This window comes from Bradyrhizobium sp. DN3 (assembly GCF_041357655.1).
Classification (GTDB): domain Bacteria; phylum Pseudomonadota; class Alphaproteobacteria; order Rhizobiales; family Xanthobacteraceae; genus Bradyrhizobium.
In genome coordinates, this window is sequence record NZ_JAULLN010000007.1 from 1 (window position 1) to 56,506 (window position 56,506).

At 62.4% G+C, this 56,506-nt stretch carries 50 protein-coding genes, 1 tRNA gene and 1 pseudogene (1 of these 52 cut by a window edge); 25 read left to right on the top strand and 27 right to left on the bottom strand.

The window, feature by feature from the left end; all coding sequences use genetic code 11:
* Nucleotides 1–106 precede the first annotated feature (106 nt).
* From AAE027_RS12170 to AAE027_RS12180, 3 genes are all read right to left on the bottom strand, one after another.
* Nucleotides 107–382 carry a hypothetical protein gene (locus AAE027_RS12170; protein ID WP_244551141.1) on the bottom strand — a complete coding sequence of 92 codons (276 nt, stop codon included), beginning with the start codon at nt 380–382 and terminating at the stop codon, nt 107–109.
* 249 nt (nt 383–631) lie between these two features.
* Nucleotides 632–862 carry a hypothetical protein gene (locus AAE027_RS12175; RefSeq protein ID WP_370988253.1) on the bottom strand — a complete coding sequence of 77 codons (231 nt, stop codon included), beginning with the start codon at nt 860–862 and terminating at the stop codon, nt 632–634.
* 31 nt (nt 863–893) lie between these two features.
* The gene (locus AAE027_RS12180) at nt 894–1,142 is read right to left on the bottom strand and encodes a hypothetical protein (protein WP_091888316.1); all 249 of its coding nucleotides are present in this window, start codon (nt 1,140–1,142) and stop codon (nt 894–896) included.
* Nucleotides 1,143–1,287: 145 nt separating this feature from the next.
* Here AAE027_RS12180 and AAE027_RS12185 point away from each other — a divergent pair, with 145 nt between their 5' ends.
* Together AAE027_RS12185 and AAE027_RS12190 are read left to right on the top strand one after the other, a co-directional pair.
* Nucleotides 1,288–1,713, top strand: a complete 426-nt coding sequence (locus tag AAE027_RS12185; RefSeq protein WP_091888318.1) for a DUF5413 family protein — start codon at nt 1,288–1,290, stop codon at nt 1,711–1,713.
* Nucleotides 1,714–1,774: 61 nt separating this feature from the next.
* Nucleotides 1,775–2,317 carry a DUF4112 domain-containing protein gene (locus AAE027_RS12190; RefSeq protein WP_370988254.1) on the top strand — a complete coding sequence of 181 codons (543 nt, stop codon included), beginning with the start codon at nt 1,775–1,777 and terminating at the stop codon, nt 2,315–2,317.
* A gap of 239 nt (nt 2,318–2,556) precedes the next feature.
* Here AAE027_RS12190 and AAE027_RS12195 read toward each other — a convergent pair whose 3' ends face one another.
* From AAE027_RS12195 to msrA, 4 genes are all read right to left on the bottom strand, one after another.
* Nucleotides 2,557–2,844 carry a hypothetical protein gene (locus AAE027_RS12195; RefSeq protein ID WP_091888322.1) on the bottom strand — a complete coding sequence of 96 codons (288 nt, stop codon included), beginning with the start codon at nt 2,842–2,844 and terminating at the stop codon, nt 2,557–2,559.
* Nucleotides 2,845–3,058: 214 nt separating this feature from the next.
* On the bottom strand, nt 3,059–3,223 hold the full coding sequence (locus AAE027_RS12200; protein WP_091888324.1) for a DUF3309 family protein: 165 nt from the start codon (nt 3,221–3,223) through the stop codon (nt 3,059–3,061).
* A 107-nt stretch (nt 3,224–3,330) separates the two neighbouring features.
* Complete coding sequence (gene msrB, locus AAE027_RS12205) at nt 3,331–3,750, bottom strand: peptide-methionine (R)-S-oxide reductase MsrB (protein WP_128936446.1); 420 nt, start codon at nt 3,748–3,750, stop codon at nt 3,331–3,333.
* 30 nt (nt 3,751–3,780) lie between these two features.
* The gene (gene msrA / locus AAE027_RS12210; RefSeq protein ID WP_370988255.1) at nt 3,781–4,485 is read right to left on the bottom strand and encodes a peptide-methionine (S)-S-oxide reductase MsrA; all 705 of its coding nucleotides are present in this window, start codon (nt 4,483–4,485) and stop codon (nt 3,781–3,783) included.
* A gap of 245 nt (nt 4,486–4,730) precedes the next feature.
* Between msrA and AAE027_RS12215 the strand changes: the two genes are divergently transcribed.
* Nucleotides 4,731–6,419 (top strand): caspase family protein, encoded by a 1,689-nt coding sequence (locus AAE027_RS12215; RefSeq protein ID WP_370988477.1) that lies wholly within the window; start codon nt 4,731–4,733, stop codon nt 6,417–6,419.
* A 178-nt stretch (nt 6,420–6,597) separates the two neighbouring features.
* Here AAE027_RS12215 and AAE027_RS12220 read toward each other — a convergent pair whose 3' ends face one another.
* From AAE027_RS12220 to napE, 6 genes are all read right to left on the bottom strand, one after another.
* Nucleotides 6,598–7,713: an ATP-dependent DNA helicase gene (locus AAE027_RS12220; protein ID WP_176945624.1), complete on the bottom strand. Its 1,116-nt coding sequence runs from the start codon at nt 7,711–7,713 to the stop codon at nt 6,598–6,600.
* 88 nt (nt 7,714–7,801) lie between these two features.
* Nucleotides 7,802–8,449: a NapC/NirT family cytochrome c gene (locus AAE027_RS12225; protein ID WP_370988256.1), complete on the bottom strand. Its 648-nt coding sequence runs from the start codon at nt 8,447–8,449 to the stop codon at nt 7,802–7,804.
* Nucleotides 8,446–8,916, bottom strand: coding sequence for a nitrate reductase cytochrome c-type subunit (locus AAE027_RS12230; protein ID WP_370988257.1), 471 nt, complete (start codon nt 8,914–8,916; stop codon nt 8,446–8,448). Before AAE027_RS12230 ends, AAE027_RS12225 begins: the two co-directional genes overlap by 4 nt.
* Nucleotides 8,913–11,426: a nitrate reductase catalytic subunit NapA gene (gene napA, locus AAE027_RS12235; RefSeq protein ID WP_370988259.1), complete on the bottom strand. Its 2,514-nt coding sequence runs from the start codon at nt 11,424–11,426 to the stop codon at nt 8,913–8,915. The genes AAE027_RS12230 and napA overlap by 4 nt, the downstream gene beginning before the upstream one ends.
* 17 nt (nt 11,427–11,443) lie before the next feature.
* Nucleotides 11,444–11,803, bottom strand: coding sequence for a chaperone NapD (locus tag AAE027_RS12240; RefSeq protein ID WP_370988260.1), 360 nt, complete (start codon nt 11,801–11,803; stop codon nt 11,444–11,446).
* A 26-nt stretch (nt 11,804–11,829) separates the two neighbouring features.
* Complete coding sequence (gene napE / locus AAE027_RS12245) at nt 11,830–12,015, bottom strand: periplasmic nitrate reductase, NapE protein (RefSeq protein ID WP_128936439.1); 186 nt, start codon at nt 12,013–12,015, stop codon at nt 11,830–11,832.
* Between the two features lie 262 nt (nt 12,016–12,277).
* Between napE and AAE027_RS12250 the strand changes: the two genes are divergently transcribed.
* The gene (locus AAE027_RS12250) at nt 12,278–13,483 is read left to right on the top strand and encodes an LLM class flavin-dependent oxidoreductase (protein WP_370988261.1); all 1,206 of its coding nucleotides are present in this window, start codon (nt 12,278–12,280) and stop codon (nt 13,481–13,483) included.
* A gap of 216 nt (nt 13,484–13,699) precedes the next feature.
* Nucleotides 13,700–14,200, top strand: a complete 501-nt coding sequence (locus tag AAE027_RS12255; RefSeq protein WP_370988262.1) for a septal ring lytic transglycosylase RlpA family protein — start codon at nt 13,700–13,702, stop codon at nt 14,198–14,200.
* 63 nt (nt 14,201–14,263) lie between these two features.
* On the opposite strand, the gene AAE027_RS12260 is transcribed toward AAE027_RS12255, so the two are convergent.
* Nucleotides 14,264–14,743, bottom strand: a complete 480-nt coding sequence (locus AAE027_RS12260; protein ID WP_370988264.1) for a DUF2269 family protein — start codon at nt 14,741–14,743, stop codon at nt 14,264–14,266.
* The gene (locus AAE027_RS12265; protein ID WP_370988265.1) at nt 14,743–16,014 is read right to left on the bottom strand and encodes an SDR family oxidoreductase; all 1,272 of its coding nucleotides are present in this window, start codon (nt 16,012–16,014) and stop codon (nt 14,743–14,745) included. The genes AAE027_RS12260 and AAE027_RS12265 overlap by 1 nt, the downstream gene beginning before the upstream one ends.
* A gap of 276 nt (nt 16,015–16,290) precedes the next feature.
* Here AAE027_RS12265 and AAE027_RS12270 point away from each other — a divergent pair, with 276 nt between their 5' ends.
* From AAE027_RS12270 to AAE027_RS12315, 10 genes are all read left to right on the top strand, one after another.
* A complete protein-coding gene (locus tag AAE027_RS12270; protein WP_370988268.1) occupies nt 16,291–17,073 on the top strand; it encodes a helix-turn-helix transcriptional regulator in 783 nt (260 codons plus the stop codon).
* 158 nt (nt 17,074–17,231) lie between these two features.
* The gene (locus tag AAE027_RS12275; protein WP_370988269.1) at nt 17,232–18,104 is read left to right on the top strand and encodes a L,D-transpeptidase; all 873 of its coding nucleotides are present in this window, start codon (nt 17,232–17,234) and stop codon (nt 18,102–18,104) included.
* Between the two features lie 95 nt (nt 18,105–18,199).
* A complete protein-coding gene (locus tag AAE027_RS12280) occupies nt 18,200–19,363 on the top strand; it encodes a cytochrome P450 (protein WP_370988270.1) in 1,164 nt (387 codons plus the stop codon).
* 520 nt (nt 19,364–19,883) lie between these two features.
* Nucleotides 19,884–20,828 (top strand): sulfonate ABC transporter substrate-binding protein, encoded by a 945-nt coding sequence (locus tag AAE027_RS12285; protein WP_370988271.1) that lies wholly within the window; start codon nt 19,884–19,886, stop codon nt 20,826–20,828.
* Between the two features lie 38 nt (nt 20,829–20,866).
* Nucleotides 20,867–21,820 carry a sulfonate ABC transporter substrate-binding protein gene (locus AAE027_RS12290; RefSeq protein WP_370988272.1) on the top strand — a complete coding sequence of 318 codons (954 nt, stop codon included), beginning with the start codon at nt 20,867–20,869 and terminating at the stop codon, nt 21,818–21,820.
* Nucleotides 21,817–22,989, top strand: coding sequence for an FMNH2-dependent alkanesulfonate monooxygenase (ssuD, locus tag AAE027_RS12295; RefSeq protein ID WP_370988273.1), 1,173 nt, complete (start codon nt 21,817–21,819; stop codon nt 22,987–22,989). Before AAE027_RS12290 ends, ssuD begins: the two co-directional genes overlap by 4 nt.
* 2 nt (nt 22,990–22,991) lie before the next feature.
* Nucleotides 22,992–23,798: an aliphatic sulfonate ABC transporter permease SsuC gene (gene ssuC, locus AAE027_RS12300; RefSeq protein WP_370988274.1), complete on the top strand. Its 807-nt coding sequence runs from the start codon at nt 22,992–22,994 to the stop codon at nt 23,796–23,798.
* Nucleotides 23,799–23,818: 20 nt separating this feature from the next.
* Nucleotides 23,819–24,655 (top strand): ATP-binding cassette domain-containing protein, encoded by an 837-nt coding sequence (locus tag AAE027_RS12305; protein ID WP_370988275.1) that lies wholly within the window; start codon nt 23,819–23,821, stop codon nt 24,653–24,655.
* Nucleotides 24,656–24,688: 33 nt separating this feature from the next.
* Nucleotides 24,689–25,270: a flavin reductase family protein gene (locus AAE027_RS12310; RefSeq protein ID WP_091888357.1), complete on the top strand. Its 582-nt coding sequence runs from the start codon at nt 24,689–24,691 to the stop codon at nt 25,268–25,270.
* Between the two features lie 95 nt (nt 25,271–25,365).
* The gene (locus tag AAE027_RS12315) at nt 25,366–25,521 is read left to right on the top strand and encodes a hypothetical protein (protein WP_008131268.1); all 156 of its coding nucleotides are present in this window, start codon (nt 25,366–25,368) and stop codon (nt 25,519–25,521) included.
* A 115-nt stretch (nt 25,522–25,636) separates the two neighbouring features.
* Here AAE027_RS12315 and AAE027_RS12320 read toward each other — a convergent pair whose 3' ends face one another.
* The 9 genes from AAE027_RS12320 to AAE027_RS12360 all read right to left on the bottom strand — a co-directional run bounded on the left by AAE027_RS12320 (nt 25,637) and on the right by AAE027_RS12360 (nt 35,469).
* Entirely contained in the window at nt 25,637–26,785 is a 1,149-nt protein-coding gene (locus AAE027_RS12320) for a M20 family metallopeptidase (RefSeq protein ID WP_370988276.1), read from the bottom strand.
* A gap of 325 nt (nt 26,786–27,110) precedes the next feature.
* On the bottom strand, nt 27,111–28,493 hold the full coding sequence (gene flbD, locus AAE027_RS12325; protein ID WP_370988277.1) for a sigma-54-dependent transcriptional regulator FlbD: 1,383 nt from the start codon (nt 28,491–28,493) through the stop codon (nt 27,111–27,113).
* Nucleotides 28,494–28,546: 53 nt separating this feature from the next.
* Entirely contained in the window at nt 28,547–28,897 is a 351-nt protein-coding gene (gene fliN / locus AAE027_RS12330) for a flagellar motor switch protein FliN (RefSeq protein WP_091888362.1), read from the bottom strand.
* Nucleotides 28,898–28,900: 3 nt separating this feature from the next.
* Nucleotides 28,901–29,524 (bottom strand): FliH/SctL family protein, encoded by a 624-nt coding sequence (locus AAE027_RS12335; RefSeq protein WP_370988278.1) that lies wholly within the window; start codon nt 29,522–29,524, stop codon nt 28,901–28,903.
* Nucleotides 29,524–30,618: a flagellar motor switch protein FliG gene (gene fliG, locus AAE027_RS12340; RefSeq protein ID WP_128936423.1), complete on the bottom strand. Its 1,095-nt coding sequence runs from the start codon at nt 30,616–30,618 to the stop codon at nt 29,524–29,526. Before fliG ends, AAE027_RS12335 begins: the two co-directional genes overlap by 1 nt.
* A gap of 45 nt (nt 30,619–30,663) precedes the next feature.
* Entirely contained in the window at nt 30,664–32,277 is a 1,614-nt protein-coding gene (gene fliF, locus AAE027_RS12345) for a flagellar basal-body MS-ring/collar protein FliF (protein ID WP_128936422.1), read from the bottom strand.
* 181 nt (nt 32,278–32,458) lie between these two features.
* Entirely contained in the window at nt 32,459–32,734 is a 276-nt protein-coding gene (gene sciP / locus AAE027_RS12350; protein WP_002714638.1) for a CtrA inhibitor SciP, read from the bottom strand.
* 380 nt (nt 32,735–33,114) lie between these two features.
* Nucleotides 33,115–33,822, bottom strand: a complete 708-nt coding sequence (locus tag AAE027_RS12355) for a flagellar hook assembly protein FlgD (protein WP_091888371.1) — start codon at nt 33,820–33,822, stop codon at nt 33,115–33,117.
* 12 nt (nt 33,823–33,834) lie between these two features.
* Nucleotides 33,835–35,469 carry a flagellar hook-length control protein FliK gene (locus AAE027_RS12360; RefSeq protein WP_370988283.1) on the bottom strand — a complete coding sequence of 545 codons (1,635 nt, stop codon included), beginning with the start codon at nt 35,467–35,469 and terminating at the stop codon, nt 33,835–33,837.
* A 351-nt stretch (nt 35,470–35,820) separates the two neighbouring features.
* Between AAE027_RS12360 and mnmA the strand changes: the two genes are divergently transcribed.
* The 5 genes from mnmA (at nt 35,821) to AAE027_RS12385 (ending at nt 40,377) form a co-directional block, all read left to right on the top strand.
* Nucleotides 35,821–37,002 carry a tRNA 2-thiouridine(34) synthase MnmA gene (gene mnmA / locus AAE027_RS12365; RefSeq protein ID WP_370988285.1) on the top strand — a complete coding sequence of 394 codons (1,182 nt, stop codon included), beginning with the start codon at nt 35,821–35,823 and terminating at the stop codon, nt 37,000–37,002.
* A gap of 80 nt (nt 37,003–37,082) precedes the next feature.
* Nucleotides 37,083–37,721 carry a class I SAM-dependent methyltransferase gene (locus tag AAE027_RS12370; protein WP_370988286.1) on the top strand — a complete coding sequence of 213 codons (639 nt, stop codon included), beginning with the start codon at nt 37,083–37,085 and terminating at the stop codon, nt 37,719–37,721.
* 222 nt (nt 37,722–37,943) lie between these two features.
* The gene (locus tag AAE027_RS12375; RefSeq protein ID WP_091888379.1) at nt 37,944–38,300 is read left to right on the top strand and encodes a hypothetical protein; all 357 of its coding nucleotides are present in this window, start codon (nt 37,944–37,946) and stop codon (nt 38,298–38,300) included.
* Between the two features lie 233 nt (nt 38,301–38,533).
* Nucleotides 38,534–38,610 (top strand) — tRNA-Met (locus AAE027_RS12380).
* Between the two features lie 882 nt (nt 38,611–39,492).
* On the top strand, nt 39,493–40,377 hold the full coding sequence (locus tag AAE027_RS12385; RefSeq protein ID WP_370988287.1) for an ASCH domain-containing protein: 885 nt from the start codon (nt 39,493–39,495) through the stop codon (nt 40,375–40,377).
* Between the two features lie 61 nt (nt 40,378–40,438).
* Here AAE027_RS12385 and AAE027_RS12390 read toward each other — a convergent pair.
* The 3 genes and pseudogenes from AAE027_RS12390 to AAE027_RS12400 form a co-directional block, all read right to left on the bottom strand.
* Nucleotides 40,439–40,843: pseudogene (locus tag AAE027_RS12390) on the bottom strand (N-formylglutamate amidohydrolase); the annotation flags it as partial.
* Nucleotides 40,752–41,261: an N-formylglutamate amidohydrolase gene (locus AAE027_RS12395; RefSeq protein WP_370988289.1), complete on the bottom strand. Its 510-nt coding sequence runs from the start codon at nt 41,259–41,261 to the stop codon at nt 40,752–40,754. The pseudogene AAE027_RS12390 and the gene AAE027_RS12395, both read right to left, overlap by 92 nt.
* Complete coding sequence (locus AAE027_RS12400) at nt 41,221–41,778, bottom strand: HD domain-containing protein (RefSeq protein ID WP_370988290.1); 558 nt, start codon at nt 41,776–41,778, stop codon at nt 41,221–41,223. Before AAE027_RS12400 ends, AAE027_RS12395 begins: the two co-directional genes overlap by 41 nt.
* Before the next feature lie 545 nt (nt 41,779–42,323).
* Between AAE027_RS12400 and AAE027_RS12405 the strand changes: the two genes are divergently transcribed.
* From AAE027_RS12405 to AAE027_RS12425, 5 genes are all read left to right on the top strand, one after another.
* Nucleotides 42,324–45,836, top strand: a complete 3,513-nt coding sequence (locus tag AAE027_RS12405; RefSeq protein ID WP_370988291.1) for a helicase-related protein — start codon at nt 42,324–42,326, stop codon at nt 45,834–45,836.
* Nucleotides 45,833–48,733, top strand: coding sequence for a DUF1156 domain-containing protein (locus AAE027_RS12410; protein ID WP_370988292.1), 2,901 nt, complete (start codon nt 45,833–45,835; stop codon nt 48,731–48,733). The genes AAE027_RS12405 and AAE027_RS12410 overlap by 4 nt, the downstream gene beginning before the upstream one ends.
* 10 nt (nt 48,734–48,743) lie before the next feature.
* Complete coding sequence (locus tag AAE027_RS12415) at nt 48,744–51,584, top strand: ATP-binding protein (protein ID WP_370988293.1); 2,841 nt, start codon at nt 48,744–48,746, stop codon at nt 51,582–51,584.
* A gap of 55 nt (nt 51,585–51,639) precedes the next feature.
* Nucleotides 51,640–54,210, top strand: coding sequence for a 3'-5' exonuclease (locus AAE027_RS12420; protein ID WP_370988294.1), 2,571 nt, complete (start codon nt 51,640–51,642; stop codon nt 54,208–54,210).
* 551 nt (nt 54,211–54,761) lie between these two features.
* Nucleotides 54,762–56,506 carry the 5' portion of a GmrSD restriction endonuclease domain-containing protein gene (locus AAE027_RS12425; protein ID WP_370988295.1) on the top strand. 22 nt of this gene lie beyond the right edge of the window, so the window shows 1,745 of its 1,767 coding nt (coding positions 1–1,745); it begins with the start codon at nt 54,762–54,764; its stop codon lies off the right edge, out of view.

Genomic DNA, 56,506 nt, shown 5'->3' on the forward strand with positions numbered 1-56,506 from the left:
GCGCCAGCCTTGAGGCCGGCCGATCGCCGGGCTACTTCAACACAGTTGCTCCCCGGCGGGGAGAGGTGAACCGAGCCTCAATGATCCAGCCGAAATCAATCCGGCGCTACTGCGCCGCCGCTTCCCGCTTGCGCGATGCTGCGGCGGCTGCGTGCTCGCGGTCCATGACGGCGCGGCAGGCAGGGCTGACACGCGCCTTGTTCCGCACCATGCAGGCGGTGATCCTGGGGATATCAGGAATTTCACTGGAGCACAGCCGCATCGCATCGCCCGAGCACATCTGCTGCGCTTCGGACGAGAAGGCGAGACCAGGTGATGACTGGAATGCGACGGCGGTGGTGGCGACGGCGAAGAGAGCTGCGATCGTCTGAGAGCGTGTCATGCTGAATGGGTCCCCGAGTTCCGTGGGCTTGAGCCACTTGGTTTTTGGGGCGCCGCACGCGGCTTGATCTGCCGCATGTCACAGCCTTCACGTCGGGAACTCAATCCCGCATGTGGTCGCTCGATTTCCTGATGTTCGAATCGAAAAGTGCTGCGCCGCCCGAAGCGAAGTATGCGCCATTGTCACGCGGCTGCAATGGTCAGCGCAAAGGAATTCGCAATTGTTGCACGCGAGTCACGTCGCGCGCGATCAGATCGGCCGATCGGAGGATGCGCTCGCTTGTTCTGCATCGCTCGCGCCGAGAGCGGCGGCGTGTTCCTCGACGGCGGTGACGCCCTTGGGCGTGAGCTCGAACAGATCGCCGTCCTTCATCACATAGCCATCGGCGATCAGTTCGCCGATCTTGCCGTGGCGATCGTCGGCGAAGGCAACCGACTGGCTGATGTCCCGCAGGATCGAGAGTTGTTCGTCGCGCAGCATGGCTTCACACTCCGTTCGCGGGTTCCGGTCCTCACATGCCGTGGCTCTGAAACACCTTGCTGCAAGACTTCGACAGCTTGGCCCGGTTGGCCTGCAGGCAGCTCTGAACCGCGCTGTCATTGCCGAGGTCCTTGCGGCACAGGCGCGATGCATCCCGCGAGCAGGCCTTCTGCTCCTGCGGCGTGCCCATGTGGCCTTGGCCTTGGGCAAGAGCAGGTGCGTTCGACAGACCGGTCAGGGCTGCCAGCGCGATTGTCGCCAGAACGAGTTGACGGGCCATCGGCGGCTCCAATCTGCCAGGGTTAAATTCAGGTCCTGCATGAACTCATCGCCCTGCCACTTGTTCCCCTCAAGGAGGCCAGCGCCCCGCTATTCAAGGTTCCCGTGGCGCTGCTATAAGGCTGGCGAAGTTGAGGGGATGCTCGATGAAACGCTATCTGGTGTTTGCGCTGGTCGGCCCGTTCGTCGGCGGGTTCCTGCTGCTGCTGACGACGACCTATCAGTCCGGCTATTGGGCCCAGACCAGCCTCGGTGAGGTTGGCAAGCTGTTCGCTGTGTTCTTCAAGTCCCTGCAATACAGCTATCTGTTCGGCATCCTGCCCTCGGTGATGCTTGGCGCGGTCGACGACATCCTGGTCCACATCAGGCGGATCGGCCCGGGCTTGCGGATGCTGCTGGTCGGCCTGCTCGCCTTCGTCCTGGCCTCGCTGATCTACAGCTCGCGCGGGCCGGATTCCGGCGCGGTGCAGTTCATCCTGTACGGCCTCGTCGGGTTCGTGCCCGCGGTGATTTCGTCCTGGCTCGTGCATAGATATGTCGAGGAGCCGCAAGCCGTGGCGGCACCGACCTGAGCGCGCGACCATCGGGCGCGGCGCCGCAACCTCTGCCGCGGCAGCGCGTTCTTTGGAGGCCATGACCATGTCCGACGACGATATCCTTGCTCCGCGCAGATTCCGTTCGGGAAGCGGCTCGCGGGCGACCTTTTCAGGCAAGGAGGCGCGCGGGCCGATCATCGACCAGGAAGGTCACGAGATCCGTCCCGAGACGCTGGAGCAGGGGTTTCGCGAGTTTCGCTTCGAGTTCGGGCAAGGCAATCCGTTCGGCAATCTGACGCGCGAGCAGCGGATCGCGCGGCTCGAGGCGATCGCGAAGTTGCTCGACGTCGCCTTCATCCTGCCCGGCACCAACATCCGCTACGGCATCGACGGGCTGATCGGACTGATCCCGGTCGTCGGTGACATCATCACCACCGCGATCTCGTTGTGGCTGGTGCGCGAGGCGAGGGCGCTGGGCGCGCCCTGGTACATCACGGCGCGCATGCTCGGCAATGTCGCGGTCGACGGCGTGGTCGGCATGGTGCCGTTCGCGGGCGACGCCTTCGACGTCATGTTCCGCGCCAACATGCGCAACGTGCGCCTGCTCCGCCGCTGGCTGGAGAAGCAGCCGCGGATCTGAAGTCCTAGGAATTTTGATGAGCCATTCGAGTGTCAGGCTCGCTGCACCTCTCCCGCTTGCGGGAGAGGTCGGCGCGTAGCGCCGGGTGAGGGTTTTCGCCTCTTGGGGGTTCTCGATCGCGGAGATACCCTCACCCCAGCCCTCTCCCGCAAGCGGGAGAGGAGAACTAACAATGCAAAAAGCGCGACGGCCCTTCGGCCATCGCGCCTTCTGCGCACATCGGAGGCTTGCGAAAAAGCTTACGCCGCGTCGGCGTCGGTGCTGGCATCAGCCTTGCGGCGACGGGGCAGCGGGAAGGCTTCGCTCTCATAGAGCGAGCGGATGCCGTTCTGGTCGAAGCGCGCTTCCTCGACCTGGAGATAGGCGCCGTTCAGCGAATCCGTCGGCAACTGCTCCATCGCGAACTGCACGGCTTCGGCCGCGGTGCCGAACCGGCGATAGGTGAAGCCCGCGCGCTTCTTCTTGCGGATCGCGGCGGGGAAAAGTTCGGCGGAGGTGTTGAAGTTGAACGGACGCAGTGGACGCATGGTCAAAGACCTCGTGATCTTCTCTGGGGCTTTAAGCGCGTGGGGTTGGGGAGGGCAGAGGCCGCAATCGAGCGGGCCCGCCGCACATGTCATTTTCGCCCCCTAATATAGGCCGTTTTGACAGAAATGCGACCCCTGCGATGGGAGAACGTGAATCCGCGCATGGCAGCCCCGCACACGAAATAAATCAAGCAATTTCAATGCGTTACATAGTTTACAACTTGCCAAGAAGCAACAGCACGACCAGCACCACCAGCACGACGCCACCGATCCCCATGCCGGAATGGCCAAGGCCATAGCCATAACCGCCGAAGCGGCCGGACAGGCCGCCCACGAGATAGATGATCACCAGGATGATCAGGATGGTCCCGAGTGACATGGCATCCCTCCCTGGCGGCCGCCAAAATGCGCTGATCGACCGCACCGCCAGAGGAGAAAAGCACATCAAGCCGCCGGGTTCCATGCTGGAACCCGGCGAGCGCGAGCTTATTTCGGCTCGAGCTTCAGCGCGGCGGAGTTGATGCAGTAACGCAGGCCGGTCGGCCCGGGGCCGTCGGGGAAGACATGGCCGAGATGGCCGCTGCACTTGGAGCACAGAACCTCGGTGCGGATCATGCCGTGGCTGGTGTCGCGCTCCTCGTCGATATGGCTCTCGACCGCGGGCTCGGTGAAGCTCGGCCAGCCGCAGCCGGAATCGAACTTGGCGTCGGACTCGAACAGCACGTTGCCGCAGCCGGCGCAGACGTAAGTGCCGGCGCGCTCGTCGTGCTCATATTCGCCGGAGAAGGGACGCTCGGTCGCCTTCTCGCGCAGCACCGCGTACTGCATCGGCGTCAGTTCGCGCCGCCACTGCTCTTCGCTCTTGATGACTTTGTCGTCCGTTATTTTCGTCTTGGCGTCGGGCATGGGTCTCCCGTTTCTCTCGTGATCTCGCGATCAGTTGGTTGCCTTGCTGGCATTCACCAGCGTCGGCTTCTCAATGTAATTATCCGCGAACAGCTTTTTCAGGTTCTCGACCTTGGGGAGGTCGTTATAGGCGATGTAGGGCTGGTTCGGGTGCAGCGTCAGATAGTCCTGATGATAGGCCTCCGCCGGATAGAATGCCTCCAGCGCACCGACCTTGGTCACGATCGGCTTGTTGAAGACGCGGGCCGCGTTGAGCTGGGCGATATAGGCCTCCGCCACCTTCTTCTGCTCGTCGGAGGTGGTGAAGATCGCCGAGCGGTATTGCGAGCCCACGTCAGGGCCCTGGCGGTTGAGCTGGGTCGGGTCGTGCACCACCGAGAAGTAGATCTGGAGGATCTTTCCATAGGAGATCTTCTTCGGGTCGTACTTGATCTCGACGGACTCGGCGTGGCCGGTGCGGCCGCTCGAGACAGTCTGGTAGTCGGCGGTCGCCTTGGTGCCGCCGGCATAGCCGGAGACGGCATTGACGACGCCCGCGGTGTGCTGGAAGACGCCCTGAACGCCCCAGAAGCAGCCGCCGGCGATGACGGTGGTCTGGATTCCGCTCGCGGACGCTGCATCCATGGCGGGGGCGGGGATCACGACCGCATCCTCCGCGGCCCGGGACGGCATGGCAAAGGCCAGCGTCAGGGCGGCGGTTGCGGCGAACAGGGACAGGACGGCAGGTCGGCGCATGGCGATCCTCTTTCCGAAGGTCTGACAGTTTAGGGCGGCCGACGTCGGGCGAACAGCCTGCGCGGCGGTGTTTTCGATCATCCGAGATACGGGCACGGGGGGCGATCGTTACGCCGGGACGGACACGAGTCCGTGAGAAGTGGCTTCGGACCGCGCGACTTGGCGGGATCGGGAACTCCGCGCTAGATGAACCCGCACGATCGATGATCGATCTGGAAAATGGTGGCTGGGAGTGGCCTGACAACATGCTGCGCGTCATTTCCCTGATCCTCGTCGTCCTGGCCGCCTCCGCCTCGCTCGCCTTGGCCGATCCGCAAGTCGGCGACGATCTCGCCATTTGCCGTGACCGCCAGGCGGAGCTTCAGGCCCGCGCGACGGCCTGCGACAATCTGCTCAACGCCGACCGTGTTGCCGGCAAGGACAAGGCGATCGCGCTGTCCGTGCGCGGCAACACGCTGATCAACAAGCGCGACTACGTCCACGCCATCGAAGTCCTGTCCACGGCCCTCGACCTCGATCCCGATTATGTCGTGGCGCTCAACCTGCGCGGTCTCGCGCATGAGCGCAGGGGCGAGGACGACCTCGCGATGGCCGACTACAATCTCGCGCTCCAGAAGCGGCCGGCCTACGGCGTTCCCTACAACAACCGTGGCGTCATCCAGGCGCGCCGGGGCGCGCTGCAGAGTGCACTCGACGATTTCAGCCTGTCGATCAAGTACACGCCAAAATTCCTGCTCGGCTGGACCAATCGCGCGCGGGTTCGCACGCTGATGAAGGATTTCGATGGCGCGATCGCCGACTTTGCGGAAGCCGAGAAGATCGATCCGGCCGCGCCGCAGATCGCGGCCAATCGCTGCATCACCTACGGCATGATGGGCAAGTACGCGCAGGCCCTTGCCGACTGCAACGGCCTGATCGAGAGGCAGCCGAAGAACGTGTTCGCGATCAACAACCGCGCCGACGTCAACATGATGAAGGGCGATCTCGACGCCGCGCTGAAGGACTACAACACGGCCATCCAGATCAATCCCAACAATGTCCGCGCCCATTCCGGCCGCGGCCGGATCTACGAGCGCAGGAAGGATCTCGCCCAGGCCCGCGCCGATTACCGCGCCGCGGCCTATTCGCTGACCAGGTTCGATGAGACCGAGGTTGCGCGCGCCCGCGCTATCGCCCAGGAGCGGCTCGCCGCGCTGACGCCGCAGACGCCGGGCGGCGCGGCCGTCGGGCGCCGCGTCGCGCTGGTGATCGGCAACGGCGCCTACAAGAACGTGCATGCATTGCCCAATCCGCAGCGCGACTCCAGGCTGATCGCGGGCGTGCTGCGCGATCTCGGCTTTCAGATCGTGATGTCCACCAGCGACCTCACCCGCGACAAATTCTTCCAGACGCTGCAGGCCTTCGCCGAGGAAGCGGAAAAGGCCGACTGGGCCGTGGTCTACTATGCCGGCCACGGTTTCGAGATCGGCGGCGTGAACTATCTCGTTCCGGTCGACGCAAAGCTCACCGCGGACAAGGACGCCGAGACCGAAGCGGTCGCGCTGGAGCAGGTGATCGCCGCCGTCGGCGCCGCGCGGAAAGTGCGTCTCGTGGTCCTGGATGCCTGCCGCGACAATCCGTTTGCGCCGACCATGCAGCGCACGCTGTCGCTGAAACTCGTCGACAGGGGCTTCTCCAACATCGAGCCCGGCGCCGGCTTCATGGTGGTCTACGCCGCCAAGCACGGCGAGACCGCGATGGACGGCGACGGCAGCGCCAACAGCCCGTTCGCCACCGCGCTCGCCCGCGAGATCAGGCAGCCGCGTGTCGAGATCAGGAAATTGTTCGACATCATCCGCGACGACGTCTGGGCCGCTACCCGGCACGAACAGCAGCCGTTCACCTACGGCTCGCCGCCAGGGCGCGAGGATTTTTATTTTGTTGCGGGGAAGTGAGGTTGGCGTGGGATGCGACGGCGGCGCCTCATGCGCGGTCCCGTAGGGTGGGCAAAGCGACTTGTCCGCCGTAGCTCGAAGAGCGAAGGCGGAAGCGTGCCCACCATTTTTAACGTGTGCTTGGATAAATGGTGGGCACGGCGCTTCGCGCCTTTGCCCACCCTACGGGAGCGGAGTTTTAGACAACCACGCTCAGCCGTTTCGCCGCCCGCGTGATCCCCGTATACAGCCACCGCGCCCTCGAGTCCTGAAACGCAAAGCTTTCGTCGAACAGCACGACGTCGTCCCATTGCGAGCCTTGCGATTTGTGCACGGTGAGCACGTAGCCATAGTCGAACTCGTCATAGGGCTTGCGCTGCTCCCAGGCGATCTGCTCGATGCCGCCCTCGAAGCAATCGGCGCGTACCGAGACCTTCGTCACCTTGTGGCCGAAATCCTCGTCCGGCGACAGCCGCATGCTGAGGATGCGCGACTTGGAACGTGAGGTGTTGCGCGACTTCACGCGCCACAGGCCGCCGTTGAACAGGCCCTTCTTGCGGTTGTTGCGCAGGCATACCAGCTTGTCGCCGGCGACTGGGAATTGATCCTCGATGTTCTGGCGCTGGCGCACCCGCATGTTGTAGGCACGTCGCGTGTTGTTGCGCCCGACCAGGACCTGGTCGGCGCCCATGACGCGGTCAGGGTCGAGCTCCTTGCGCGAGACCACCTCGCTCTCACCATAGCGTCCGATGTCGAGCTCGCGGCCCTCGCGAACGTCCATCGACATCCGCACGATCGGATCGTCCTGGGCCTGGCGATGCACCTCGGTCAGCATCGCATCCGGCTCCGAATTGGTGAAGAAGCCGCCGCCCTGGATCGGCGGCAGCTGCGCGGGGTCCCCTAACACCAGCAGCGGGCAGTCGAACGACATCAGGTCTCGGCCCAATTCGGCGTCGACCATGGAGCATTCGTCGATCACGATCAGCTTGGCTTTTGAGGCCGGCGCGTCGTCCCACAGCTCGAAGCTCGGCTGCTCCTCACCGGATTCGCGGGCGCGATAGATCAGGGAGTGGATGGTGGAGGCATCGTCGCAACCCTTGTTGCGCATGACCAGCGCGGCCTTGCCGGTGAAGGCGGCGAACTTCACCTCGCCGTCAACGCCCTCGGCGATGTGCCGCGCCAGCGTGGTCTTGCCCGTGCCGGCAAAGCCGAACAGGCGGAACACCGGCGGCGTGCCGCCCCGGCCGGGCTTTGCTTTGAGCCAATCGCCAACGGCCTTGAGCGCGGCGTCCTGATGCGGGGTGAATGTCGCCATCTCTGTCTTGAAGAAGGGCGAAATCGACCGATTCGCCATCCCCCAAAACTAACCATTCGCAGCGCCCGTTCAAGCCGGGCCGACCACCCTACTGCCAGCCGGGAACGCCGCGCATGTCGGGCAATTGATGGGCGATGCCCTTGTGGCAGTCGATGCAGGTCTTTTCCTTGGTGAACAGGAAGCGCTGGTGCGCCACCGAGGCCCGCGGCGATTGCTTGGTGATGTCCATGGAATCGGCGCTGTGGCAGTTGCGGCATTCCAGGGAATCGTTGGCCTTGAAACGCGCCCATTCATGCGCCGCGAGTTCGAGCCGGTGGTCGAGGAATTTCTCTCTTGTGTCGATCGTGCCAAAGATCTTGCCCCAGACCTCCTTGGAGGCCTGCATCTTGCGCGCGATCTTGTCGGTCCAGTTGTGCGGCACGTGGCAGTCCGGGCAGGTGGCACGCACGCCGGAGCGGTTGCTGAAATGGATGGTCGATTTCAGCTCGGCAAAAACGTTGTCCTTCATCTCGTGGCAGCCGGTGCAGAACTTCTCGGTGTTGGTGATTTCCAGCGCGGTGTTGAAGCCGCCCCAGAAGATCACGCCGGCCGCAAAGCCCGCCAGCACCAGCACGCCGAGCCCGAACACCGAACTCGGCCGGATCAGCACCTGCCAGAGTTCGAGCGCAAAATCCCAGCTGCGCGCCAGAAGGCCGCGCGTCGTCTTGCGCTTGGATTCATCAGCGGTCGTCGTCATCGCCGGCCACCGGGGCTGGCGCGCGACAGCAGCGTGTCGATGTCGGTGAAATCGTTGCTGACGGGCGGATTGGCGGTATTCTGCGGCACGTGGCATTCCGTGCAGAAGAAGCGCCGCGGTGAGACCGAGCCCAGCAACTGGCCGTCACGGTCCATGAAGTGCGTGATCGAGACCATCGGCGCCTGCGATTCCGCCGTGCGCGCCCGCGCGTGGCAGGACAGGCACTTATTGCCGTTGAGATCGATCTGGTAGCCGTCGATCGTGTGCGGGATCACCGGCGGCTGCTCGGGATAGTTGCGCACCTCCCTTTCGGACGTATTGCGGTTCGGCAGCATCGGCGGTGCCGGGCCCTCGTCGTTGAGCGGGGTCGGGCCGCGCAGGCCCGATGTCACCGTCTGCGCGGTCAGGGAGCTCGCGCCGGCTGCGATCGCGAGGGCGAGCAGGACGATTGCGGATCGTTTCATCATGACATGCTCACCCGCTCGATGCGCACGGCGCATTTCTTGAAGTCGGTTTGCAGCGAGATCGGATCGGTGGCGTCCAGCGTCACCTTGTTGATCAGCTTGGATTCGTCGAACCACGGCACGAACACGAGGCCGCGCGGCGGCCGGTCGCGGCCGCGCGTCTCGACGCGGGCGCGGATGAAGCCGCGGCGGGAGACCACCTTCACTTCATCCCCGCGGCGGAGCTTCGCCTCCTGCGCGTCGTCCGGATGCATGAAGCAGACGGCTTCGGGGAACGCCTTGTAGAGCTCGGGCACGCGGCGCGTCATGGTGCCGGAATGCCAGTGCTCCAGCACGCGGCCGGTCGAGAGCCAGAACGGATACTCGTTGTCGGGCGATTCCGCCGGGGGCTCGTAGGGCAGCGCGAAGATGCGGGCCTTGCCGTCGGGATAGCCGTAGAACTGCACGTCCGTGCCCTGCTTGACGTAGGGGTCGCTGCCCTCGCGGAAGCGCCACTTCGTCTCCTGACCGTTGACCACCGGCCAGCGCAGCCCGCGCTCGCGGTGATAGGCCTCGAACGGCGCGAGATCGTGGCCATGGCCGCGGCCGAAGGTGGCGTACTCCTCGAACAGGCCCTTGTGGACGTAGAAGCCGAACGCCTTGGACTCGTCGTTGAGATAGCCGGGCTCGATGTCGGAGACCGGAAATTTGTCGACCTGGCCGTTCCGGTAGAGCACGTCGAACAGCGTCTTGCCGCGCACCTCCGGCTTCTTGGCGATCAGGTCCTCGGGCCAGACCTCCTCGATCTTGAAGCGTTTTGAAAATTCCATCAGCTGCCACAGATCGGATTTCGCCTCGCCGGGCGCGGAGACGAGCTGATGCCAGAACTGCGTGCGCCGCTCGGCATTGCCATAGGCGCCTTCTTTCTCCACCCACATCGCGGTCGGCAGGATCAAATCGGCGGCAAGCGCGGTCACCGACGGATAGGCGTCCGAGACCACGATGAAATTGTCGGGATTGCGGAAGCCGGGATAGGTCTCCTCGTTGGCGTTGGGCCCGGCTTGCAGGTTGTTGTTGACCTGCACCCAATAGGCGTTGATCAGGCCGTCCTTCAGCATCCGGCTTTGCAGCACGGCGTGCGCGCCGTTCTTGTCGGGAATCGTGCCCTCGGGCAGCTGCCAGATGTGCTCGGCGTGATCGCGGTGCGCCTTGTTGGTCACGACCATGTCGGCCGGCAGGCGGTGCGAGAAGGTGCCGACCTCGCGCGCGGTGCCGCAGGCTGACGGCTGACCGGTCAGCGAGAACGGGCTGTTGCCGGGCGCGGAGATCTTTCCGGTCAGAAGATGGATGTTGTAGACGAGGTTGTTGCACCAGACGCCGCGGGTGTGCTGGTTGAAGCCCATGGTCCAGAACGAGACCACTTTTGTTTTTGGATCGGCGTAGAGCTCAGCGAGCGCCTCGAGGCGGTTCAGCGGCACGCCGGACATCTGCGCCGCCTTCTCCAGCGTATATTCCGAGACGAACTTGACGAACTCGTCATAGCTCATGTCCGTGGAATCGTTGGGTTTCGCCGCGCCGGTCGCCTTCTTCTGGAGCGGGTGCTCGGGCCGCAATCCATAACCAATGTCGGTCTGGCCGCGCTTGAACACCGTATGTGCGGCAACAAAATCCTTGTTGACGCGGCCGGTCTTGATGATGTGGTTGGCGATGGCGTTGAGGATGTAGAGGTCGGTCTGCGGCTTGAACACCATGCCGATGTCGGCGAGGTCGAACGAGCGATGCTCGAAGGTCGAGAGCACGGCGACGCGGACATGCGGCGCGGAGAGACGGCGGTCGGCCAGACGCGTCCACAGGATCGGGTGCATCTCCGCCATGTTGGAGCCCCACAGCACGAAGGCGTCGGTCGCCTCGATGTCGTCATAGCAGCCGGGCGGCTCGTCGATGCCGAAGGTGCGCATCATGCCGGCCACCGCGGAGGCCATGCAGTGCCGCGCATTGGGATCGATGTTGTTGGTGCGGAAGCCGGCCTTGAACAGCTTCGAGGCGGCATAGCCTTCCCAGATCGTCCACTGGCCGGAGCCGAACATGGCGACGCCGTTCGGCCCGCGCTTCCTAATCGCCTCCTTCCACTTCAGCTCCATGATGTCGAAGGCTTCGGTCCAGGTAACAGGCGTGAACTCGCCGTTCTTGTCGTATTTGCCAGCCGTCTTGCGCAGCATCGGCTGCGTCAGACGGTCATGGCCGTACATGATCTTCGAGAGGAAGTAGCCCTTGACGCAGTTGAGGCCGCGATTGACCTCGGCCTTGATATCGCCATGAGTGGCGACGATGCGATTGTCCTTGGTCGCGACCATCACCGAGCAGCCGGTGCCGCAGAAGCGGCAGGCGGCCTTGTCCCACTTCATTTCGCTGTTGTTGCGCTCGGTGACGAGATTGGCGGCGAGCGCCGGGGCCGGCATCCCGGCGGCAGCAGCGGCGATGGCGGCCGCCTCCAACTTCAGCATCTGGCGGCGGTCGAGCTTGGGCGATGTCATGATGGCTCTCCCGGCCTTCAGGCGGTTTCGATGGCGTGAAAGACCAGCGCCGCGGAATAGACGTCTCGCAGCGACTGGATGGTGTTGAGCAGGGTGCCGAGGCTGCCGGCATCGGGCGCTTCGGTCACGACGACGAGTTTTCCGCGCGCGTCGCGGCCATGGATCTCGCAGCCGGCCAACCCAGTGATTTCGGCTTCGACCTCAGCGAGCCGCTCGGGCCGCGCCTGCACCAGGATGCTGGCGATCTCGCATCCCGGCGGCGGGATGATGCGTTCATCGCTGAGCACCCGGCCGGTGATCAGGGCACGGCGGTTGAGTGTGGCCTTGTTGAGTGAGGCTTTGTTGACTGAGGCTTTGTTCAGTGAGGCTTGGGCCATGATGCCTGCCTTTCGCTTCTTAGGGATCAATGCGGGGAGGGTGGCGGGCCGGGAGGACCGGCGAACATCTGGTAGATCCAGACGCCGAGGCCGTAAGAGCCGACGGTCCCAACCGCGAGGACGGGCATCACGACCGCGGTCAGGAACAGGAAGGCGAAAATCTCCATGCGCTTACGGCGCACGCGATCTGTCGTGTCGTCAGGGGCCGACATATTCGGACTCTCTGATAGGGATATGGGAAGCGAGACGGCATCCGGGCCGTTACCTGCCGGCACCTTAGGAGGATGAGGTCCAGTTACCTTGATTTGGATCAACGGCTCAGGGCGAGGGCGTGTCGCACACAGCAAGCGTTAGCGTTGCGTTGATCCCGCGCCATGCCGAGCGATGTCCGTGTGACGGAATTGCGAGTCGGTGGACAGCGCCACCTCGCGCATTAAGATGCGCTTAACAAGAACAATGCGGGAGAGCGACGCCATGAAGTTCGGCATCTTCTACGAGCTGCAACTGCCACGGCCTTGGGTGGCCGGCGACGAACTCAGGCTCTACCAGAACGCGCTCTCGCAGATGGAGCTTGCCGATAAGCTGGGCTACGACCACGCCTGGGTCGTCGAGCATCACTTCCTCGAAGAATATTCGCACTCGCCTTCCCCGGAATCCTTCCTCGCCGCTGCAAGCCAGCGCACGCAGAAGATCAGGCTCGGCCACGGCATCCTCCAGCTCACGACAAATCACCCAGCACGCGTCGCCGAGCGCGTCGCGGTGCTCGATCTGCTCAGTAACGGCCGCTGTGAATTTGGCATGGGCGAGAGCGCGTCCATCACCGAGCTCACCCCGTTCGGCCGCGACATGGAGACCAAGAAGGAGGTGTTCGAGGAGGCCGTAGCCGCGATCTTCCCGATGTTCAAAGATGGCGGCAGCGAGCATCACGGCAAGTATTTCGACATCCCCTTGCGCAACGTCGTGCCGAAGCCAGTGCAGAAGCCGCATCCGCCGCTGTGGATGGCGTGCTCGCAACTGCCGACCATCGAGCGCGCCGGCCGCCACGGCTTTGGCGCGCTCGGCTTTCAGTTCGTCAGTGCCGACGCCGCGCATGCCTGGGTGCACGCCTATTACAACGCGATGACCAAGCGGCTCACCAAGCTCGCCGATTACGAGATCAATCCCAACTTGGCGCTGGTCTCGTTCTTCATGTGCGCGAAGACCGACGAGGAGGCGCGTGCCCGCGCCGACGGCGCCACCTTCTTCCAGTTCGCGCTGCGCTTCTACGGCGCCTCGCAGAACCGCCAGCGGCCCGCGCCCGGCACCGTCAACATGTGGGACGAGTACAACAAGTGGAAGCGCGACAATCCGCAAGCGCAGGAGGCGGCCTTGCGCGGCGGCCTGATCGGCTCGCCCGAGACCATCCGCAGGAAGCTGAAGCGCTTCCAGTCTTCGCATATCGACCAGGTCATCCTGCTCAACCAGGCCGGCAAGAACAGCCACGAGCACATCTGCGAATCGCTCGAGCTGTTCGGCCGCGAGGTGATGCCCGAGTTCCAGAACGATCCGGCCCAGGCGGCCTGGAAGCAGGGCGTGATGAGCGGCGAGATCAAGCTGGAAGAGATCGACACCCAGGCTTTTACGGATCGCTACGGCAAGCTCGCGATCAACGTCGCCCCGGTGAAGGCGGCCGCGGAATAGGCCGTTCGTTAAGTCATGTTGCTGACGCAATCTCTGTCTTAGTCGGTGACAACTTAAAACACTGCGTGGGAACCGCCCTGGTTCACACAACGGTTCCATAGCCAAGGGGTTGGCGCGAATCCGCAAAACATCGGCGCAAGTTTCGTGAACGCTTCCGCGTTCGCTTGCGCCTGTTTGCGGTGTCGGGAACCGGACGACGAAAAAATCACAGGAGTTATGATGCTGTTCCGCTCGAGCGCCGCAATTTGCGGCGCCCTGCTTGCGCTTGCCGTTTCTGTTACCGTTGCTCGAAGTGAAACGCGTGGGGGTCACTCAAATGCCGTCGTCGATGTCGATCCCGTCTCTGGGAATGCGGTCGTAGGCGCCGCATCCATGTACAATCCATTCAAACCCGGCAAGGAGGAGGGCGGTCCGCGCACAGCGTCTGGCGAGCGTTATGATCCCTCTGCCTGGACGGCTGCCATCAAGACAAGCTTGCGCCGGAAATTTGGTGGGGTCCAATTTGGTGTGAGGCCGAAATATGCTCTCGTCGAGGCCGCAGGCAAGAAGGTCATCGTCAAGATCAATGACGTCGGACCACTCAGGCCCGGCCGCATCATTGACTTCAACGAGCGCACGATGCGCCATTTCGATCCGAGCCTGGAGCGCGGAGTCATTAAGGACGTGAGGGTCAGCCCGCTTTCGGGGGACGATTGGACACTGGGACCGGTGGGCTGAAAATCCGACGTGGAAGAGGCGGTGCACGTCCCGGACAGCGAGGCTCTGAAGAGGTGCGTCAATCTAGTCCCAGTATGGAATAGCTGGGCGGGCGATCATCAGCCAGAAGATAGCCAGCACCGCTGCGAACGCCGGAAATCCGAAGGCGAACCACCACCGGAAGAGACGGTCATACTCGGCGGGCAGCTTGGCGTCGGTCTCGACCGCACGGACGGCAAGATCGCGCATTTGCGTCTGCATCCACACGACAGGCAGCCAGAAGGCGCCGGTCACCACATAGAGTGCGATGGATGCCGCAATCCAGCCATCGCCAAGGGAATACCCGCCCGACCAGGCGAGCCATGTGCCGGTGATCGGCTGCACGATCACCGCACTCGCCGTGAACAGGAAGTCGGCCAGCACGACCGTCCGCGCGACCCCCGCGATCTCGCGCGGGTCACCGCGTAGATGCGCCATCAGCATGAAGAAAGCGATGGCGGCACCGGTGCCGAGCAGGACCGCAGCACCGATGATGTGCACTATCTTCACAAGGAAATAGAGCATCAGCGATCCTCTCGGATCGCCATGGCGACCAGATTGAGCATCAGCACCGGCCAGATCTTCAGCATTGGTCCGAGTGGATCGGCCCACAGCCGCGGCACCAGTGTCGTACCGATCACGACATAGGTGAGCGAGATGATCAGTGCTGCCCACAGCCCATAGCGGCTCAAAGGCCGCCAAAGAATCGCAAGGCCAATAACGATGTCGGCGAGTGCGCCGGCGATGACGGTGAGAGCCGCGAATTGTTCTTGCAGCCTGCCTCCCCGGAGCAACGACATTCCAATTTCCCAGCCCGGGCCGAGCGAGATGATGCCTGTGGCGATCCAGAACAGGCCGAAGACGCCGAATACCAGCGGCTTGAGCACATAGAGCCGTGCAAACCAGCGTTCCTGCACCGAGGCGGGTTCGCGTGCGAGCGCGACTTCGAGATCGCGCGGCCTCATGCCGGTGACCTGACGCCAGGGCTCGGGATCACCGGTCGCGCCGCGCCGCATCTCGCCCTGTGCCGTCGCGTTGACGGGCGTTGCCCAGCCCAGCATCTGCGCAACGTCACCGGCGCGATAAGCTGCCGAAGCCGCCCAGGAAGGCAGGTGCAGGCGGTAAGCCGGCCTCCAGCGCAGCCAAGAGCGAAACAGCGCGACCGCGTCGCTGAAGGCCATCCGCCGTGGACCGGCCAGATCAAGCGCGAGGCGGGAAGGCGCGCCAGGTTGCAGGAAGAACACAACCGTGTCGACGACGTCGTCGAGATGCACCGGTTGGATCGCCGCCGTGTCCGGCATGACCGGTAGAACCGGTAGTGACGCCAGCCCTCGCAACAGCGCGCTGCCACCATAGGCGGCCCGGCCCACTACGACGGAAGGCCGCAGCACGATCCAATCGAGGTCCCGCGCCATCAAGGCGGCTTCGCCGTCCCGTTTGGTGCGAGAAAAATCGGTCCGCGCATCGCGATCGCTGCCGATCGCCGAGAACAGGATGACACGGCGGACGCCCGCGCTTTCGCAGGCCGCATAAAGCGCCGCGCTGCCGGCGACATGAACGCCTTGCATGTTCTGTCCCTGCAGCGCGCCCGCCGCGTTGATGACGGCATCGACGCCTGCAAGAAGGCTCTTCCATGTCGAAGCATCGGTGGTCCGAGCAATATCGAGGGCGATGTGGCGCGCTTCGGGTGCCGCCGCATGACGCGACACCAATACGCATTCATGCCCTTCGGCGGACAGCCTGGCGTGGATTGCCGATCCGATAAGCCCCGTACCCCCAACGAGAAGGATGCGCATTACCGGGTCCTTCGGTTGGCGGCCCGGATACCGCAAACCGCTTCAAACTCTGATGATGCTGACGAATAAAGCCGGGCTGATGCGATCGTTCCTCGCGGCGGAACTGGTGAGCTCGCTGCAACCACCGCCTGGATTACCGACCGTTACCGCTTTCGCTTCTGCGCCCATCGCGGACATTATTTCGGCCTTGGTCCTTCGCAGGTTTTGACCCCGTTGCAGCCTTTCGACCTGTCGCGGTTGCTGGTAGAATCGGCACAAAGCGCTAGGGAGAGAACGATGCGGTCTCAGGCGGTGCCTGCACATCCAGCGGCTGGCGATGTCACGCCGGCGGTGCTCGCCATCGGCCGAGCCGATTTCCCAAACGTCCTGATCGACACGCTGCGGCGGCAGGCCGATGTCGGCCATTGCATGGTGTTCGCGCTGAGCCGCGCCGGCGCTGCGCGCTGCCTGCTCGATGCCGGTAACATCCCGATCGGCGGCGATCTCGGTGCCGCCTATGCCGGACAGTTCCACGAATCCGATCCCAACCGCGATGCGCTGTTCGAACGCGAGAGCGGCGCGCCGATCATGCTGCCCGCGTTCGCGCCGCGCATGTATGGGGCGCGCTACCGGAAAATCTTCTTCCAGGATTCCGGCATCGTCGACAAATGCGCGACCGCGATCTGGGTCGATGACACCTGCTTCTACGTCAATTTCTACCGCATCGCCGCGCAAGGCCGATTCAGCGCCGCGCAGCGCGAGCGGCTTTGGGCGATTGCACCGGCGATCGGCGCCAGCGTCGCGCGCCATTTTCAGCAGACCGCAACGCCCGATCAGACACTGGCCGCGTTATTCGCGAGCTGCGCTCCGCTCGCCGCTCTCACCCCGCGCGAGCAGGAGGTCTGCAGGCACATCCTCGCAGGCTACAGCTCCGAGGCGATCTCGAAAGGGCTCGGCATCAGCCTGCATTCGACCCTGACCTATCGCAAGCGCGCCTATGAGCGGCTTGGCATCTCCTCGCAGAATGAACTGTTCGGAATTGTGCTGCGCCTGCTCGCGGGGCCTCATGGCCTGAACTGAGGGGACTCTAAGTCCGCGATATCCATTTCCAAAGCGGATACGCCGAACAACGATTCGGCGTTAACCATCGCTGACGGTTCCGATCTGAGCGACATCGCTTCGAAGTTTCTTAAATTTTGCTGGGTACCTCTTCCAGGCACAGTGACCTGGGGAAAGATATGGGTAAGCGGGCGAAACGTGGAAAGGCAGAGACGCTCGCGATACCAATGGTCGCGAGAGTCGCGATTGGCGCCGTGGCCGTCGCCGTAGTGGGGTACAGTTTGCTGTCTCGCCCGACGAGCGTGCAACCGATACGAAAACCGACCGCGCAACAAGCCCAGGCGTCGTCAACTCCGGTTTACGTGGCAACTCCAGTTCGCGCAGCAGCGGCAGCGCCGGCTCCTGCTCCTGCTCCGATTCCGGCTCCGGCGCCTCTGGTCGAACCACCAAAAGCCGCTGACGGTCCCGGAGCATTTGTCCGGCAGGTGGTTGACTACGCCAGCCATCAGACGCCGGGCACCGTGATCATCGATACCGGAAACACTTTCCTTTATTTCGTTCTGAACGACAGGCAAGCGATGCGCTACGGCATCGGTGTCGGCCGCGAAGGTTTCACATGGTCCGGTGAGCAGACCGTGGCCCGTAAAGCAGAATGGCCGGATTGGCATCCGCCTGCGGAGATGGTCTCGCGTCAGCCTTATCTGCCACGGTTCATGGCAGGCGGTCCCGGCAATCCGCTCGGCGCTCGGGCGATGTATCTCGGCGAGACCGAATATCGAATTCACGGCACCAACAAGCCCGATACGATCGGGAAGCGGGTTTCGTCCGGCTGTATCCGGCTGACCAATGAGGACGTCGTGGACCTCTATGAGCGGGTGAAGGTCGGGGCGAAAGTGATCGTGCTTCCGGCAACCGCTGCCCGTCGACCATCCCAGGGAGCGCCGTCCGACGCCGCTTTCCGGTTGCCGGACCCGGCATCGCCGTCGAAGCGGCCCTTGGCGGCCAATGCGCAGATGCCGTCATCTGGACCGAGGATCGCCGAAGCCCAGTAACTCGGTCCTCCGTCCGTCCCTATCGCTAGGGACAGACGCCGGCAGCGGAGTTCGCTAGTCTGGCCTGAAGCATACGAGCATCAGGGGAGGCTGTCTTGAGCACCGCGCCGCGCATCGACATCGACCCTGATACATTCTGGGCCGACCCCTATCCGATGCTCGCGAAAATGCGCAAGGAGGCGCCGATCGCCTTCGTGCCGCAGCTCGGCTCGACGCTGCTGACGAGCCGCGACGATATCTCGATCTCCGAAAAGCAGATCGACGTGTTCTCCTCGCACCAGCCGGCGGGCCTGATGAACCGGCTGATGGGCCACAACATGATGCGCAAGGACGGCGAGGCGCACCAGGTCGAGCGCCGTGCGATGTTTCCAACGGTGTCGCCAAAGACGGTGAAGGCGCATTGGACCGCGCAGTTCCAGGCCCATGCCGACCGCATCATCGACGCGATCGAACCCGGGCGCATCGATTTCATGCGCGACTTCGCCTTGCCGTTCTCCGGCGAATGCCTGAAGTCGATCACCGGCCTCACCAACATCGGCTTTCAGGACATGGACGCGTGGTCGCAGGGCATGATCGAGGGCATCGCCAACTATGCCGGCGATCCCGCGGTCGAGGCGCGCTGCCATGCCGCGACGTCAGGCATCGACACCGCGATCGACGACATCCTGCCGGTGATGCGCAAAAATCCCGACCAGAGCATCCTCGGCGTGCTCCTCGCCTCCGGCATGCCCATGGAGAGCGTGCGCGCCAACGTCAAGCTGGCGATCTCGGGCGGCCAGAACGAGCCGCGCAAGGCGATCGCCGGCACGGTATGGGCGTTGCTGACCCATCCCGACCAGTTCGATCTCGTGCGCAGGGGCGAAGTGTCCTGGCTCCAGGCGTTCGAGGAATATGCCCGTTGGATCTCGCCGATCGGCATGTCGCCGCGCCGCATCGCAAGACCCTGGAGCATCCGCGACGTGTCATTCGAGCTCGATGAGCGCGTGTTCCTAATGTTCGGCTCGGCCAATCGCGATGAGAAGCATTTTGAGCGTGCCGACCAGTTTGACGTGAGACGAGACACGTCCAAGAGCGTTGCCTTCGGCGCCGGCCCGCATTTCTGCGCCGGCGCCTGGGCTTCCCGCGCCATGATCGCCGACGTCGCGTTGCCGACCGTGTTCGCGCGCGTCAAGCAGCTCGAGATCGCCGATGACGAGCCGGCGCGGTTCGGCGGCTGGGCGTTCCGCGGGCTGCTCAATCTGCCGATGAGGTGGAATTAGCCTGTATCTGCGCTTCGCGCCAACGGGACGCAAGCGGTTGCCTCAACTAAGTTGTCATCGCCCGGCTTGACCGGGCGATCCAGTACGCCGCGGCGGTTGTGTGAAGCATTGACGCCTCTGGAATACTGGATTCCCCGCCTTCGCGGGGAATGACGGTGGAGGTGGTGGAAGGAGCTTTGGCCGATCACACCCAGTCCGCTATGATGCCATCATGCTCCTGTTTTGCCCGACGTGTCAAATGGACTTCGGATAATTCGCAAGTCGTTGTTTTTGCACGCCCCGGCTACTGTGCATGGGGTTGTTTTCGCACTTTCTTACCGGGTGCGTGCGATTGTCACATTCGCGTGCAGAAAAAATTCGCGCTGCATCCGCTTCCCCGATTGAAAGATTGATCATGCGCGCCGCCTCGCGCGCAGTGCTCGTATCGCTATTTCTCCGCACGTCTCGACACCTCCGATAAGTCGCACCATCATTCGAGAAACGCGAATGAAGGACGGCCGCGTGCGGCCGGGAGTGTTGAATGCAGCGTCGGGACTTTTTGAAGCTTTCCGTTGGAACTGCGGCCGCAGCGGCGTTCGCGTCCAACGCGCAAGGCGCGGTGAAGGAAATTCGTATCGGCTACCAGAAGACCGGCGTGCTGGTGATCGCGCGCCAGCAGGCCGCGCTGGAAAAACATTTCACGCCGCAAGGTATCGACGTGAAATGGATCGAGTTCTCTTCGGGCCCGCCGATGATGGAAGCCATGAATGTCGGCAGCGTCGATTTCGGCGCGGTCGGCGATTCCCCGCCGGTGTTCGCCCAGGCCGCGGGCGCCGCGATCGTCTATGCTGCGGGCCAGCCCATCACCAACGGCCAGGGCATCCTGGTGCCGAAGGATTCGCCGATCCGCTCCATCGCTGATCTCAAGGGCAAGCGTATCGGCTTCACCAAGGGCTCCAGCGCCCACAACATCGTGGTGCAGACCCTGGAGAAGGCGGGTCTCACCTATGCCGACATCACGCCGGTCTATCTGACGCCGCCGGATGCCGGGCCTGCCTTTGCCAATGGCAGCATCGAGGCCTGGGCGATCTGGGATCCTTATTTCGCGATCGGCGAGACCAAGCAGGGCGGCCGCATCCTGATCAATTCGCGCGACGTCACCAGGACCAACTCCTTCTACATCGCCAATCGCGAATTCGCGAAGAACCACGGGGCCGTCCTGCAACAGATCGTCGATGTGACGACCGCGGCGGGTAAATGGGCCGAACAGCACCGCGACGAGGTCGCCAAATCGCTCGCCGCGATCACCGGCGTCCCGCTGGACATTCAGACCGTCGCGGCCAATCGCGCGAACTTCGTGGTCGGGCCCGTCACCGACGACATCGTTGCGACCCAGCAGGGCGTTGCCGACCGCTTCTACAAACTCGGCCTGATCCCGAAGCCGATCGTCATCCGCGACATCGTCTGGCGCAACCCGGCAGCCTGATCGTGCCGACCAGCCTTCCCATCCAAAAGGGTTTGAACATGAGGCGTATCATTCAGCGCCTGATCGCAGCCATCGTGCTGTCGATCGGCATCGTCGCCGCCGCGGTCGGCACCTCCTACGGACAGGATAAAGTGGTCCGCATCGGCTACCAGAAATACGGCAAGCTGGTGCTGCTCAAGAGCAAGGGCACGTTGGAGCCGAAGCTCGCCGCCGACGGCTACAAGGTGGTGTGGATCGAATTCCCGTCGGGTCCGCCGCTGCTCGAAGCGTTCAATGTCGGCGCGATCGATTTCGGCAACACCGGCGAAGCCCCGCCGATCTTTGCGCAGGCCGCCGGCGCGCCGATCCAGTATATCGCCTATGAGCCGCCGGCGCCGAAGGGCGAGGCGATCCTGGTGCCGAAGGACAGCGCGCTGAAATCGGTCACCGACCTCAAGGGCAAGAAGGTCGCGCTCAACAAGGGCTCCAACGTCCACTACCTCCTGGTCAAGGCGCTGGAGAAGGCGGGCGTGAGGTATTCCGAGATCGAGCCGGTGTTCCTGGCGCCGGCCGACGCGCGGGCCGCCTTCGAGCGCAGCGCGGTCGATGCCTGGGTGATCTGGGATCCGTTCCAGGCCGCGGCGGAGGCGGCCACGGGCGCGCGCACGCTCGCCGACGGCACCGGCATCGTCGCCAACTACCAGTTCTATTTCTCCTCCAAGAAATTTCTCGAAGCCAATCCGAAGATCGTCGACGCCGTGCTCGCTGAACTGAGCGCAGTCGACGATTGGGCCAAGGGCGACATCCATGCGGTGGCCGAGCAGCTGGCGCCATCGATCGGTCTGTCGGTCCCCGTGGTCGAGGTCGCGTTGAAGCGGCAGGCCTACGGCATCAAGCCGATCACCGACGCCGTCATCGCCGACCAGCAGCAGGTCGCCGACGCGTTCTTCGCGTTAGGTCTGATCCCCAAGGCAATCAAGATTTCCGACGTGGCGCGCAAACCAGGAACATGAGCAGCACGATGAGTAAGCAAGCGAACGCCAACATCCTCTGGTTCCTGCCGACCCACGGCGACGGCCGTTATCTCGGCACCGGCATCGGCGGCCGCGAGGTCAACTTCAACTATCTGCGCCAGATTGCGCAAGCTGCCGATCAGCTCGGCTATTTCGGCGTGCTGCTGCCGACCGGGCGGTCTTGCGAAGATTCCTGGATCGTCGCCTCCAGCGTCGCGCCATTCACCGAGCGGCTGCGCTATCTCGTCGCCGTCCGCCCCGGCCTGCAATCGCCGAGTGTCGCCGCGCGCATGACGGCGACGCTCGATCGCATCTCGAACGGCCGGCTTCTCGTCAATGTCGTCACCGGTGGTGATCCCGTCGAGAACAAGGGCGACGGCATCTTCCTCGGCCATGACGAGCGCTACGAGGTCACCCGCGAGTTCCTCAACGTCTACAGCGACCTGCTCGCCGGAAAGATGGTCAATGTCGAGGGCAAGCACATCCATATCGAGGGCGGCAAGTTGCTGTTTCCTCCGGTGCAGTTGCCGCGTCCGCCGCTCTATTTCGGCGGCTCCTCGGATGCCGGCATCGACGTCGCCGTCGACACCGTCGACAAATACCTCACCTGGGGTGAGCCGCCGGCGCTGGTGGCCGAGAAGATCGCGAAAGTGAGGGATGTCGCCGCCGCGCGCGGGCGAAAACTTTCCTTCGGCATCCGCCTTCACGTGATCGTCCGCGAGACCAATGAAGCGGCCTGGCGCGCCGCGAGCGAGCTGATCAAGCATGTCAGCGACGACACCATCGCGCTGGCGCAGAAGAACTTTGCCCGCATGGACTCCGTCGGCCAGCAGCGCATGGCGCAGCTCCATGGCGGCAAGCGCGACCAGCTCGAAATCGCGCCGAACCTGTGGGCTGGTGTCGGCCTCGTGCGCGGCGGCGCCGGCACCGCGCTGGTCGGCGACGCCCAGACCGTCGCGGCGCGCATCAGGGAGTATCAGGATCTCGGCATCGATACCTTCATCATGTCGGGCTATCCGCATCTAGAAGAAGCCTATCGCTTCGCCGAGCTGGTGTTCCCGCTGCTCGCGCTGGAGCAACCCTCAAACGTGACGAAGCTGCACTTCAACGGCGGTCCCTTCGGCGAAACGGTCGGCAGCGATTTCCGTCCGCAGCACCGGGTGTCGTAGTCATGAGCCTGATCGACAGCATTCCGTTCCCGCGCAGCATTCGTTTGCCGCGCGTCGACGGCCTGATCCAGTGGATCGTGCCGCTCGCCATCATCGCGATCTGGCAGGTCGCGAGCGTCACCGGCTTCGTGCCGACGCGGGTGCTGCCGGCGCCGAGCGACGTCGTGCTCGCAGGCTGGAAGCTGCTGCTCTCCGGCGAGCTCGTTCGCAACATCTGGGTGTCGTTCTGGCGCGCCTCGATCGGCTTCCTGATCGGCGGCAGCATCGGTTTCGCGTTCGGCCTCGCCAACGGCCTGTCGCAGCTCTCGGCAAAGCTCACCGACACCACGCTCCAGATGGTGCGCAACGTGCCGCATCTGGCGCTGATCCCGCTGGTCATCCTCTGGTTCGGCATCGACGAGAGCGCAAAGCTGTTCCTGGTGGCGCTGGGCGTATTCTTCCCGATCTACCTCAACACGCTGCACGGCATCCGCACGGTCGATCCGCAGTTGATCGAGATGGGCCGCATCTACGGCATGACCGATGGCGAATTGTTTCGCCGGGTGATCTTCCCGGGCGCGTTGCCCTCGATCTTCGTCGGCATCCGCTTCGCGCTCGGCATCATGTGGCTGACCCTGATCGTCGCCGAGACCATCGCGGCGTCCTCGGGCCTCGGCTACATGGCGATGCAGGCGCGCGAGTTCATGCTGATCGACGTCGTCGTGCTCTCGATCCTGATCTACGCCCTGCTCGGCAAGCTCGCCGACAGCGCCTCCCGCGTGCTGGAGCGGGCGACGCTCTCTTGGCACCCCGCCTTCCAGAAACGTTGAGCAGAAATACTGAGAATCCCATGCAGACAGCGCTTCGTACCTCCCTTCCGAAAACCGAGCTCGCCAGGCGCGCCAATTTCGCGCCGCACGCCCGTGTGGTGCGCGAGGAGCGCCCGACGACGACCGCCGGCCTGCCGCTCAGCATCCGTGGCTTGCGCAAATCCTTCGGGGACAACGAGGTGCTGCGCGGCATCGATCTGCACATCCCCGCCGGCCAGTTCGTCGCCATCGTCGGCAAGAGCGGTTGCGGCAAGAGCACGCTGCTGCGGCTCATCGCCGGCCTGGAGAAGATCGACGCCGGCAGCATCAGCTTCGGCCAGGATATCCAACCTGAGGACATCCGCGTCATGTTCCAGGAGCCGCGGCTGCTGCCCTGGGCGCGCGTGCTCGCCAATGTCGAGGTCGGCCTTGGTCGCGATCGCGTCTCCGGCGATGCGCATGCGCGCGCCGAGAAAGCCCTAGGCGAGGTCGGGCTGGCCGACAAGCGCGACCAATGGCCCTCGGTGCTGTCGGGTGGCCAGAAACAGCGCGTCGCGCTTGGCCGCGCGCTGGTCTCCCGCCCGCGCGTGCTCGCCTTCGACGAGCCGCTCGGCGCGCTGGACGCTTTGACCCGAATCTCGATGCAGCGTCTCTTGGAGCGCGTTTGGCGCGACCAGGGCTTTACCGCGATCCTGGTGACCCACGATGTCGCCGAAGCGGTCGCGCTGGCAGACCGCGTGCTGGTGATCGAGGACGGCCGCATCGCCCATGACGTCACGGTTAACGCGGCCCGGCCTCGCCAGCGCGGTTCGGCCGAGCTTGCCGGCCTCGAAGGCTCGATCTTGAGCCACCTGTTATCGGCGGACGATCGTACCTAAATACAGGGAACCCCCATTTCGGGGAGCAACGCCATGAATGTAGTGCCCCGCGATCTCATGACCGAAATCCCCGTCTCGTCCGCCGATTTCCGCGGCGCCATGCGCCACCTCACCGGCGGCGTCAGCGTCATCACCGCCGGGCGGGGCAGGGACATCACCGGCATGACGGTGACCTCGGTGACCTCGCTGTCAGTCGAGCCGCCGACGCTGCTGGTCAGCGTCAACAGGGACGCCTCGTCCTTTCCATTGATCCGCCGCCACAGTGCCTTCGGCGTGAACATCCTCAATGCCGACCAGCTCGATGTCGCCGAACGTTTTGCCGGCAAGGGCGGACTGAAGGGCGCCGACCGCTTTGCAGGCGCCCAATGGGTGACATCCGTCTCGGGTGTTCCGCTGCTGGTGGGCGCGCTCTCGGCGTTCGACTGCGAGGTCGAGGAGATCATCGAGCGTCACTCGCACGGCATCGTCATCGGCCGTGTCAGGGATATCAGGAGCTCGACCCGCACCGCCGCGCTGGCCTATTGGCATGGGCAATATGTGGCAGTCGATCAAGACGAAGATGCGGCCAGGCTCGCCGACGTCAGCGTTCCCGCGCGCGCCCGGCGCGGCATTTGATCGCCGCTGGCCGGCGGCCCACAGGCTGGCCTTTTTCCCGTCATCGCTCTAGAAGCGCCTCAGCCTTCCCGCCGGGACGGCAATGGAGCGGATGGATGAAGCGCGTTGCGACCTGGGCCTTCTACGCTATCGGCGCGCTCGCGATCGCCTATCTCGCGCTCTACGCCTATGCGATGTTCAGCGGCCAGCCGATCGTGCCGGGCGACCCCATCCATATCTTCCGCAAGCCCGACGCGCCGAGTTATTCGTAGGACCTCTTAGGTCTCGTAGGGGGGCAAAGCGAAGCGTGCCCACCACTTCTATCCAGCGAAGACAAATGGTGGGCACGGCGCAAATGCGCCTTTGCCCACCCTACGGCATCTGCGTTCACCCCCTTAAAAGCGCCAACGCCAGCGCCTGTGCGCGCGGCACGATGCTGTCGAGCTCGAGATATTCCTCCGGCGTGTGCGCGAGCCCGCCGACCGGCCCGAGGCCGCAGATGGTCGGCGTGCCCACTGCGGCGGTGAAACCGGAATCAGCGCAGCCGCCCGAGAACTCGCCCTGGAGCGTGGTAAGGCCGACCTTTCTTGCGGCGGCCTGATAGCCTTCAAACAGCGCCTTCGACTCCGCGCTCTGCACCACCGGCACGAACTCGCCCTTGATCGTCAGCGTCGCGCTGGTGCCCGGCACGTAGGACGTCGCGACGATGTGCTCGATCGCGGCCATCACCGTCGCGCGGTCTGCGGGATCGACATAGCGCAGGTCGATCTGGCCTTCCGCGTAGGGCGCCGTGGTGTTGACGGATTGCCCGCCCGAGACCAGGCCGACATTGAGCGTGATGCCCTTGTCGAGATTGGTCAGCGCGTGGATCTGCACGATCTTGTGCGCGAGCTCGCCGATCGCGCTGACGCCGGCGGCGAAATTGGCGCCGGAATGCGCGGCTTTACCGGTGATGGCAAGATGCATGAAGATGCCGCCCTTGCGCCCCGTGACGACGTTCCCGGTGGGGCGGCCCGGCTCCGAATTGAACACGGCGCGCGCGGCGCCTCCTTCGCGCTCGATCACCGGCCGCGAGGAGGGCGAGCCGATCTCCTCGTCTGAGGTGATCAGCAGCTTGATCGGATGCGGATTGCCGCCGAATTTGTGGAAGGCGGTCGCCACGAACACGTTCATGACGAGCCCGGACTTCATGTCGGCAACGCCGGGTCCATAGGCGCGGCCATCTCGAATCGTGAATGGACGCCGTCCGGCCTCGCCCTTGCCGAACACGGTGTCGCGATGTCCCATCAACAGCACCGGCTTCTCGTTGCTGCCGGGCTTTGCGACCTCGGCATGGATGGCGTCGCCGAAGGTGGCGTTGGCCTCGCGACGGAACGGAATGCCGTGCTCGGCAAAATGCCGCTCGAACCGCGCACCGACCGCATCGACGCCTTCCTTGTCGTAGGATCCGGAATCGATGTTCACGACATCGCGCAACAAATCGATCATCGCTTGCCGCTGCGACGCCAGCCAATCCGTGATTTGAGCTTCAGACATGTTTATCCTCGTGTGGTTCTCACGGGGGTTATAGAGCCTCGCGCAGGCGCGACCTAGTCGCCGGATGCGGTGCGGCCATGTTGCGTGCTGTGGCTTGGGACGCGTAGTGCCTCCTCAGTGTCGTCCTGGCGAAAGCCAGGACCCATATCGCGGAATCTCTCGAGTATGGGCGGTGTACCGGACGATTAATCTTCGCCAAACTCTCCCTGGGGTAATGGGTCCTGGCTTTCGCCAGGACGACACTGAGAGTGCGGCGCAGAGTGCCTTGAAAGCAAAATGCCCGGGACTGGCCCGGGCATCTGCATTCTCAATCAGCGTGGCCGCCTCACGCCCCGATCGGCACGCGCGGATATTCACCCGGCGTTCCCGCGGGCGGGATCGGGATGCCGCCGTCGGCGTATTCGTTGAGCTTGTTGCGCAGCGTGCGGATCGAGATCCCCAAGATATTGGCGGCATGGGTACGGTTGCCGAGGCAGTGCTTCAGCGTCTCCAGGATCAGGTCGCGCTCGACATCGGCGACCGTGCGCCCCACGAGCGCCCGCGTCACCTGCTCGGCGGCCATGGTCGCATGCGCCACCGCCGGTGCAGTTCTGGCGAGGTCGAGGCGGTCGCCGTCGGGCGTGATGATCGCGTCGGGGCCGATCTCGTCGCCCTGCGCCATCAGCACGGCGCGATGCATGGTGTTTTCGAGCTCGCGAACGTTGCCCTGCCAGCGGTTGGTGGAGAGCACGCGGCGCGCCTCCGCCGAGATCGGGCGCAGCGGCACGCCGTTGGCCTCGGCATATTTCTTCACGAAATGCTGGGCGAGCTCGAGGATGTCGGCGGGGCGCTCGCGCAGCGGCGGGATCTTCAAGTTCACGACGTTGAGGCGGAACAGCAGATCCTCGCGGAACGTGCCTTCGCGCACGGCTTCAGCGAGGTTGCGGTTCGAGGTCGCGATGATGCGGATGTCGACGGCGACAGGCTTGGTGCCGCCGACGCGGTCGATCACGCGCTCCTGGATCGCGCGCAAGAGCTTGGATTGCAGGCGGACGTCCATCTCGGAGATTTCGTCGAGCAGCAGCGTGCCGCCGGTCGCCTCTTCGAACTTGCCGATGCGGCGGGCGACCGCGCCGGTGAAGGCGCCCTTCTCGTGGCCGAACAGCTCGGACTCCAGCAGATGCTCGGGGATCGCGGCGCAGTTGATCGAGATGAACGGACGCTTGGCGCGTGCCGAGCGGGTGTGGACGTAGCGGGCCAGCACTTCCTTGCCCGTGCCGGACTCGCCGGTGATCATCACCGAGGCGTCGGAGCCCGCGATCTGCTGGGCGAGCTTGATCACCCTGGCCATCGCCTCGTCGCGATAGACCAGCTCGCGGGAATCATTGGCAACGGCAGCCAGCACCGCGGCGATCAGCTCCGGATCCGGCGGCAGCGGGATGTATTCCTTGGCGCCGGCATGGATCGCGGCGACCGCGGCGCGGGCATCGTTGGTAATGCCGCAGGCGACGATCGGAGCGTGGATGTGCTCGGCCTCCAGCCGCATCACGAGGTCGCGGATGTCGAGCGCGACGTCGACCAGCAGGAGGTCGGCACCCTTGCCGCCGCGCAAGACGCGCATCGCCTGCTCGTGATCCTCGGCATGGGTCACGGTGGCGCCGTTTTCCATCGCGATCTTGGTGGCGGTGGTGAGCTGGCCCTTCAATGTGCCAACGATGAGAAGCCGCATGTCAGTCTCCTGTCCGTCTGGTCGCGCTGCCGCGCGTCATTCCCGTGTATTCGCTAGCCGCGTTCGGTCTTGATGATTTCGGTCATGGTCACGCCGAGCTTGTCCTCGACCAGCACCACCTCGCCGCGGGCGACGAGACGGTTGTTGACGTAGATGTCGATGGCCTCGCCGACGCGGCGGTCGAGCTCGAGCACGGTGCCGGGCCCGAGCTTCAACAGCTCGCCGACATCCATCTTGGAGCGGCCGAGCACGGCCGAGACCTGCACCGGCACGTCGAACACGGCTTCGAGGTCGGCGGCGACGCGCGCCGCATATTCGTCCTCGTTGTAGCCGACGTCGGTGCCGGCAGGCGGCATCGGGCCGTTGAGATCGGGCAGCGGGACCTGTCCGTCGGTGTCGCTCATGGCTTAATTCCCCCTGCGGGACGCGATATAGCGTCCGACCATGTCGTCGATCTTGGCCGCGATGGCGCCGCGTTCCAGCACGACGCCGCCATCGGCCCATTCGATCCGGCAGTCGCCGGTGGCAATCTCCGGCTCGGCCAGGATCACCAGCCGGCCCTCGAAGCCGCTCTGCTTGGCGAGCCGCTCGATCTTGTCACGGGCAGCGTCGTAGAGCGCGTCGTTGATGCGGACGACGAGATGCGGCGTCGCGACCAGATGCGAGAAGCAGTCCTTGACCAGCGCGACGATCTCGCCGAGCGGCTCGGCGGCGACCAGATCGGCGCACAGCTTGCGCGCCACCGCGACCGCGACGTCGACAGCCTCGGTCTCCATCTTGGACTCGATGTTGCCGATGCTGGAGGCGATGCCCCGGATCGCGATGTTGATCTCCTCCATGGCGAGCGCGACGCGGCGGTCGCTCTCGGCCTTGGCCTCGCGCTGGCCGGCGGCAAAGCCGTCCTGATAGGCGCGTGCCTCGGCTTCCGCGACCTTCTGGGCGATCTCGGCCGCGGTCGCGGCCTTCTCGCGCGTCGAGCGCTCGGGTGCGGCGAAGTCGGTATCGAACAGGAATTTTGCCGGAGCGCCCATCAGTACACCAGCTCGTCGTCGGCGCGGTTCTTGGTCAGCATGATCTCGCCCTTGGCGGCGAGGTCCTTGGCGAGGTTGACGAGCAGCGCCTGGGCCTCGTCGACGTCGCGCAGGCGCACCGGGCCCATCGCCGCCATGTCGTCCTGCAGCATCTTGGCCGCACGCGAGGACATGTTGCCGAAGAAGAAGCTGCGGACGTCCTCGTTGGCACTCTTGAGCGCGACACCGAGCTTGTCCTTGTCGACGTTGCGCATCAGCGTCTGGGCCGAGCCGGAATCCAGCTTGACGAGGTCGTCGAAGGTGAACATCAGCGCCTTGATGCGCTCGGCCGATTCCCGGTTCTCCTCTTCCAGCGAGGTGATGAAGCGGGTCTCGGTCTGGCGATCGAAATTGTTGAAAATTTCCGCCATCACCTCGTGGGCGTCGCGACGGCGGGTCTGCGACAGGTTGGACATGAACTCGGTGCGCAGCGTCTTCTCCACGCTCTCGATCACCTCCTTCTGCACGGCTTCCATCTTCAGCATGCGGTTGACGACGTCGAGCGCGAGCTCCTCCGGGAAGATGCCGAGCACGCGCGCGGCGTGCTCCGGCTTCAGCTTCGACAGCACCACCGCGATGGTCTGCGGATATTCGTTCTTGAGATAGTTTGCGAGGACCTCTTCCTGCACGTTGGAGAGCTTCTCCCACATGTTGCGGCCGGCGGGGCCGCGGATCTCGTCCATGATGCCGTTGACGCGCTCCGGCGGCAGGTATTGCTGGAGCAGCCGCTCGGTGGCGTCGAAATTGCCCATCAGCGCGCCCGAGGCCGACATGCGCGAGACGAATTCGAGCAGCATGTCCTCGACGGTGTCGACCTCGACGGTACCGAGCGTCGACATCTCCAGCGAGAGCTGGCGCACCTCGTCGTCGTCGAGCAGCGACCAGATCTTGCCGCCATATTGCTCGCCCAGCGCCAGCATCAGGATCGCGGCACGCTTCGGCCCGCCCAGCGCTGCGGTCTTGGCGCCGCCCGCGCGGTTGCCGGCGCGCTGACCGAGCGTGGAGATCACGCTGGTGATGTCGTTGGAGTTGGCGTTCTGCAGATTGGCGGCCATGTCAGATCACTTCTTGATTCACTTGGCAAAGTTACTTGGCTTGGGTTATTTCGCGGGTTCGGTCAGCCACTGGCGGATGATGGCGACGGTTTCGTTGGGGTTGCGCTCGGCGAGCTCGCCGACGCGATGAACGGACTGGGCGTGGACCTGGCCCTGAATGGTGGCGACGTCGATGGCGCTGGCGGCGCCGCCCGGCAGCAGCGGCTGGCCGGTGGCGGGTGCGGCCTCTTCCGAAGCGGAGGGGCCCGTCAGCACACCGGAGATAGCGGCGGCGACTTCATCGGAGGCGAGAATGCGCTTGACCAGCGGGCGGATCACCAGGAACAGCACGACCAGGCCGAGCAGCATCATCACGCCGAGCTCGACGAAGTACATGACGTCGTCCTTGGTGAACTGGAGCATGCCGAGGAAGCCGCTAGGCTCGCCGATCGGAGCGGTGGAGGGCGCGTCGGCGAAGCGAAGATTGACGACCTCGACCTGGTCGCCGCGCTTCTGGTCGAAGCCGATCGCCGAGCGCACCAGCGCGGCGATGCGGTCGAGCTGCTCCTTGGTGCGGTCCTGATAGGCCAGCTCGCCCTTGTCGTTCTTGGAATAGATGCCGTCGACCAGCACCGCGACCGAGATACGGTTGACGCGGCCGGCCTCGGTCACCTCGGTCTTGGTGGTGCGGGAGATCTCGTAATTGTTGGTCTCTTCGGTCTTCTTGCTCTGGTCCTTGGCCGCGACGCCGTTGTTCTGCTGATTGCCGGGCAGCTCGTTGTTGACGGTGACCTGGCCGTTGTTGTCGGCGGTCATGCTCTGCTCTTCGCGGGTCTGGCTCGAGCGCAGCACGCGGCCTTCGGGATCGAACTTGTCCGAGGTCTGGGTGACCTTGTTGAAGTCGAAATCGGCGGAGAGCTGTACGCGGGCGCGGCCGGAGCCGACCACGGAGGAGACGATGTCCTCGACCTGCTTGCGCATCCGCTTCTCGAAGGCGATGCGGCGCTCGTCGCCGACCGCCTGCTCCGGATCGGTCGCGGCGCCGTCGGCGAGCAGCTGGCCGGCTTCGTCGACGATCGAGACCCGCTGCGGCTTCAGCCCATTGACGGCGGAGGCGACGAGGTGGCGGATGGCGCGGATTTGCTGGGCTTCCAGCGAGCCGCGGACGCGGACCACGATCGAGGCCGACGGCTCCGGCGCCTCGCGCGCGAACAGCGGGCGCTCGGGCAGCACCAGGTGGACCCGGGCGGCCTGGATGCGGTCGATGGCGCGGATGGTGCGGGCGAGCTCGCCTTCGAGCGCGCGGAGGTGATTGATGTTCTGGACGAAGGAGGTGGTGCCGAGCGCGTCCGACTTGTCGAACACCTCGTAGCCGACGCCGCCGCCCTTGGGCAGGCCACCCTCGGCAAGCTTCATCCGCAGGCGCGTGACCTTGTCCTTGGGCACCATGATGATGGAGCCCTCGTTGCGGATCTCGAACTGGATGCCCTGGCGCTCCAGGTCCTTGATGATGCCCGAGGAATCCTCGACACTGAGGTCGGTGAACAGCGTCGTCATCTGCGGCGTGGTGACGCGCATGATGACGAACGCGAAGAAGCCGATGAGCGCGGCGGTGACCGCGATCATCGCCCCGAATCGGGCGGCCCCGATACCTTTCAGGAAGTCGACCAGACCTTGCAAGCAACCGCCCCAACAGATTCGGCCGCTTTCACTGGAAAGGCCGAGTGGGCAATTATTGCCTAGGTGATGGTTTCGATATGGTTAACGACGGTTAAGAGGTCCGACAAAAGTTAACACGATGAAAAATCGGCCCCGCAGGGCGAGGCCGATTTTCGTCAAAAGCTGCAGATTTCCGGATCGCTTACTGGCGATATTGCTGGATGCGGGTGGTGCGAAGACCCGCCAGACCGTGCTGGTCGATGGAAAACTGCCAGGAGAGGAATTCGTCGACCGTCAGGGTATAACGGCTGCAGGCCTCCTCAAGGGAGAGAAGTCCTCCGCGCACAGCGGCGACGACTTCGGCCTTGCGGCGGATGACCCAGCGTTTGGTGCCGGGTGCGGGCAGATCCGCGATCGTCAACGGACTGCCGTCCGGCCCGATGACGTATTTTACCCTCGGGCGATGGGGTTCTGTCATGGCGTACTCACAAACTCTCAACCACTGAACTCACGCCGTAACCCTACGCCCCGCGGCTTAAAAATCCGCTAAGCCTAAGGCTTCAATACAATTCTCGTTGAAACTGGCTGGAACGCGCTCGTCTCGGCCGGCGGGACGGGTGCGTCCAGGCCAGTCGAGGGGGACTTCGTAAATACTTTACTAACGAACGAGGCCTGCGCGGGCTCTCTCAGCCGTCGTCCCGGCGAAGGCCGGGACCCATACCGCGTGATCTGTCGATGCGACGTAGGCAGCAGTACCGCGGAAGACCCCCAACTACGGGTCTTCGCCAAACTTCTCCCTGTGGTTATGGATCCCGGCCTTCGCCGGGATGACACGGATGTGTAGCTCGTGCCCGCGCCTCAATTGCTGCCGGTTGCGATGATGCTCTTGACCTGGCTCAGGGTGTAGCTGGCGCCGTCGATGGTGAGGAGCGGCGGCGACTGGGTCAGGTCGACCGACGACACCGTGCCCTGCACCTGCGCGGCGATGCCGACGGTGTTGTTCGCCACATCCTTGCCCGTGGCCGAGATCGTGTACTTGCCGTCGGGCCATTGCGTGCCGTCATTGCCCATGCCGTTCCAGGTGAAGGGGATGTCGGTGCCGGCAGCGGCGGTATATTTGCCGGTAAACACGGTCTGGCCGCTGGCATTTGCGACGGTGATGTCGACGGTCGAGTCGGTCGGCACGTTGAGATGCCAGGTCGCCGACGATTTCGTCATGGTCGCGGTCGAGCCGTCGACCAGAGCGGTCTTGCCGACGAAGCCCAGCGCCTGGGTCGCCTGCGTGGTCTGCTGCAGGGTGACGAGCTGGGACAGCGAATCGTTGGTCTTGAGCTGCTGCTCGACGCCGGCGAACTGCACCAGCTGCTGGGTGAATTGGTTGGTGTCGAGCGGATCCAGCGGGTTCTGGTTCTGCAGCTGCGTCGTCAGCAGCGTCAGGAAGGTCTGGAAATTGCCAGCGAGCGTCGATCCCGTGGTCGAGCTCAGCGAGTTCGACGAGGAGGATTTCGGGATGTCGGTCGTCCCGGAGACGACGGAAGGTGCGGTGGCGGCATTCGTGGTGGCCATGTCGAATACCCCTTACACTCTGATGTCGACGCCGCTGCTCGGCCCATACATGCGGCCGTAGCCGCGCCCGACGGGCGCCGCTGCAACGGTTTCGTCCTCGCTGATGATCAGCCGGCGGGCATTGCCGCCATTGTCGTTGTTCTGGCCGGAGTTCTGGCCTGACGAATTCTGGTCGCGCAGGCTGAAGGACAACCCGTTGCTGCCGGTCTTGAAGCCGGCATCGTCGAGTGCGCGCTGCAATTGCGGCGCGTCCTGACGCAGCATCTGCAGCGTCTCCGGCTTCTCCACGGTGAGATGCGAGGTGACCTGGCCGTTGCGGTCGACATTGATGCGGACGTCGATCCGGCCGAGCTCGACCGGATCGAGGCTGATGTCGAAGCGGGACTTGCCGGCGCGCACGGCGGCCGCGATCTCGATCGGGACGCCGCTGATCGGCACCGCCGTATGAGTTGCCGCGGTCGCGGTGAGCGTCGCGGTCGATGCGGTGGCGGTCGAGGTGGTATTGGTCAGCGGCGCCTGCACGGCGGAGGCGGCTTGTGCGCTGGTATCCGTCGCGGCGACAGCCGCCTGCGGTCCCGCATGAACGTGCGTGGCGGATGCGCCAGGGACCGCATCAGCGGTACGCTCGGTGCCAGCCGCCTTCGCGTCAGTCGTTCCGCTATCGCCTTGCGGCTTGGCGGCCTGCGGATGCGCGGCGCCGTTGAGGGGCGCTGCGCCCGCTGCTTGCGGCGTGGCGGCGTTCGCCTTGCCGCTGTCCTGGCCAATATTGGAGATGTCGGTCTGGGCCTGCGCCGTGGCCGCGGCCTTGAACGAGGTCTTCGGCGTGCCCTGGTCCACGGCGGCGATCAGGCCGCCATTGGCTTTCGCATCAGTCGCGGTGGCCTCGCTCGTGCCGGTCGCGGTCTCGCCGAGCGTGGTCGTGGTGTCCGCATCGACCTCGGCGCTCGCGGTCTTGGCGCTCTTGTCGCCCGCGGTGGCGGTATCGGTCTTGGCGCCCTGGATCTGCGCCGCGGTGGAGGCGCTGGCGGCGAGGCCGGCGGCGGCGATGGTCAGCGGTGAGGCCGAGCCAGTGGCCTGGTTCGCAGCCGCATTCGGATCGACCGGCACGACCGGCGCGGCAACGACGATCGCGTTTGGATCGGGCACGGCGACTTGCGTCGTATCGGTCGCCGCGGCGGCCGCCGCATCGACGGCGGGCGCGAGGGGGTCGGTGCCGTCGGTCTTGTCACCCTTGGTCTCGTCGGATTTGTCGGCCGATTTGGCGTCGGAGGTCTCGACCTTGTCCTTGGTCTTGCCGGCGTCCTTGGCCGGATCGGTGGTCGTGTCGTCGATCTTGCTATCGTCCTTGGCGGACGCGGGCGTGTCGGTATCGTCGCTCGCATTGCTCTGCGGGGCCTGATCCGTGGACGACGTGTCGCGCGCAGCTCTGTCCGTGGGGGACGACGAAGACGATGCATCGCTCCGGCGCGGCGCAGTGTCCTGCGCCTGCGAGGCTGCGTTGTTGCTGATCGCCTGGGTGTTGCTGTCGACCAGCGAGCCGAAGGAATCGGTCGCGGCCGGATCCTTCGTCGCCTGCGACCGGGCAGGCTTTTGCTGCGTGCTTTGGACTTGCACGCTTGCCACGACATCTGACGTCCGACCGACCACAGGCGACCCCTTGGAAACATCTTCGGCATGGAGGGTAGCAAGGAGCGGGCCAGCGCCCCTTCATGTCTATTTCAACAGCAAAATCAAAGTCTTGCGAAATCGGTGCGGCCGCGCGAGGCCTGCCGCGACCCCGTCATTTCTGCCGCCCCGGCAAGAATTGCCCTAAGCTGGCCGCCCGCGTGATTGCTTCACCGGAATGCCGCCTATATTAAAGAGGTCACTCTCAGCCGCTTTCGACCGGGCAGTCGTGCCCCCCGGGGGAACCAGGGTTCCCGGGGATCGCCCGATATCCCGCCGGAAGCACAGGAAACGCGGATCACGCCACGCCGCCGTCACAACGCTTTAAGGCCCATGCTCAACAGTCTGGATCTCGAAGGCCGTCCTGAGGACACCAGGGTCGTCGTTGCCATGTCGGGCGGCGTCGATTCCTCGACGACGGCTGCACTGCTCAAGGCTGAGGGCTACGACGTCGTCGGCATCACGCTCCAGCTCTACGATCATGGTGCGGCGACCCATCGCAAGGGCGCCTGCTGCGCCGGCCAGGATATCCACGACGCGCGCGACGTCGCGGCCAAGCTCGGCATTCCCCATTACGTGCTCGACTACGAGGACCGTTTTCGCGAGTCCGTCATCGACAACTTTGCCGACTCTTACGCGCTCGGCGAGACGCCGGTGCCGTGCATCGAGTGCAACCGTTCGGTCAAGTTCCGCGATCTCCTGAAGACCGCGCGCGAGCTGGGGGCCACCGCGCTCGCCACCGGCCATTACGTCGCCTCGCGCCGCCTCGACAATGGCTCGCGCGCGCTGGTGTGCGCAGCCGACGCCGATCGCGACCAGAGCTATTTCCTGTTCGCGACCACGCGCGAGCAGCTCGACTTCCTGCGCTTTCCCTTGGGCGACATGACCAAGCCGCAGACGCGCGAGCTCGCGCGCCGCTTTGGGCTCGCGGTCGCCGACAAGCACGACAGCCAGGACATCTGCTTCGTGCCGACCGGGCGCTATACCGACATCATCACCCGTCTGCGGCCGAATGCGATGGACCCCGGCGACATCGTCGATCTCGACGGACGCGTGCTCGGCCAGCACAACGGCATCGCCAATTTCACCGTCGGCCAGCGCCGCGGCCTCGGCATCGCCGCGACCGCGCCGCTGTTCGTGGTGCGCCTTGAAGCCGCCAATCGCCGCGTCGTGGTCGGTCCGCGCGATGCCCTGAAGATGCACCGCATCGTGCTGCGCGACGTCAACTGGATCGGCGACGGTGACATCGATCGCGCCATCGGCGGCGGCCTCGAAATGTTCGTGCGTGTGCGCTCGACCCGCAGCCCGCAGCCGGCGTGGCTGCGCGGCGGCAATGGTCATTACGAGATCGAGCTCGTCGCCGGCGAGGAGGGCGTCTCGCCGGGCCAGGCCTGCGTGTTCTACGACGCGCCTGGCGGCCAGGCGCGCGTGCTCGGCGGCGGCTTCATCCAGAGCGCCGCAGCGAAGGTCGCTACGAGCACGGCAAGGCCGCTTGCGGAAGCCGTGCGCGGCTGAGGAAATGACGACATCAAGCACAGATGGTCGGGCTGGGTTCACCTCTCCCGTAGGGGAGAGGTGAAGTAAGGGCAGGGGGCATGGCAGCAGATATCTCGCGGGCCGGGGTCGAGAAGGCCTATGGCCGCTGGGCGCCGGTCTATGATCTCGTGTTCGGCAAGGTGTTCGACGCCGGACGGCAGTCGACCATCGCCGAGGCCGACCGCATCGGCGGCCGCATCCTCGACGTCGGCGTCGGCACCGGCCTGTCGCTGTCGGACTATGCGCGCACCACGAAAATCTGCGGCGTCGACATCTCCGAGCCGATGCTGCGCAAGGCGCAGGCGCGCGTGCGTGCGCTGCGGCTCTCCAATGTCGAAGTGCTCTCGGTGATGGACGCGAAAAACCTCGCCTTCCCCGAAAACTTCTTCGATGCGGTGGTCGCGCAATATGTCATCACCGCCGTGCCCGATCCCGAAGGCACGCTCGACGAGTTCGTGCGCGTGCTCAAGCACGGCGGCGAGCTGATCCTCGTCAACCACATCGGCGCCGAGACGGGCCCGCGAAAAATGCTCGAGCTCGCCTTCGCACCTGTAGCTCGCCGCCTCGGCTGGCGCCCGGAATTTCCGTGGGAGCGCCTCGTCAATTGGGCCGCCAAGCACGGCGGCGTCACGCTTGCCGAGCGCCGACCGATGCCGCCGATGGGGCATTTTTCGCTGATCCGCTACCGCAAATCGTGATCGTGATTGAGCTGGCGCGCAGCCAGCCAAGCCGGCAGCGCGCCCCCTCTCCCGCTTGCGGGAGAGGGTAGGGGAGAGGGCTCTCTCCACCAGCGATATCTCTCGCGCGGATAAAGCTTTCACCAGCCCGTCATTGCAATGACGGGGGAATACCTCAGGGGACCGCGCGATCACATCGCGCTGCGCCCGGGAACGGGCCCACGCCCAGCGCGTTTCCTTCCCATGCGCACCACATCAAACATCATCCTAGCGGGCCTCCTGATCGCCGCCTCCGGCAGCGCGATCGCGCAGGCCCCGCCCGCCCCGGCGACGCCGCCGCAACAGACCGCGCCACCGTCTCCGCAACATCCGACCAATTGCACAGCCCAGGACCGTCTGAACCGCCAGCCTGACGGCACCACCACCGGCCAGGCCCGGGAACCGCTCGGCGACAAGCTGGCCAAATCCGAGGGCGTGCTCTGCCCGCCCGCCGGCATCGACCCCGAGATGCACGCGCCCGCGCCCGACACCGGCGCCAACACCCCGGTGATCCCACCCCCGGGCAGCCCCGGCGGCGATCCGAATGTGCGGCCGAAATAGGCTGATTCTTTGCTTCCTTCGCCTCTCCCCGCGGGGCGGGGAGAGGCCGGAATCCGCGGAAAAGCGCGGATTCCGGGTGAGGGGGACTCTCCACAGGTCTGGTGTCGGAATGGGCCGGTCCGTCGCTGAATTCACTCAGCTAATCGACCGGGCTTTGCTTGACTTCCCGCCGCCCGCTTCCTTATATGCCGCGCGTTCGCGAGATCGGCCGTTTCGGCCACCGCGAGCCCTGTGGCGGGGTAGCTCAGCTGGTTAGAGCACGGGAATCATAATCCTGGGGTCGGGGGTTCGAGTCCCTCCCCCGCTACCAGAAAACCTCACAACATCAATAAATTAGGTGGATCGCGTCGGCGCGAATCCCGGTCCGTAGCGCATCGGTAGCGCCGCGCACTGCGAACGGCAATCTAGTCCTTGAGCGCGGTAGCTGAATCCTTCGTAGGTAATCTCTCAAAGGCCGTCGTCGTTGCTGCTTTTCTCATTCGCTTGAACCGGCAGGCCCCTCGATCCTCCGCGCCGGCACGCATCAAGTGGAACTAGCCACGCATTCTGACAAAAGCCCGAGCCCGCAATCTAATCCTTGATGGATCAAGGCCGGATCGCGTGCTCGGCGAAGCCCGAGGACTGGTTTTGAAGCCGGCGAGAATATCGGCCGCGAACTCGCTTCAGCTGCTCAGCCCTCTCAAGGCTGAAACAGGGGTTCGATTCCCCTAGGGAGCGCCAGCTATTTCAAGTACTTGGCTGCTTTCGCGCGCTTTCGGCGCGGCGCTTCTCCAACTTTTCTCCAACTGAAAACCTGGTCACACGCGCAGACGTCGAGCGGATCTCGGCATATGCGGGCATCGCGCACCGAACCACTCCAGATCAGTCTTCTCGTGGCCGAGCTCGAGGCGCCAGATCTCAAGGCTCTCTCGTCTCACCAATGTTTGCAGCGCGCGTAGCACGGCGACCCTGTGCTTCTTCTGCACCAGCTCTCCTAGATATACACCTCGGCAAAGTTCGGACGTTGAGAACGACTTTGTTGGGTGTTTCTCGAATAGCTGCTTCAGCCCCAGGGCGACCCGCCCCAATCCCCTGCTCAATGTCTGTCACTCAAGTTAAGTGTTTCCCAAGCGGCAAACTGAATGGCTAGGTTGCGCGGGTCAATACAGATCGGATCAGACGGGAGCACATCGGTTTGGGAGAAAATTGGGGCATGAAAGGTTTGATCATAGACGAACCGTGGATCAGCTTGATCTTGGCGGGCAAGAAGACTTGGGAAATGCGCAAGACGGCTTGTCACCATCGCGGCCGCATCGCGCTTATCCGCAAAGGTAGTGGTCAGGTTGTCGGGATCGCGGATATCGTTGACTCGCTCAGCCCGCTTTCGTCATTGTCGGCTTATCGCGAAGCTGAATTGAGCCACCGCATTCCTCCTGAGCGCCAAGGCCAGGCGTTTGCAGATGGGTGGCAGACGCCCTGGGTCTTGGCTAACGCCAAGCCGCTGGTTAGTCCCGTGTCCTACAAACATCCGTCCGGAGCGGTAATTTGGGTCAATTTGGACATTGCCGTGATTCGCGCTGTGGAGGCCCAAATCGGCTTGCCAGACCAAAGGCAGGACATCCCTATAGAGACGCATTCAGTGGGCCTGAACGACGAAAGAACTCGCCGACCATCATTGTTGCGCCGGGCGGTGTCGTGGCTACAGCCATGGGCGCCCACTGAGCCGAGCAAACCGCAACCCACTCCCGGAGCCGAGAAGGGGCTTCCGTTACATGAACCGGCATCAGTGACGAGCCGACTTGTTAGGGTCACGGGCGGCAACGTCCGGAACAAGCACATTTATCTCCCGCTCGATTTCTTTCCCGCCGACGCGATCGGAGGCAGCAACAAAACGGACTTGGCCTCGCGTACGATCTCGGTCACGTTCAATCCCGGCAGCACTGTCGAGACCGACATTGATCGAACGAAGCGCATCCTCCGCGCGCGTGGCCCTGTTGGTGATTTCTTCACCCGTGCAGGCGTGAAGGAAGGTGACTCTATTCATCTGAGCAACACCGCGCCGTATCGTTACGAGATCACGAAAGTAACGGATGCCTGACAACAACCGTGTTCAAACAATATTGTTGGGTCGGGCAGGACGAAGCCAAGTCGGGGCTCCCTCACTGCGAATACTGCCCTACCACCGCCAGCATCTCCGAAACGGCCTGCCTGATTTCTCCGAAGTTCGGCAGTCGCTCGCCGGTTTGTTCGTCCATGTAGAGCCGTCGATTGATCTCAACCATTACGGCTCGCACCGTTGGCTCGCGCCGATAATACTTCGCAGGAACCAGCGCGCCGGCGAAGGGGCGATCGATAAGCACGGAAAATCCGGCAGCGGATGCTGCGGCAACCAATTCATCGCGGAGTCGGGCGGGCGTATGCCATGCGTCCGTTCCGATGCAAATATCCGGTCGGGCCGGGTCCTGGTCGGGTTCATGCGGCAGAGGTCGCGACGAGAAGCTGTGGCAATCGACGATGATGCAACTCCTCCCCTCGACAATCGGCTGCACAACCGCCTCTGTGAGCTTCTGATGATGGGGGGCGGTACCAGGTCTCGATCACCCGAACTCGCTCGGCCGCCGTCAGGTGCTCGCGCAGGGGCTGTCCATTCGTGGTCTTTACGTAGACGGCACCCATGCCGCGCAAGGCCATAGGCTCGTCGGAGTCGTCAGGAAATCGTTCGACGTCGCAGACAAGTCGGCTGACGGGAAAGACCACCCGCGCAGCTTCAAAAGGGGTGGGGGCGAACAGGCCATCCGTGAATGCATCGGTCATGCGAAGCAACTCCGTGACCAACGTTCGGTCGTCCGGAGTAAGCTGGGCCCTTTCCTCAGGCGGAATCAGTCGGGAGCTATGGGGGATATGAAGGACGAGATTTGGCGATGGCATGCCCCCGCAGTCATCAAGTCCGAGATCTGGGAACGGCCAACGAACGTTCAGCATCCTCTACGGCGCGATCGAACTGCGCCTCTAGCCACGGAGAGGTGCCGCGCAACCCCTGAACGACTTTCTTGGCCCAGTCGATATAGTCGAGTCGGCGTTTGACTGACCAGTCGGGAGAGGGCGCAAATGCAATTGCGCGCACGTTGCTGGTCTTATCTGCGAGCTTGATGATCTTTGCTGCGTTACTCTTTTGGGGCGCGTGCTCGACCTGAAGCCGCTTCCGCTCCGCCTTGTCCAGCGACTTGTCGTCGGTCACTTCCACAACGATCTCGGCAACCTTGTTGCCGAACTCCCGCGCAATGAGTTCGGAGGGAACCCCCTGGTCTTCGATGGCATCATGCAAAAGCGCTGCAATGACCAGCTCAGGATCTTGACCATGGGTCGCATCAGCGACGAGGCTTGCGACCTCGAGCAAGTGGTTCATATAGGGCTCTTGAGCTGCACCTTTCCTTCGCTGGTGAACATGCCACCGCGCTGCAGCGTCAGCAGCTTTCAATACCGTAGTCCAGTCCTTCATGGTGAACCTGTAACCTCGAGCTGGATAGGTTGGGCCGTAGTAACTTCGCCCTTCGGCGCGTTGACCTGCAGCTCACTGCGTGTCACTCAAAGAATGCCTAAGCAACAATACGAATCATAAGAAGTATGGCCAACGATAACAAACGGCTTCAGGAGCTTACCACCCCGAAGCCCGGGGTTTTACGGGGGAGCAAGCACCCAACGGCAACTGAAGCGTGCCTTTCGATCCGTGGTCTTGCAGAATCCTCGATGACGAGCAACTCTTGGCATCGAACTGAGCGCGCCAGGCTGTCGATCATGACGCCGGAGTATTGCGCGAACATTTTAGGTGATTTGAGGCCACCTCAGGTGAAGGTGGTCCTGCTGCATAACTCTTTCGCGACGACCAGATATCCAAAAGTACCATTCCGGCCCGGCTTTCCTGATCCTAATGTTTCCTCTACCGTTGATTGTACAAGCCTTCTTAGGCTGGCTTTATTACAGGCGTCAGCATGTAAGTCGATTTGAGTGGGGCGGGCAAATTGGTCTGGAGGCGGTATTGCGGCAATGAAACTTGAAGAATTGGCCCTAGGGCAGAGCCTCTCAGGCATTGAGCCGACGGAAGTTGTTTCGATAGTGGCCCTGGTCCCGCTCGCCGAGGGCTCCGTGCAGCTCATTTACCGTACGCCTAATGGCGCGATGAAGGAACGGCTGCTCGGGCGAGCTGACGAACCGACAATTGCAATTGCGAGCGCCGAGCGCCCGTTCTCCTTTGACGGCGATGGCGGGGCATTTCAACTGGCATGCGAGGCCAAGCGGATCGACCTCGCTTTCCTTTTCGATCCGATGATGGCGGTGCACAGTTCGAACGTCGAGCCGTTGCCGCACCAGATCACCGCCGTTTACGAGTCACTGTTGCCGCGCCAGCCGCTGCGCTACGTGCTCGCAGACGACCCCGGCGCCGGCAAAACCATCATGGCCGGGCTTTATATCCGCGAGCTCATCATGCGAGCGGACTCGCACCGTATTCTCATTGTCGCCCCAGGCAGCTTGGTTGAGCAGTGGCGCGACGAGCTGTTTGAAAAGTTTGGATTGGAGTTTCATGTCTACTCCAACCTTCTGGAACAGACATCGCCGAGCGGCAATCCGTTTGAGGACTATCCTCGTTTGATCGTCCGCCTCGATCAAATTTCTCGTAATGAAGACCTACAGGACAAACTCTGCGCTCCTGGCTGGGACCTGGCTGTATTCGACGAAGCGCACAAGTTATCAGCACACTATTTCGGCTCCAAGCTTGAGAAGACGGGGCGCTTTCGCTTTGCCGAGAAGCTGGGCACTCGCGTTCGGCATCTGCTGCTGATGACAGCCACGCCCCACAATGGCAAGGAAGAAGACTTCCAGCTTTTCATGTCGCTTTTAGATTCGGATCGGTTCTACGGAAAATTCCGGGACGGTGTACATAAGGTAGATCCGTCCGATCTCATGCGTCGCATGGTAAAGGAAGAACTTGTCAAATTCGATGGGACGCCGCTGTTCCCTGAGCGTAAGGCATACACGGTCAATTACAACCTTTCGCAGATTGAAGCCGCGCTTTACGAGGCCGTCACCGACTATGTGCAGACCGAAATGGGCAAGGCCGACCAGCTTGAAGGCGCGCGCAAGGGTTCTGTCGGCTTTGCGTTAACAGCCCTACAACGGCGTCTTGCCTCTAGTCCCGAGGCGATCTTCCAGTCGCTCAGGCGCCGCCGCGAGCGACTTGTGAACCGGCTGCAAGAACTAAAGCTGGGCATCAAGGGCCGCCAGCCTATCGCTGAAACCCTTGCCGATGTTCCCGAAGATGATGACGATCTGAGCGCCGAAGAACAGGAAACGCTTGAAGAAGATTTGATCGACGAGGCGACAGCGGCAAAGACCGTCGCCGAGCTTGAAGCCGAGATCATTATCCTCAATGGCCTTGAGGCGCAGGCGAAAGCCCTGGTCGCTTCGGGGCAGGATCGCAAATGGGACGAGCTGTCCAAAATTTTGCAGAACAATCCCGAAATGCATGATGCTTCAGGGCGGCAGCGCAAGATCATCATCTTTTCGGAACACCGCGATACGCTGAACTACCTACAGATCAAGATTGCTGGCGTGCTTGGCAATCCAGATGCCATAGTCACCATTCATGGAGGGACGCATCGCGACGAGCGCCGCCGATTGCAGGCGCTATTCCGATCAGATCCCGATGTGCGCGTGCTGGTGGCGACCGACGCAGCCGGGGAAGGCGTGAACCTTCAGAACGCGAATCTAATGGTCAATTACGATCTGCCGTGGAACCCGAACCGGCTGGAGCAGCGTTTCGGCCGAATCCACCGCATCGGGCAAACCGAGGTCTGTCACCTGTGGAATCTCGTGGCCAAGGAAACCCGTGAGGGAGCTGTCTATCATCGCCTCCTCGAAAAACTCAGAGTTGAGAGTGATGCTCTCAAGGGCCGCGTGTTCGACATTCTTGGCGAGGTGTTCGAGGGTACCAGCCTTAAGGACCTTCTGATCGACGCCATTCGTTACGGCGACCGGGACGACGTGCGCAAGCGCCTGACGCAGAAGATTGACCAGGTTCTTGACCGCGATCACCTAAAATCGTTGCTCGACCGCAATGCGCTCGCGCAGGAAACGATGAGTCCCGAACGGCTATTTGCCGTGAAGGAGGAGATGGAAAAGGCCGAAGCAAGGCGCCTACAGCCTTTCTTCGTGCGCGCCTTCTTCACCAAAGCGCTCGACGCGCTTGGCGGCACCACGCATCCGCGCGAGGCCGGTCGCTATGAGATCACCCACATCCCGGCGGCGATCCGCGAACGCGACCGACGCCTCACCGGGCGAAGCCGCCGCGAGCATGAGCCGGTACTGCGGCGCTACAGCCGAATCTGTTTCGAGCGCGAGGCCATCCAGCCGCTTGATAAGCCGGGGCTTGAGCGCGCGGTTCTCATGCACCCCGGCCATCCGCTCATGCTCGCCATGTCGGACATAATTCTAGAGCAGCACGCCAACCTGCTGCGGCAGGGTTCCGTTCTGGTCGATCCTGCGGATGAAGGGCTCGACCCCGCGCTGCTGTTCCTTCTCACCCATGAAATCAAATCCGGCGACGGCACTGTGTTGTCGAAGCGGCTGCAATTCGTGCGGGTCGGGCCGGATGGCAAGGCCGAGTTCGCTGGATGGGCACCACATCTCGATCTTGAGCCGCTGGCCGACAGTGAGCGCGCCTTGCTCAAGGATACGCTCAACGCATCGTGGCTCGCCTCGGGCCAGGAACAGCGAGCCTTATCGCTAGCCGCGACGACGCTGGTGCCCGAGCACTACGGAGAGGTGGCGCAGCGCCGCATCGCCCATGTCGAGAAAACCTTGAGCGCCGTCCACGAACGTCTGAGCAAGGAAATCGCCTTCTGGCAAGATCGCTGGCTCAAGCTCAAGGAAGATGGCGAGGCCGGCAAGGATGTCCGACTCAATCTTCAGAATGTCGAACGCACGCTTGCCGACCTGCAAAGCCGACTTGAGAACCGCAAGAAAGAGCTTCAGGCCATGCGCCATGTCGTCAATGGCACCCCGGTCGTGCTGGGCGCGGCTTTGATCGTTCCGGCTGGACTGATGAATAAGCTCCGTGGCGATGAACCGGTCGATCCAGCCGCCGCGACGTTCGCCGCCGATCCGGCGGCGCGCTCGCGCATCGAGCAGCTTGCCATGAATGCCGTGCAGAAGGCTGAGGAAGCGCGAGGCTGCCGCGTCGTCGATGTGTCCGCCGCCAAGTGCGGGTGGGACTTGAGTTCATATCCGCCCGCCATCGACGGCAGGCAACCCGATCCGCGCCATATTGAGGTGAAGGGCCGGGTGAAGGGCGCCAGCACTGTCACCGTCACCCGTAACGAAATGCTCTATGCCTTCAATCAGGGCGACAAGTTCGTCCTCGCCGTCGCCCTTGTCGGCGAGGACGACACGATCGACGGCCCGCATTACATTCGCAACGCCTTTGACCGTGAACCGAGCTGGGGCGTTGCGTCCGTCAACTACAATCTGGGCGACCTGCTCGCCAAGGCAGAAGCCCAATGAGTGCTGTGGTGAAGACTCCCAAGAAACTGATCGAAGTTGCGCTGCCGCTGGACGCGATCAACGAAGCGGCCGCGAGGGAGAAGTCGATCCGGCACGGCCACCCCAGCACATTGCATTTGTGGTGGGCGCGACGACCGCTGGCGGCGGCGCGCGCCGTGATCTTCGCGCAGATGACCAACGATCCATCGTGGAAATGGGAGCTTGAGCATCCCGGCGAAATTCCTCCCAACAATCTGAAAGCTAGTTGGGCAGCAAGCCGCAAACGGCTCTTTGATATCATCAAAGACCTTGTGAAGTGGGAAAGCACCACGAACGAAACGGTCCTGGAGAGAGCCCGTGCGGAAATCCGCAAGTCTTGGCGCGAAACCTGCGACCTTAACAAGGACCATCCGCAGGCGTCTGAGCTTTTCAATACCGACAAGCTACCTGCGTTCTACGATCCGTTTGCCGGCGGTGGCGCGCTACCGCTTGAGGCACAGCGCCTTGGGCTGGAGGCCCATGCGTCTGACCTCAATCCCGTCGCCGTCCTTATTAACAAGGCGATGATCGAGTATCCGCCGAAGTTTGCGGGCCGTCCGCCTGTGAACCCGGAAGCCTGCAGCAGCCGGGACTCATGGAGCAGGCAGTGGAGCGGCGCGCAGGGCCTTGCCGAGGACGTGCGCCACTATGGTCAATGGATGCGCGAGGAAGCACGAAAGCGTATCGGTAGCCTTTATCCGCCGGTCGAGATCACGGCCGAGATGGCCAAACAGCGACCTGATCTAAAGCCACTCGTCAAGAAGAAACTCACCGTCATCGCTTGGATATGGACGCGGACGGTCAAGAGCCCGAACCCTGCCTTCCACCATGTTGACGTGCCTCTGGCATCGACCTTCGTGCTGTCCAGCAAGGAAGGCCAACAAGCTTACATCGAACCGATCGTCAACCGCGACAGCTACCGATTTTCTGTGAAAATTGGAAAACCTTCTGCGCGCGCTAAAGACGGAGCGAAGCTCGGGCGCGGCAGCTTCCAATGTGTCCTCTCGCAAGCGCCGATCAGCGCAGATTACGTCAAGCAGGAAGCCAACGCTGGCCGTATGGGGACCCGCCTTATGGCCGTAGTCGCCGAAGGGGATCGGCGTCGCGTCTATCTCCCGCCTTCACAAGAACAGGAAACTGTCGCGGCCAATGCAAATCCAGATTGGCGACCCGACCTTCCGTTCGCGCACAATTCGCGGCATATGACGCCCTGGGCCTACGGATTGGATAATTTTGGTGCCCTCTTTACTCAGCGCCAGATTGTTGCACTCACTACATTCAGCGATCTTGTCACTGAAGTTAGAGACAAAATTGTTGAGGACGCAATTGCGGCCGGTTTAGATGACAACGACGTTAGGCTTGGGGCAGGTGGTCTAGGCTCACGGGCGTATGCGGAGGCGGTGTCGGTCTATCTAGCCTTCGCGCTCGACAAAGTGGCAGATAGAGGTTCGACTCTCGGTCGCTGGGACCCAACGCCGACCCAAAGCGGGATCATCAATACCTTTAGCCGTCAGGCTTTGCCAATGACGTGGGATTTTGCCGAATCAAATCCTCTCGGCGATGCCTCGGGCAATTTCCTAGGTGGAGTTGATCTGGTTGCCAAGGCTCTGATGGCGAGCAGTACGGCCACTCCGAGTTTTGCTTCTCAGGACGATGCTGCTCGTCAAACGTTAGGTGTGAACAAGATAGTGTCCACCGATCCACCCTATTACGACAACGTACCTTACGCTGACCTTTCAGATTTCTTTTATGTTTGGCTGCGTAGGAGTTTGCGCTCGGTTGAGCCTGAACTCTTTGTGACCATCGCTGTGCCAAAGGGAGAGGAACTCGTAGCGGATGCCCTCCGCCATCATGGCAAGACCGCAGCAGAAAACTTCTTCCTCGACGGCATGACCAATACGATGCATCGTCTTTGTGGACAGGCGCATCCGTCTGCGCCCGTCACCATCTATTATGCCTTCAAGCAGTCCGAAACCGAAACCACCGAAGGCACTTCGAGCACCGGCTGGGAAACTTTCCTCGATGCCGTAGTCCGCTCGGGCTTCGCCCTGACAGGTACATGGCCGATGCGTACCGAGTTGGGGAGCCGGATGCGCGGGCAGGAATCTAACGCGCTTGCATCGAGCATCATCCTTGTCTGCCGTCCGCGTCTGGCGACGGCAGAAACGATCTCGCGCCGCGTGTTTCTGCGCGAGTTGAATCAGGTCCTGCCCGAGGCGCTGGACGAAATGACGCGTGGATCGGGCGATGACCGCTCGCCCGTGGCGCCGGTTGATTTGTCGCAGGCGATCATTGGCCCCGGCATGTCGGTATTTTCTAAGTACGCCGCCGTGCTTGAAGCGGACGGCACGCCGATGAGCGTGCAGACCGCTTTGCGCCTTATCAACCGCTTCCTGGCTGAGGACGATTTCGACCACGACACCCAATTCTGCCTGCACTGGTTCGAGCAGTACGGATGGAAAGAAGGCAAGTTCGGCGAGGCCGACACGCTGGCCCGTGCCAAGGGCACCAGCGTTAACGGCGTGAAGCAGTCGGGCGTGCTGTTCGCTTCTGGCGGCATCGTGCGTCTATTCAAGTGGAGCGAATACGATTCCGATTGGAATCCAGCCGAGGATGACAGGCTGCCGGTATGGGAAGCGCTGCACCGCTTGATCCAGGTGTTCAGGGCAGAGGGCGAGAGCGGCGCGGGCAAGCTGATGGCCGCCGTCGCGGCCAAGGCTGAGACGACGCGGCAGCTTGCCTATCGTCTTTATACGCTGTGCGAGCGCGCGGGCTGGGCTGAGGATGCCCGCGCCTACAATGAAATCGTTACAAGCTGGAGCGCCATCGAGTCCGCCGCCGCGGCCCCGAAGGCGCAACAGGCTGATCTGTTCGGCTGAGGGGGCTGACATGAAACCTTGGAGGGAAGTGGCTGTCCCCCATCAAGATGTTCTTGAGGGGACGTTCCAGCAATCGGAGTTTGCCGCTGACATCACGGCGGTCGCCACCGGCAAGGCCAGCCGAGAATATCAGGACGCCATCGCGTTCTTCGACCGCACCTTTATAACCGAAGGCATGGCGCTGTTACTAACACAGGTCGCGCAGCGCCTTGCCGGCAAAGGCGGCGAGCCGGTAGTGCAACTTCAAACCGCGTTCGGTGGAGGCAAGACACACACGATGCTGGCGGTCTATCATCTGGCCACCCGCAAATGTGCGATCTCTGAACTTGCTGGCATTCCGGCTCTTGTCGATAAGGCTGGGTTGATGGACGTGCCGCAGGCGCGCGTCGCAGTGCTCGACGGCACCGCACACTCGCCCGGCCAGCCATGGAAGCGCGGCAGCCAGCCCGTCAAGACGATCTGGGGCGAACTTGCGTGGCAGCTCGGCGGTGCCGAAGCGTTTGCCCTTGTTACCGACGCCGATGCCACGGGCACGTCGCCTGGCAAGGACGTATTGCGGGCGCTGCTAGAAAAATACGCGCCATGCGTCGTCTTGATCGACGAGCTGGTCGCCTATGTCCGGCAGTTCCCGGAATCGCAGGCAATCAGCGGGGGCAGCTACGACAGCAATCTATCTTTTGTGCAGGCTCTTACCGAAGCGGCCAAGCTAGCGCCGCGCGCCATCGTGCTGGCCTCCCTGCCCGAGTCCGATGTTGAGGCTGGCAGCCAGCGCGGCGTTGCCGCCCTGCGGGCTCTCGAAAAAACCTTTGGCCGCGTGCAGGCACTTTGGAAGCCAGTCGCCACCGAGGAAGGGTTCGAGATCGTGCGGCGGCGGCTGTTCGAGCCGGTGCGCGATGAAAAGGCCCGCGAAGCAATCTGCCGTGCCTTCGCCGACCTCTATGTCGCCGAAGGCGTGAAGCTCCCCACCGAGACGCTGGAGCGGCGCTACTGCGAGCGGCTGTTACAAGCCTATCCCATCCATCCCGAAGTCTTTGACCGGCTATATGAGGACTGGACTACCATCGACGGGTTCCAGCGCACGCGCGGCGTCCTTAAGCTGATGGCTAAGGTGATCTATCGCCTGTGGAAAGACGACAACAAAGACCTTCTCATCATGCCCGGCAGCCTACCGTTGCATGACGGCAGCAGCCGTAACGAACTTACTTACTATCTGCCTGCTGGCTGGGATGCCGTGATCGAGCGCGACATCGACGGCGAGCGCGCCGAAACCACCGCCCTTGAAAGCCGGGAGCCGCGCTTCGGCCAGGTCGGCGCCGCGCGGCGTATCGCGCGCACCATCTTCCTCGGCAGCGCGCCGTCGTCCGTCGTGTCCAAGGCCGCCGTGCGCGGGCTTGACCGCGCACACATCGTTCTTGGTTGCTTGCAGCCAGGACAGACTTCATCTGTTTTCGCCGACGCGCTCAGCCGCCTTGCAGACCGGCTACATTACCTCAACACGTCCGGCGACAAGAGCCAGGACGCAACGCGCTTCTGGTTCGATACCCGCGCCAATCTTCGGCGCGAAATGGAAGACCGCAAACGAAGGTTCGATGACAAGACCGAAGTGCGCGGCCGAATTGCCGAGGCCGTGAAAAAGGCCGTCGGCAGCGTGTCGTTCTTTGATGGCCTGCATATTTTCACGCCCCATGGCGACGTGCCTGACGATAGCGCCTTGCGTCTGGTCGTCCTGCCGCCCGAGGCTTGGTACACCAAGGATGAAACCCGTCCCGCTTTCGATTGCGTTCTCGAGTTCATCGCTAAGAATGGCGCAAAGCCCCGCTATCGCGGCAACCGCCTGATCTTCCTTGTCGCTGATCACGGTGCGCTTGCGAGACTTAACGATGTAACACGAGTCGCACTCGCGTGGGCGTCGATCGTCGATGATGTGAAGGATGGCCGGCTCAACATCGACCTCTTGCAAAAGACTCAGGCCGAAAAAGAACTCAAGAGCGCCGAGGACGTTCTGCCGCGCGCCGTGCGCGAATGTTACAAATGGCTTCTCTGCCCCGTGCAGGATACGCCGACCGATCCCAAGCCCGGAATCGAGCCGTTCGCCCTCAATACGACCGGCGGCGCGGCCGGCGCTGAGATCGAGCGAGTTTGCACCGACAACGAATTGGTGATCATCGCGTGGTCACCTATCCATCTACGCGCGAAGCTCAAAGAACTCTATTGGAAGAATGGGCAGATTACCGCCAATGCTGGCGCTTTCTTTGAAGATACGCTGCGATACCTCTACATGCCACGACTGAGATCGAAGGAGGTTTTGGCGCAAGCGATCCATACCGGCGCGAAGACCACGGATTTCTTCGGCACGGCCTATGGCCACACGGACGACAAGTTTGATGGCTTCGCGCTGGGTGTTGGCAACGTCGTCTTCGATGACACGCTGCTTCTGATCGAGCCGGAGGCCGCGCGCGCTTATGACGAAGCGAACCAAGTGAAATCAAAGCCCGCTGGACCAGGTACTGGCGAGATCCCAGCAATTCCGACCACCGGCCCAGGGTACCCCGTTCCCGGCGCAACACCTGTTGGTGGAGTCTCCGAACCAACTGGAAAGCCGCTTACCCCGGTGGCGGCGAAAGTGAAGTCATTTTTCGGGACTGCCGACGTTCCAGCGGCAACCGCTAAGATGCGGCTGGTGCAGCTTGCCGATGAGATCGTGTCCGTGCTCGCGTCGGATCCCAACGCGCACATTCGCCTCACGGTAGAGGTTTCAGCCGACTTTCCCGACGGAGCGAGTGACAACGTCAAACGAGCTGTTTCCGAAAACGCGCGCAGTCTTGGACTTAAAACAGCGGATTGGGAGTGATCGGGAAGCCTACGGGCATCTGTTTTCTAGAGAAAGCGATAGTCGGTTGTAAGTGATGGCCATCTCCTATTTCACAACAAAAGATTTCGATAGATCTCTAAGCGCAGCGATACAGGCAGGCGGCAGAAGCCAAAAGATCGCAAACAAAGTGAAGGCGATCTTGGGTGGTATTGCCTACGGAGATCCGTTCTCCGGGATTCCTGTCACGAACAATGGCGAGAGTCGAATTCCAAGTTGCGTCAAATACTGGCTTGATGACAGTTGGCGGTTGGTTACCCAGCAGACCAACAATACCTGCTTTTTCTTGTTTGTTGGCGACCATGAGGACGCTGACCGGTGGTTGAATGGCCACAAGGGTCAGTTGTTCGGCATCAAAGATGGTAGAACAATTCTCGTGCCAGGAGTCGGCAGGGACGCTCGTCACATAAGTCAACACAAAGCGGATCATCAATACCAGCCGCTTGCGGAGCGGCTCGGGACCGATGAGATGGATTATGTGCTGGACGGTCTGTCGCGAAGCGTCGCTAGAAAACTTGAAGCTTTAGATGGGCAGAGCACGCCTCAGCAGCTCATTTCGATAGTTGCTCTCATCGAGGATCCAAAGAAAAGAGATTTGGTGCAGGCCGTCTTCGCGTTGTTACTGGAAGGCAATTACGATGGTGCTCAAGCACACATTGACCTCAGCATTGGGCGTATTAAGAGCTTTGAGGATTGGGACCCGTTGGAGAGCATCGAGGTTCTGGACGGCGAAGATGTTCGGCGAATTAGGATTGGATCCGCAGAATACGAGGATTGGCTCCGAACCTTCGAGAAACAGAGCGCTTGGTACGAGTGGTTCCTTTACTTGCATCCTGAGCAAGAGAAGGTCGTCAACAAAGATTATCCCGGTGTTGCTCAGCTCTCCGGCGTCTCCGGTTCTGGTAAGACCTGCGTCTGCGTGCGCCGTGCGCTTCGGCTAGCTCGGTCCTCAGGATCAAATGTTTTGGTACTTACGCTGAATCGAAGTCTGGCCGGTTTGCTTAATTTGCTCATCGATGCCGCTTGCGCCGATGATGAGGTCCGATCGCGAATTCAGGTCAGTTCGTTTTTTGAGTTAGCGCAGAAGCTGTTAGCCAGCTTCGAGCCGCTCAATCAAAAGCTCTATGCGGACGTGACCTGGAAGTTGGGCGAGCATGTGGACGAGGTGTTCCGAGAATATTACAGGTGCTGGACCAACAACAACGATGCAGACGCATTGCTCGCCGTACATAAGACTATTACCGCGCGAGGCGTGTCTGCGGAAACTTATGTTCGGGAAGAATTCGATTGGATTCGAAGTGCGGTGCAGCCGCACAGCCGCCAAGCCTTCCTAACAATGGAACGGAAGGGCCGAAAGTTTCCGATTGCCGAGGAGAGGAGGCAGGATGTGCTGCTAGGGCTCGTCGGCTGGGAGAGGAAAATGCGAGATGTTGGTGTGATTGACTATCTGGGCCTCACTTCAGCCCTGAGCAATCATCTCGCCGAGATCGTTCCCCAATATTCCAGCATCCTTGTCGATGAAGCCCAAGATTTCGGCACCACCGAGCTTGGTATTGTAAGGCGTCTGGTTCCGCCGGGTGAAAATGATATTTTCCTCTGCGGCGACATTGCGCAAACGATCTTGCCGAAACATCGCTTGCTCTCGGAGGCCGGAGTGTCCCTCGTAGCACGAGAGCGCATCCGCCAAAACTATCGAAATTCGAGAGAGATACTGCGCGCAGCGTACGACGTGCTTAAGAATAATCTACATGACGAAATCATCGGTGACGAAGATCTCGAGATCTTAGACCCGAAGTTTGCGAATTTTAGCGGGCCTATTCCGATGGCTCTTGCAGCGAACACTCTAGAGGAGGAGATCGCGTATGCCTACAAGTACGCCGAGACCCGTGTTGGCGACGCCGCGAAATCTGCATGCGTCGCATTTGCTGGCTTCTCGGCACGAGACATTGCCATGTTTGCTGAGAAGTATGGCGTAGATTCTCTGGACGGGACGTACAGTCCAGCCGTAGCTCCAATCGTATTTTGCGATCTTGAGCAAACCAAAGGATACGAGTTCGACACGCTGATCATTGTTCAGTGCTCCGAGGGCGTGCTGCCGCCACGAGACGCTCCGAAAGAAGAGGAGTTCCGAACTTCGTGCAAGCTCTACGTCGCGATGACGAGGGCTAAGAAGGAGCTAATTCTATCATTCCATGGCGCTCTTAGCGCTTGGATTAAAGCCGTGTCGACCACGATCGGCACGGGTTTTTGGGAAGAAGTTGAAATCCTTGAGCCCGGATTAATGCGCGGAATTCCGGATAGGTTGCCTGAGTGTGAGCCTATTAGAGAGGTTGAAGATTTGAGAGCTCTTACGGGGCGAGAGTTCATCTATACTTCGCAGGCCGTCGGTCTGTCCTCCGATGCGCAAGATAAGCTCATTGAGCTAGTGGATGGACGGGGCTTGCGATCGGCGGGTACAGGCGGTCGATTGAAATGGCCGGATATGAAGTCGCTTTTGGATGACTTGCATTCCGGCAGACGAAGCGATCGGGTCGTGGGCCCTTCGATCGCGGAAGAGCTAAGAGGCATAGCTCGCACAATTGAAACAAATACTTTTATTCCTGTGTGAGAAGAATGGCGACGTCGATTAAAGATCTCTCCGAAGCTCAACTCAATCAGCTCGCGGCAAATTACGAGCGATACGATAAAACGGAAGGGGGGCAGTTTACTCTTGCGGAGGTTCGCTTAGAACAGAAGAGACGTACTCCCAGTATCTTCGGGACGCGCGACGTCGCAGGCAAGATCTTGGAGCTCTCAAGAACGTCGGACGATGGGCTCGTCACGTATCTCCAAATATGGGAGGCTTTCCGAAAGGACCCTTGGAAGGCAAACTTCTCGCTTAAGACCGTCGGTAACGCTCTTGAGCGAGTGGCGTACTACTGCCTTGTGAACAATCTGCCCTTCCTCAATATCTTAGTCGTGCAAAAGGGGACTCGGAGCCTGGCTGATAAGGCGGTGCTAAACATTTTCCGGAATTACCGCGAGCTCGGGGTTAATGTTGGCGTTGATCCTCGCGCTTTCGTGCAACGAGAGGTCGAACGATGTCGGGTGTTCCAAAGCCATGAGCTTCCACACGAGCCATAGAGTTCGCCGCGCTATTTTGCTGACTGGGGGAACGGAATGCAAGCTAGGGATCGAGATTTAGAAACATGGTTTAACCGGATACGAAGCGGCCAATTGAGGTTGCCGCGGTTTCAACGGTTTGAGGCATGGGATTACGAGAGCGTTGCATCGATTGTTGACTCCATACTGAGCGGGCTACCGATCGGTTCTACACTTATACTTGAAATCGGCGATAAAGAACCGTTCATCACACGGTCAATCGTCGGCGCGCCTGCCCCTTCCGAACGTTGCACGGAGCATTTGCTCGACGGTCAGCAGCGGCTCACTGCGTTGTGGCGCAGCCTTCATGATCTATACGCGGATGTAACCTTCTTCGTTCAGCTCGATGAGCCGCAACCGTCGGAGGAAGGCCAAGTGCCATCGAGGATAGTGAGAGTTCGTCGCTGGCTTGGTAAGGACGGTCGCAGGTTGCCATTGTGGGCCGACAATGCGGCTGAAGTTTATGCGCGACGTCTTGCCCCTGTATCCTTTCTTCAGCCATCCGACATTTCGGCGCAGAGGCAGGAATGGTGTGATAATGTAGCGAAAGGAGATCTTGGCGTGAGCCGCACTATTGAAAGTGGGCTCCGAGATTTGCAGGAAAGGATAAAGCGGTTCAATCTTCCCATGCTTATCCTCGAGGCCGGGACGAAGCCCGCCACCGCTTTAGACGTCTTTGTGAAGATGAATACCTCAGCTGTCCCGCTCGATCCCTTTGACATCATTGTAGCTCAATTCGAAGCCCGCTCGGGAAAGTCTCTACACAAGCTGGTAACAGACCTGAATGAGAAATGTCCTGCGCTAAGGAGCTATGTCTCCGCCGAGCAGATTTCACTGCAGACCGCGGCCCTGCGCGCCAACAAACTGCCGGGGCACGCCAGTTTCTTCCAGCTCGAACTCGGTAGCCTAGATGATGATTGGACTGAGATCACCGAAGGGGTGAAGTGGGCAGTGCAGGTCCTCGAGGAGGAGGGCGTCCTGGACGAGAAGCGGCTTCCCACGATCACGGTGATGCCGGTGTTAGCTGCGCTCCACAAGTACATACCGAAGAAGCTCGACGAGCATGGAAATGCGAGGGCCGTTATTCGGTCCTATATTTGGAGGTCGTTTGCGACATCGAGGTACGAGAACTCCTCGTCGACCCGCTCTCTTCAGGACTTTCGAGCGCTGCGGGATCATTTCGAGATCGGTGCCGCGAAAGAAGCGGTTCCCGTATTTATCGAGCTTGACTATCCTCTTCCGACTGTGGACGAGCTCATTGACGCGGGTTGGCCAAAGCGAAAGGAAACTCTTGCGCGGGCGATCCTCGCGGTTTCTCTGAAAGCAGGTGCCTCCGACATTGCCGATGGAAATTCAGTCTCGCGCGAGCGGCTTTCAAAGAGAGAGTATCATCACCTGTTTCCTGATGCGCTCTTGCGCGACGATGGACAACTCGCGGAAAAGGAACGAAGCCGCGCGATCAATTGCATTTTGATCACGATGAGCACAAATCGGAACATATCCGCGAAGGAGCCTATCCAATATCTGTCAGAGCGAATCGCGCGTTCAAATCTTGGAGAGTCTGTAATTCGGGATCGGCTCCGTTCGCATGTGGTGCCTTTTGAGGAACTGCATGTGGGAGGATATGCGAAGCTAGCATCTTCCGAAGAGCGGCAAAGAAAGGTCAAGGCTGATTATGAAGCGTTCTTGCGAGCAAGAGCGCATATGATTCGTGCCGCCCTGGATAATCTTGCAGCAGGCCGAAATTGGCCAAACGAGGCCAT

What these genes read in the sequence shown, in the direction of transcription:
- AAE027_RS12170 (WP_244551141.1), bottom strand. Translation starts at nt 382, where the DNA reads ATGACACGCTCTCAGACGATCGCAGCTCTCTTCGCCGTCGCCACCACC.
- AAE027_RS12175 (WP_370988253.1), bottom strand. Translation starts at nt 862, where the DNA reads ATGCTGCGCGACGAACAACTCTCGATCCTGCGGGACATCAGCCAGTCG.
- AAE027_RS12180 (WP_091888316.1), bottom strand. Translation starts at nt 1,142, where the DNA reads ATGGCCCGTCAACTCGTTCTGGCGACAATCGCGCTGGCAGCCCTGACC.
- AAE027_RS12185 (WP_091888318.1), top strand. Translation starts at nt 1,288, where the DNA reads ATGAAACGCTATCTGGTGTTTGCGCTGGTCGGCCCGTTCGTCGGCGGG.
- AAE027_RS12190 (WP_370988254.1), top strand. Translation starts at nt 1,775, where the DNA reads ATGACCATGTCCGACGACGATATCCTTGCTCCGCGCAGATTCCGTTCG.
- AAE027_RS12195 (WP_091888322.1), bottom strand. Translation starts at nt 2,844, where the DNA reads ATGCGTCCACTGCGTCCGTTCAACTTCAACACCTCCGCCGAACTTTTC.
- AAE027_RS12200 (WP_091888324.1), bottom strand. Translation starts at nt 3,223, where the DNA reads ATGTCACTCGGGACCATCCTGATCATCCTGGTGATCATCTATCTCGTG.
- msrB (WP_128936446.1), bottom strand. Translation starts at nt 3,750, where the DNA reads ATGCCCGACGCCAAGACGAAAATAACGGACGACAAAGTCATCAAGAGC.
- msrA (WP_370988255.1), bottom strand. Translation starts at nt 4,485, where the DNA reads ATGCGCCGACCTGCCGTCCTGTCCCTGTTCGCCGCAACCGCCGCCCTG.
- AAE027_RS12215 (WP_370988477.1), top strand. Translation starts at nt 4,731, where the DNA reads ATGCTGCGCGTCATTTCCCTGATCCTCGTCGTCCTGGCCGCCTCCGCC.
- AAE027_RS12220 (WP_176945624.1), bottom strand. Translation starts at nt 7,713, where the DNA reads ATGGCGACATTCACCCCGCATCAGGACGCCGCGCTCAAGGCCGTTGGC.
- AAE027_RS12225 (WP_370988256.1), bottom strand. Translation starts at nt 8,449, where the DNA reads ATGACGACGACCGCTGATGAATCCAAGCGCAAGACGACGCGCGGCCTT.
- AAE027_RS12230 (WP_370988257.1), bottom strand. Translation starts at nt 8,916, where the DNA reads ATGATGAAACGATCCGCAATCGTCCTGCTCGCCCTCGCGATCGCAGCC.
- napA (WP_370988259.1), bottom strand. Translation starts at nt 11,426, where the DNA reads ATGACATCGCCCAAGCTCGACCGCCGCCAGATGCTGAAGTTGGAGGCG.
- AAE027_RS12240 (WP_370988260.1), bottom strand. Translation starts at nt 11,803, where the DNA reads ATGGCCCAAGCCTCACTGAACAAAGCCTCAGTCAACAAAGCCTCACTC.
- napE (WP_128936439.1), bottom strand. Translation starts at nt 12,015, where the DNA reads ATGTCGGCCCCTGACGACACGACAGATCGCGTGCGCCGTAAGCGCATG.
- AAE027_RS12250 (WP_370988261.1), top strand. Translation starts at nt 12,278, where the DNA reads ATGAAGTTCGGCATCTTCTACGAGCTGCAACTGCCACGGCCTTGGGTG.
- AAE027_RS12255 (WP_370988262.1), top strand. Translation starts at nt 13,700, where the DNA reads ATGATGCTGTTCCGCTCGAGCGCCGCAATTTGCGGCGCCCTGCTTGCG.
- AAE027_RS12260 (WP_370988264.1), bottom strand. Translation starts at nt 14,743, where the DNA reads ATGCTCTATTTCCTTGTGAAGATAGTGCACATCATCGGTGCTGCGGTC.
- AAE027_RS12265 (WP_370988265.1), bottom strand. Translation starts at nt 16,014, where the DNA reads ATGCGCATCCTTCTCGTTGGGGGTACGGGGCTTATCGGATCGGCAATC.
- AAE027_RS12270 (WP_370988268.1), top strand. Translation starts at nt 16,291, where the DNA reads ATGCGGTCTCAGGCGGTGCCTGCACATCCAGCGGCTGGCGATGTCACG.
- AAE027_RS12275 (WP_370988269.1), top strand. Translation starts at nt 17,232, where the DNA reads ATGGGTAAGCGGGCGAAACGTGGAAAGGCAGAGACGCTCGCGATACCA.
- AAE027_RS12285 (WP_370988271.1), top strand. Translation starts at nt 19,884, where the DNA reads ATGCAGCGTCGGGACTTTTTGAAGCTTTCCGTTGGAACTGCGGCCGCA.
- AAE027_RS12290 (WP_370988272.1), top strand. Translation starts at nt 20,867, where the DNA reads ATGAGGCGTATCATTCAGCGCCTGATCGCAGCCATCGTGCTGTCGATC.
- ssuD (WP_370988273.1), top strand. Translation starts at nt 21,817, where the DNA reads ATGAGCAGCACGATGAGTAAGCAAGCGAACGCCAACATCCTCTGGTTC.
- ssuC (WP_370988274.1), top strand. Translation starts at nt 22,992, where the DNA reads ATGAGCCTGATCGACAGCATTCCGTTCCCGCGCAGCATTCGTTTGCCG.
- AAE027_RS12305 (WP_370988275.1), top strand. Translation starts at nt 23,819, where the DNA reads ATGCAGACAGCGCTTCGTACCTCCCTTCCGAAAACCGAGCTCGCCAGG.
- AAE027_RS12310 (WP_091888357.1), top strand. Translation starts at nt 24,689, where the DNA reads ATGAATGTAGTGCCCCGCGATCTCATGACCGAAATCCCCGTCTCGTCC.
- AAE027_RS12315 (WP_008131268.1), top strand. Translation starts at nt 25,366, where the DNA reads ATGAAGCGCGTTGCGACCTGGGCCTTCTACGCTATCGGCGCGCTCGCG.
- AAE027_RS12320 (WP_370988276.1), bottom strand. Translation starts at nt 26,785, where the DNA reads ATGTCTGAAGCTCAAATCACGGATTGGCTGGCGTCGCAGCGGCAAGCG.
- flbD (WP_370988277.1), bottom strand. Translation starts at nt 28,493, where the DNA reads ATGCGGCTTCTCATCGTTGGCACATTGAAGGGCCAGCTCACCACCGCC.
- fliN (WP_091888362.1), bottom strand. Translation starts at nt 28,897, where the DNA reads ATGAGCGACACCGACGGACAGGTCCCGCTGCCCGATCTCAACGGCCCG.
- AAE027_RS12335 (WP_370988278.1), bottom strand. Translation starts at nt 29,524, where the DNA reads ATGGGCGCTCCGGCAAAATTCCTGTTCGATACCGACTTCGCCGCACCC.
- fliG (WP_128936423.1), bottom strand. Translation starts at nt 30,618, where the DNA reads ATGGCCGCCAATCTGCAGAACGCCAACTCCAACGACATCACCAGCGTG.
- sciP (WP_002714638.1), bottom strand. Translation starts at nt 32,734, where the DNA reads ATGACAGAACCCCATCGCCCGAGGGTAAAATACGTCATCGGGCCGGAC.
- AAE027_RS12355 (WP_091888371.1), bottom strand. Translation starts at nt 33,822, where the DNA reads ATGGCCACCACGAATGCCGCCACCGCACCTTCCGTCGTCTCCGGGACG.
- mnmA (WP_370988285.1), top strand. Translation starts at nt 35,821, where the DNA reads ATGCTCAACAGTCTGGATCTCGAAGGCCGTCCTGAGGACACCAGGGTC.
- AAE027_RS12370 (WP_370988286.1), top strand. Translation starts at nt 37,083, where the DNA reads ATGGCAGCAGATATCTCGCGGGCCGGGGTCGAGAAGGCCTATGGCCGC.
- AAE027_RS12375 (WP_091888379.1), top strand. Translation starts at nt 37,944, where the DNA reads ATGCGCACCACATCAAACATCATCCTAGCGGGCCTCCTGATCGCCGCC.
- AAE027_RS12385 (WP_370988287.1), top strand. Translation starts at nt 39,493, where the DNA reads ATGAAAGGTTTGATCATAGACGAACCGTGGATCAGCTTGATCTTGGCG.
- AAE027_RS12395 (WP_370988289.1), bottom strand. Translation starts at nt 41,261, where the DNA reads ATGCTGAACGTTCGTTGGCCGTTCCCAGATCTCGGACTTGATGACTGC.
- AAE027_RS12400 (WP_370988290.1), bottom strand. Translation starts at nt 41,778, where the DNA reads ATGAAGGACTGGACTACGGTATTGAAAGCTGCTGACGCTGCAGCGCGG.
- AAE027_RS12405 (WP_370988291.1), top strand. Translation starts at nt 42,324, where the DNA reads ATGAAACTTGAAGAATTGGCCCTAGGGCAGAGCCTCTCAGGCATTGAG.
- AAE027_RS12410 (WP_370988292.1), top strand. Translation starts at nt 45,833, where the DNA reads ATGAGTGCTGTGGTGAAGACTCCCAAGAAACTGATCGAAGTTGCGCTG.
- AAE027_RS12415 (WP_370988293.1), top strand. Translation starts at nt 48,744, where the DNA reads ATGAAACCTTGGAGGGAAGTGGCTGTCCCCCATCAAGATGTTCTTGAG.
- AAE027_RS12420 (WP_370988294.1), top strand. Translation starts at nt 51,640, where the DNA reads ATGGCCATCTCCTATTTCACAACAAAAGATTTCGATAGATCTCTAAGC.